Below are 54,648 nucleotides of genomic sequence, written 5' to 3'. Positions count from 1 at the left end.
AGGCGCCGGAGATCGCGCTGCTGGGCCTGCTGGAAGTGATTTTTGGCATCGTGCTGGTCTGGGTGGGCGCCGGCGAGCGCCCGGCCCCGGCCGTGCTGATGGGCGGCACGCTGGTGATCGGCGCGCTGGTTTTCAATGAACTGCTGGGATGGAAGGAACAACCATGACCGAGACAACACATGAAGTGATTGCCGAGCTGCGCGGCCAGGTGGGCTGCATTACGCTCAACCGCCCCCGGGCGCTGAATGCCCTGTCGCTGGGCATGGTGCGCGAGCTGATGGCCGTGCTGCTGGACTGGCAGAAGAACGACCAGGTGCTGGGCGTGGCCATTCGCGGCAGCAACAAGGAAGGTGCCTTCGGCGCCTTCTGCGCCGGTGGCGACATCCGCTTTCTGCACCAGGCCGGCACCGTGGGCAACCCGCAGATCGAGGACTTCTTCACCGAGGAATACGCCCTCAACCACCTGATCCACAACTTCGGCAAGCCCTACATCGCCTTCATGGATGGCATCGTCATGGGCGGCGGCATGGGCATCAGCCAGGGGGCCAGCCTGCGCGTCGTGACCGAGCGTACCAAGATGGCCATGCCCGAGACCATCATTGGCCTGTTCCCCGACGTGGGCGGCGGCTACTTCCTCTCGCGTTGCCCGGGCCGGGTGGGCGAGTGGCTGGCCTTGAGCGGCGAGACCATTGGCGCGGCCGACGCCATCGCCTTCAAGCTGGCCGACGGCTTCTTGCCCGCTGACCAGCAGGCCGGGCTGTGGGACGCCCTGGGCGCGCAAAGCTTTGCCAGCGGCGCGGCCGTGCAGCAGTGGGTTGAGTCAAAAATGATAGCTTCTGGCGCTTGCCAAGTAAGCGCTAGAGGCCAAATTGACCAATACTTCTCATTGCCTGATGTGCCCACCATCGTCGCCGCACTGGAGGGCGCCGGCGACGACTGGGCGCGCGCCACTGCAGCGTTGCTGCGCAAGCGCTCGCCGCTGATGCTGCATGTGGTGCTGGAGCAGATCCGGCGCGCGCGCACCATGGACCTGGCCGACGACCTGCGCATGGAGCGCGATATGGTGCGCCACTGCTTCTACCTGCGCCCGGGCCAGAGTGAAACCCTGGAGGGCATTCGCGCCCTGGCCGTGGACAAGGACCAGAGCCCGCGTTGGAACCCGGCGCGCATCGAGGACGTGGCGCCTGAGCTGGTGCAGCAGTTCTTCAAGAGCCCCTGGCCGGCGCACGCGCACCCGCTGGCGGCGCTGCGCTGAGCTGCTGGTACACGGCCGTGGCCAGCGCCTGCAGCGCCGGGCGCGGCAGCGCGCCGCTGAGCGCGTAGCCAAAGCCGCGATCGACCCAGTAAAAGCTCGATACCGCCCCGTCGCCGTAGAAGTGGAAGGCCTCGGCCTGGGCCTGCTCCAGCGCCCCCAGGTACAGGGTGATGCGCTGGCCGGCGGCGTTCTGGTACATGAACTGGGCGCGCGCGCCACTGCCGCCGGGCAGCAGGCGCCCGCCCACCAGCTCATAGCCCTGATCCTGTAGATGCGGCACCGTCAGCGGGCGCTCCAGGCGCCTGGACAGCCACTGCACCAGATGCTCCTGCTGCGCGGCCGTCACCTCGACGGGGTGGCGCTGCTCGGGCTGGTAGACGGCATGGGCCACGGTGGCCTGCTGGGCAAACAGCCGGGGCGCCGCCATGGCCTGCGTGGCGCCGCCGCCGCTTGCCCCATGCAGGCCCCAGCCCAGGCCGAAGGCCAGTACCCAGCCCGCGGCCACGCCGCCCCAGCGCCGGCGCTGGGCATGCTGGTTCTGCAGGCGCTCGGCCGCCTGGTGCAGCGCCTCGGGCAGGGGGCGCTGCAGCCAGTCGCCGTGCAGGGTCCGCAACAGCGCGCGCTGGCGCGCCCAGGCGTCGGCATCCTCGCCTGTAGCGGCATCCAGGCTGGCGCGCAGAAGCGCGGCCTGTTCGGGCGGCAGGCGGCCATCCACCAGGGCGTGCAGCCTGGATGCGTCCGGATCCTGGGGGCTGGAAGAGGTGTTCATGATCGGCATCGTCGCGATGGGGGTCACTTCATGCGGCGCAACGGGGCTGGCGGGGCTGCGCCGGCGGCCGGTGCCTGGGCAGGCGCGGTCTCCATCAGCTCGCGCATGCGGCTGCGGGCGCGCGACAGGCGCGACATCACAGTGCCCACAGGAATGTCCAGCACGCGCGCCACGTCGGCATAGGCCATGTCCTCCAGCGTCACCAGCAGCAGCACGGCACGTTGCTCGGCGGGCAGGCGCTGCAGGCAGCGATCCAGATCCATGGCCATGTCGGCGGCTGCATCATCCGTGCCCGCCAGTGTCGCCAGGGCCTGGTCGTCCAGCGCCTGCACCTCCAGCAGGCCGCGGCGCTGGTTCAAGTAGAGGTTGTGCATCAGCGTGAACAACCAGGCGCGCAGATCGCTGCCGCTGCGCCAGAGCAGCCATTTGCGGCAGGCGCGCTCCAGCGTGTCCTGCACCAGATCGTCGGCCGCCCAGGCGTTGCCGGTGAGCGCACGCGCGTAGCGGCGCAGTCCGGGCAGTTGCTCCACGACCTGGGCGCGGTTCATGGGCGCTTACGGTGTGGCGGTGCGCCAGAGGTTGTTCACGCCGTCGCCGGTCTTGTCGCCTGGCTTCATGTCCTTGCTCCAGTAGTACAGCGGCTTGCCCTTGTAGGCCACCTGCTTGGTGCCATCGTCGCGCGTGACCAGGCTGTAGCCCTCGCCGCCGGGCGCCGCCGTGGCGGTGAGCGGTGGCCAGTTGGTGGCACAGGCGCCGTTGCAGACCGACTTGCCGCTGTCGGCCATGTCCTTGTCGAAGGTGTAGAGCGTCATGCCGTTGGCGCCGACCAGGGCGCCGCCCTGGGTCATCACCTGGGCATGGGGCATGGAATAGCAGCCGGCCAGGGCCAGCACGGCGAGCAGGGAGTTGAGTTTGGTCATGAGGTTCTCCGTCGTGGTGCCGACCGGGTGAGATTGCGGCCGGACGCAGGGATGAACACCATGGCAGGGGCATTTATTCCACGCCCTGTCGAAAAAACCGGTCAGCGGTGGCGGCTCTTCATGGCGCGTTCGACCTCGCGCTTGCCTTCGCGATCCTTGATGGTGTCGCGCTTGTCGTGCTCGGCCTTGCCCTTGGCCAGGGCGATGTCGCACTTGGCGCGGCCGTCCTTCCAGTGCAGGTTCAGCGGCACCAGGGTGTAGCCCTTTTGCTCCACCTTGCCAATCAGGCGGCGGATCTCTTCCTTGTGCAGCAGCAGCTTCTTGATGCGCGTGGCGTCGGGGTTGACGTGGGTGGAGGCGGTTTTCAGGGGGTTGATCTGGCAGCCGATCAAAAACAGCTCGCCGTCCTTGATGACCACGTAGCCATCGGTCAGCTGCACCTTGCCCTCGCGCAGCGCCTTGACCTCCCAGCCATGCAGAACCATGCCGGCCTCGTGGCGTTCCTCGAAGAAGTAGTTGTATGCCGCCTTCTTGTTGTCGGCGATGCGTGACGATGTATCGGGTTTCTTGGCCATGTTATTCAGGTGCGGCGCAAACCGGGAGTTCCAAGGCCTCCCTACAATCGTTGTCGTCTCGCGCCCCCATTCTAGGCGCCCGCCTCCATGAAAACAGTCAACAAATCCGTCCTCATCTGGTACAGCCCCGAAGAAATGTTCGCCCTGGTGACGGACGTTGCCAGCTACCCGGAGTTCTTGCCCTGGTGCGACCACAGCACTGTCCTGGAGCAAGACGCCCATGGAATGAAGGCCGAGGTCGGCATCTCCCTGGGCGGCCTGCGCAAGTCCTTCGTCACGCGCAATACCCACGAGCAGGGCCGGCGCGTGAAGATGGAGCTGGTCGAAGGCCCGTTCTCCAAGCTTGATGGCGATTGGCATTTCCACCCCGTGGGCGACGGCACGCAGCGTGCCTGCAAGGTGGAGCTGCAATTGCATTACGGCTTTGACAGCCGCACGCTGGCAGCCCTGGTCGGCCCGGTTTTCGACCGCATTGCCGCCACCTTCGTGGACGCCTTCATCAAGCGCGCCGAGGATGTCTATGGCTGAGGGCGGCGCGGCAAGCCTGCGTATCACCGTGGCCGCATCGCTGCGGCCCGGCGAGGTGCAGGAGTGGCAGCTGCAATTGGCGCAGGGCGCCACCGTGGCTGACGCGCTGCGGGCCTGCGGGCTCATGCCGCAGGCCGATCGGCTGGCCTGCGGCATCTGGGGCAGGCCAGCCAAAGCGCACGAGGTGTTGCGTGATGGCGACCGGTTGGAATGCTGCCGTCCGCTGACGGTGGACCCGAAACTGGCAAGGCGCCAGCGCTTCAAGGCCCAGGGCGCGCGTGTTGCGGGCCTGTTTGCCAAGCGCCGGCCTGGCTCCAAGGCGGGTTATTGAGGTGCCGATGGCCGGCACCAGGCGGCGTTACTGGCAGTCCGCGGCGATGATGTCGTCGGCCCGGCGCAGCTCGGCCTCGCGCGTGGCATCGTCCATGTAGCTGCGCTCGCCCTTGGCATTGGTATGGGCCACCAATCGACCAGGGGCCAGCTGAACCTTGTTGAGCCTGGCGCGTGCGCAATTGTCGGCGCGGGCCTTGGCCACGCGCTCTTGTTCGGCCTTTTTCTTGGCGGCCTCGGCGGCCTCGGCCTTGGCCTTGTTTTCTTCCAGCTGCTTGTCCTTGCCTTGGCCGGGGGTGGCCTGGGCCGTGACGGGCGTATCCGCGTTGGCCTCTGCGCCTACGGGCGGGGCCGCAGGGCGAGGCCGGCTGCTGATGTGGGGCTGCTTGAGGATGTTCTTCTCCGGCACCTCGGACGGTGGTGGCCGGTCGCTGAACACCTTGCGCCCGTCCTTGTCCAGCCACTGCCATTGCGCGAACGCGCCCGTGGCCCAGGTGCATGCCAATGCCAGCAGAAGAAGCTTGTGCGGTTTCATGCAAGCGAGTGTAACGGCGAGACCTTTCTGGCGGCCAACAAGGCCACGGCATGTCGTTTTTTCGACAGCGGCAGTCACGGGTACAATCGTTTTTTTGGAGCTTTCACATGCGCCTTCTCGGAAAAGCGCTCACCTTCGACGATGTGTTGTTGGTGCCAGCGTACTCCCAGGTCCTGCCCAAGGACACCTCCCTCGCCACGCGCTTCACGCGCAACATCACCCTGAACCTGCCACTCGTGTCCGCCGCCATGGACACCGTGACCGAGGCGCGCCTGGCGATTGCCATCGCGCAAGAGGGCGGTATCGGCGTCATCCACAAGAACATGACGGCCGAGCAGCAGGCCGCCGAGGTCTCCAAGGTCAAGCGCCACGAGTCTGGCGTGGTGCATGACCCGGTGGTCATCACCCCCGAGCACACGGTGCTTCAGGTGCTGGAGCTGTCGGAAAACCTGGGCATCTCGGGTTTTCCGGTGTGCGACGGCGGCAAGGTGATTGGCATCGTCACCAGCCGCGACGTGCGCTTTGAGACGCGTTACGACGTCAAGGTCAGCCAGATCATGACGCCGCGCGAGAAGCTGATCACGGTCAACGAGCGTGACCACACCAGCCCGGCCCAGGCCAAGGCACTTTTAAACAAGCACAAGCTGGAGCGTCTCTTGGTGGTGAACGACGCCTTTGAATTGAAGGGCCTGATCACCGTCAAGGACATCAACAAGCAGACCACCTTCCCCAACGCCGCGCGCGACAGCGAGGGGCGCCTGCGCGTGGCCGCGGCCGTGGGTGTGGGTGCGGGCACCGAGGAACGCGTCGCCGCCCTGGTCAAGGCCGGGGTCGATGCCATCGTCGTGGACACCGCGCACGGCCACAGCAAGGGCGTGATCGATCGCGTGCGCTGGGTCAAGCAGAACTACCCGCAGGTGGACGTGATCGGCGGCAACATCGCCACCGGCGCGGCTGCGCTGGCGCTGGTCGAAGCCGGTGCCGACGCCGTCAAGGTCGGCATCGGCCCGGGCTCGATCTGCACCACGCGCATCGTCGCCGGTGTGGGCGTGCCGCAGATCATGGCCATCGACAGCGTGGCCCAGGCGCTCAAGGGCACGGGCGTGCCCTTGATTGCCGACGGCGGTATCCGCTTCTCGGGCGACATCGCCAAGGCCATCGCCGCAGGCGCGTCGACCATCATGATGGGCGGCATGTTTGCCGGCACCGAGGAAGCGCCGGGCGAGGTCATCCTCTACCAGGGCCGCAGCTACAAGAGCTACCGCGGCATGGGCTCCATCGGCGCCATGCAGCAGGGCAGCGCGGATCGCTACTTCCAGGAAGCGACCACCGGCAACCCCAACGCCGACAAGCTGGTGCCCGAGGGCATCGAAGGCCGCGTGCCCTACAAGGGCAGCATGGTCAGCATCGTCTTCCAGATGGCTGGTGGCGTGCGCGCCGCCATGGGCTACTGCGGCTGCGCCACGATCGCCGAGATGAACGACAAGGCCGAGTTCGTCGAGATCACCGCCGCCGGCATCCGTGAATCGCATGTGCACGACGTGCAAATCACCAAGGAAGCGCCCAACTACCGCGCCGACTAAGCCACCAATCACTATTATTTTGAGAGCCTCTAACGCTTGACTGGCAAGCGCTAGAGGCTGATTTCTTTATAAATCACCATGGCACACGACAAGATCCTCATCCTCGACTTCGGCTCCCAGGTCACCCAGCTCATCGCGCGCCGCGTGCGCGAGGCGCATGTGTACTGCGAGGTGCACCCCTGCGACGTGAGCAGCGACTGGGTGCGCGAATTTGCCGCCGACGGCAGGCTCAAGGGCGTGATCCTGTCGGGCAGTCACGCCAGCGTCTACGAAGTGGACGACAAGGCGCCGGACGCCGTGTTCGAGCTGGGCATCCCGGTGCTGGGCATCTGCTACGGCATGCAGACCATGGCCAACCAGCTGGGCGGCAAGGTTGAAGGCAGCAACAGCCGCGAGTTTGGCTACGCCGAGGTGCGCGCTCACGGCCACACCGCGCTGCTCAAAGGCATCGAGGACTTCGCCACCGCCGAAGGCCACGGCATGCTCAAGGTGTGGATGAGCCACGGCGACAAGGTCACGGCGCTGCCGCCGGGCTTCAAGCTCATGGCCAGCACGCCCAGCTGCCCCATCGCCGGCATGGCCGACGAGGCGCGGGGCTATTACGCCGTGCAGTTCCACCCCGAGGTCACGCACACCGTGCAGGGCATGGCGCTGCTCTCGCGCTTCGTGCGGGACATCTGCGGCGCGCAGGCCGACTGGGTGATGAAGGATCACATCGAAGAAGCGGTTGCCAAGATCCGCGAGCAGGTGGGCGACGAGGAAGTGATTCTTGGCCTGTCCGGCGGCGTCGATTCCAGCGTGGCCGCAGCGCTCATCCACCGCGCCATCGGCGACCAGCTGACCTGCGTGTTCGTTGACCACGGCCTGCTGCGCCTTCATGAAGGCGACATGGTCATGGACATGTTCCAGGGCAAGTTGCACGCCAAGGTGATCCGTGTGGACGCCAGCGACCTGTTCCTGGGCAAGCTCGCCGGCGTGAGCGAGCCCGAGCAAAAGCGCAAGATCATTGGCGGCCTGTTCGTGGACGTGTTCAAGGCCGAGGCGGCCAAGCTGAAAGCCGCCAATGCCGGCCACAAGGGCGCCACCTTCCTGGCCCAGGGCACCATCTACCCCGACGTGATCGAGTCGGGCGGCGCCAAGAGCAAAAAAGCCGTCACCATCAAGAGCCACCACAACGTCGGCGGCCTGCCCGAGCAGTTGGGCTTGAAGCTGCTGGAGCCGCTGCGCGACCTGTTCAAGGACGAGGTGCGCGAGCTGGGCGTGGCCCTGGGCCTGCCGCGCGAGATGGTCTATCGCCACCCCTTCCCCGGCCCGGGCCTGGGCGTGCGCATCCTGGGCGAGGTCAAGAAAGACTACGCGGATCTCTTGCGCCGCGCTGACGCCATCTTCATCGAAGAGCTGCGCGCGGCCATCGACCCGGCCACGGGCAAGACCTGGTACGACCTCACATCCCAAGCCTTCACCGTCTTCCTGCCCGTGAAAAGCGTGGGCGTGATGGGCGACGGCCGCACCTACGACTACGTGGTGGCGCTGCGCGCCGTGCAAACCAGCGACTTCATGACCGCCGACTGGGCCGAGCTGCCCTACAGCCTGCTGAAAAAGGTGTCCGGCCGCATCATCAACGAGGTGCGCGGAATCAATCGCGTGACCTACGACGTGAGCAGCAAGCCGCCGGCGACGATTGAGTGGGAGTGAACACCATGCCTCAGGACATTCAACGCATTGGCGTGGCGGCCCGTTATAGCGAGGCAGCGGTTTGCAACGGCATCGTCTATCTCGCGGGCATGGTGCCGGAGCGGGGCGATACCGACATTCGCGGCCAGACCGAGGACGTGCTGGCCCAGGTGGAGCAGCGCCTGAAGGAAGCCGGCAGCGACAAGTCGCGCATTCTGAGGGCGCAGATTTACCTGATCGATATCCGCGAGATCGGTCTCATGAACGAGGTATGGGATGCGTGGGTCGTCCCCGGTGCGGCGCCGCCCCGGGCCACGGTGCAGGCGGCGTTGGCCGACCCGGTCTACAGCATCGAGATCGTGGTCACGGCGGCGCAGGCCTGACGCATCCGGTGCACTGGCTCACACGCGTCGGCTGAATGCGGTCAGCGTGAAGGGCGCCCAGAAGAAGGCCTCTCGCGGGTGCGAGGCGTTGGCAAGGTAGGCGTGCAGGGCGTCGCGCAGCGCGACATCGGCTTCGGCGCCGCGTGCGTATGCGCGGTGAAACTCACTGACGATGGTGCGTGCCGCGTTGTCCTGCGCACTCCAAAGCGCCCCGAGCAGCTGATGCACACCTGCTTCGCAGAGGGTGGCCGGCAGACCAAACAGATCATCACCCGGCAGACTGTCCAGGCCACGGCCAGCGATGGCGCGCTGTGCGGAATGGCAGGTCGCCAGCACCACGAGCTCGGCGGGCAGGTGCAGGCCCGTCAGCTCCCAGCCGCTCACCGCAGCATCGCGCAGATGCAGCGCGCAATCGAGCGGGTCGTCGGCCGCAGCGCCAGTCAGCACGCTGCTGCCGTGCGTCGCCAGGTGCAGGCAGCGCAGCGATGGCAGTGCCTGTGCCAGGAACTGCGCCTTGGTGGCGCCTGTCAGCGCACGGCCATTGGGCCCGTGCAGCGCGGCCACCGTCAGTGCCTCTTGCTCGGCCTCGGGCAGTTCCGGCAGGGCCGGATCGTCGAACTGTCTTACGCCGACCAACAGCACCGCCTCTTGGCCGTCGCCGCGCCAGGGCACGAAGAGGCTTGAAAGACTGGGCGTGTAGCGAATGGCGTATGTGGCGCCAAGGGGGCTGCCGTCGTGCAACACCGCGTGGAAGGCAAACAGGTGCAACTGGCGATGCGGGCACAGGATCAACCGGGTCTTGCCATCGAGGAGGTCGCGCGCCGCCTGCGGCAGCAGTACCGGGCCGATCTCGGCGATCAGCGCGTCCATGGCTGGTATCAGCGTGCCGTAGCGTGGCTGCGCCTCGGCCAGTGCGTGGATGCAGGCCAGATAGTCCGCCAGGCGGGCCTGCTGGTTGGCATCGAGCTTGACGACCATGTGGCGCGTGCGATCGGCTGTGAGCGCAAGCACGATGAGCGTCGCCGTTCCCAGCCAGAACCAGGTGATGGCTGCCTCTTGCGGCGTCAACACCGCTTGCAGAGCTGCAACGCTGATTGGCGGCATGACCTGGCCATCACCCGCGCGCCTGATGGCGCGTGCGCTGAACAGCCAGCGCCGCCGCTCGCGCAGGCTGCGTTCCTGATCCGATTCGGGCGTGGCGGCCAGCAGTCCGGCATTGCAGGCGCGCAGCTCGGCATCCAGGTCGCCGTTTTCGCTGGGGGTGCTCGGCGCAAGGCGGCTGCGCAGTGCCGCGCGCGCCTTCAATAGCTCGCTGATCTCCAGCAGCAAATCCAGCCGCTGCGTGCGGTATGCGGCGGCGGCGACGGCCTCATACAGCTCGGTGCGCGTGGCGAGGAAGGCGCTTTGCTGGTAGGGGCTGCTGACCCGCAGGCGTTCGCCCTCCAGATCGCGGATCACCGGCTCGCACAGCGCGATGATGGCCGCGCTGTCCTGCGTGGCCATGAATGCGCGTGCCTGGTAGCTGATGGCGGTGAGGTAGAGCTCGCGCTCGAAGCCCGTGGCAAATGCCGAAAGTGCGGGCTTTGCGCCAGCCAGCAGGCAGTCCAGCGCCTGCTGCGACGCTTCTGCCGCCTCGGCCGGGCGTTGCAGCGCAAGCAGCACATAGGCTTCTTCCAGCCAGGCCCGCACCACATGGATGCGCGCCCCGGCCTGCTGGGCACTGGCGCGCAGCGCGCGCGCCTCGTCGACCTGCGCCGGGTCGGCACGTTCGTTGCAGGCGCTGCGCAGCTCGGCCAAGGAATCATCGAGCATGTCCAGCGTGACCATGCCCTGCGGCAATGGGGCGGCCGGGTGCCGTTCGGGCAAAGGCTGGGTTTGTGGTGGGCACCACAGGGCAAAGCGCTGCGCGGTGGCTTGTTCGGCCGCGTCGGCCTGGTTGAGCAGTTCGCCCGCCCAGGGGGATATGCGGCGCAGCACGAGTTCGGCATGTTCGCTGGCGGCGGGGTCGTCCTGCATGCGCTGGCTGGCCCGGGCCCCGAGGATGGCGGCCCAGTGCTGGGCGATCTCGCACAGCTGGGCGATGAGAGCGCTGCCGGTGCAGGTGGGGCAAGCGCTGTCCACCCATTGCTGCGCAGCCTTGTCGAAATCGCTTTCCGGATCCGGGTAACCCGCCTCGGCCAGCACCAGCGCGGCCTGCTCGGCCAGGCGAGCGGCCTCGAAGCGGTCGCCCGTGGCAAGCGTCTCGCGTACCAGCCGGCACAGCGCCCGGGCGCGCCCAAGTGGGTCGCGGCGCAGGAGCAGGGCGGACAGCTCGCGCCCGGCCGCCGTGTCGAAGTCGCCCGTGCGCCGCGCGGCCAGGTCGCGCAGGCGTTCTCGGCAGTCTTCGGCCGCCTGTGTGTCGGCGGCCTGGGTGTAATGCGCCACGGCGTGCTCGTAGGCCTGACGGCCTGCGCCCTGCTGGCCAAGCTCCAGCGCCGCGCGCCCGGCGGCCCACCAGGCGAGGCCCAGCCACCAGGCCTGTTCGCGCGCGATGTCGCCCTGCGCCTGGGAGCCTGCGGCGTCAAGGACGGCAATGGCTGCCTGCAGCCGCGCCAGCCCTTGCGGCGTGGCGCGGGCGACGTCACAGGCGTGCATGGCCTCGGTCAAGGCGGGTGTGCGGCCGAGCAGCGCCTCGCGCTGCCCGTCCGACGACGCGGGCGGCAGTACCGCATCAGGAAAGCGCTCGGTCACCAGCCGGTCGATGGCCAGCGTGGCATTCAGGTGGCGCGACAGTTCAAGCTCGGCAGCGCTGGCCTGCCCCGTTGCCACGGAGTCGGACAGGGCGGCACGCGGCGCGTTGTCGTTGGGGTGAATACCTGCCTCATGCATCAGCCGGTGCCGCACGAAGGGCAGGGCCTGCAGCTGCCAGCGGGCGGCAACATCGCTGTGGATGGTGTCTTCGATCCGGCGCGCGCAGTCTTCTGCAGGCAGCTCCAGCCAGGCCCACGCGCGTTCACAGGCCGAGAGGATCTCGCCCTGCATCGTGCCCGAGACCATGGCTCCGTGAAATCGGCTCCAGTCCGGCGCCGTTGCTTGCTGGTCTGTCATGCGTATCTCGTTTGGTGGAGGGCAGCTTCAGGCCAGCAGTGGCACGGTGATGCCGGCCGCGCCCGGCGCGGGATAGCGCGTGGCGTAGGCCGCGTTGGCAGCTTGCGAGCCGGCTTCCCAGCGCTCGTTGAAGGCGCTGCGGTAGTTGAACCACAGCGTGGGCTTGCGGCGCGCGCCGTGGATCACGGCCTGGACCGCCTGCGCGTCCGGGTGCTTGAACTTGTCGCCGTTGCTGCTGAACAGGAAATGCTCGGCGTCCACCAGCTGCATGAATTCCGGCGTCAGGTTGTTGCGGCTGCCGTGGTGGGCCAGCTTCACGGCGTCCACGCGCAGCGCATCCTGGCCCGGCGCAAGCAGACGGCGGATGGAGGCGCACACGGTCTTCATGTGCGCGTCGGCCAGGAACAGGCAGGACTTGCCCGCGTATTCGGCCAGGAAGGCAATGCTGCTGCCGTTGGCTGCTGATGCGTCCGCACCCTTGAGCTGGGCGCGCAACTGGGCCGTCAAATCCTCAGGCCCCAGGGTCAGCTCGGCGCCGGGGTGAAATTTGGCTTCATCGACCAATTGCGCCCAGGCGGCGTCCAGATCCCCCGGGTCCAGCTCCCACTGCGCCACATCCTTGCGCCAGCGCTTTCCCATGGCGGTCAGCTTGGCCTTGTCGGGCGACAGCAGCGTGAGCACCATGCCGTCCTTGTCCGGCAGGGCAATGCGTGGCAGTGGCCCCTTGCCCGGCACGACCACGGCATTGCGACCAAAGGCCCGGTTCCACTCGTCAAAGGCACGCCGGTGGATGAGGGCGCTGAGGAACTCACCCTCGCGCCCGCCCAAATCCTTTTGCGCCTCGATCTGCCGGTAGCCGTTGAACCAGATGTCCATGGGCTCCAGCGGCCACTTGGCACGCGGCAGTGCCAGCAGGCGGATGATGCCCTCGATATGGTCAGTGTCCACATGCGTGATCACCAGCAGCTCGATACGCTGGTCACCCGCGGGGAGCTTGCCGATGCGCGCCGCAAAGTCCGGCCAGGCGTGCAGCGGGCCGCCGTCGATCAGGATGCGGCGCGTGCGGCGCTCGTCGCCGTACTCGATCCACAGCGCGTCGCCGTGCCTGGCTGGCAGCATCTCTACCGTGAAGAATGGCTGGGTCATGGTCATCCTCCTGCAACTTCACGCACCAGCCGCCAGTCAGCATCGCCATAGGCGACCACGCACAGCGGCATGAGCAGGTCTTCAAGCAGTGCCCGGCGCTTGAGCGTGCGCATGGCCTCGCCCAGGCGTTGCGGCGGCGCGCCGTCGGGCAGCAGCTCCTGCGCCAACAGCACTCCCACGCGGGCCGCATGCTCGCCAAACACGGTGGCGATGGTGCCTATCACTACGGCGGCGCCGCGATCGCGGAACACCGCCACATGCTCGGCGTATTCGTTGGCGGTGCCGGCGGTGTCGCAGCCTAGCAGGGCGACCAGCGGGCGTGCGTCGTCCTTGGCCGGGTGCACATGCGCCGGCTTGACCTGGATGGTGCCTATGGTGGTGCCGCCTATCTCCAGCGTGACGTTGGCGCCGGTGCCGTCGGTGTGCGGCAGTGCCAGCAGGAAATGCGGCCTGGCCTGGCCGACCATGGTGGCCCAGTCGGACCAGTTGGTTGCCTGCATGGGCGCCAGGCCCAGCTTTTGTGTGAGTGCCGCCGTCACGGTGTTCTGCGCCGCATTGGGTACCTTCTGGCTGCTGGCAAACAAGGCCGTGCCGCCCAGGGGTAGGTCCGTCGTATCCCGCCCCGGCTCCGACTGCAGGAAAAGCTCCCGTCCCGGGGCCGCGAGTTCGGGGCTGACCTGGTGGCGTTCTATGACCTTGCGCAGGCCCCAGAACCCCAGGGGGCAGACCCGCCTGGGGTCGCCACCATTGCATCCTTGCGCACAGTTGCCGTGCTCCAGCGCATCGCGCCACTGCGGGCAGATGGCTGCATCGTCGTCCGGCACCTCATGGTCGTAGATGAACTCGAAGGGCACGATGGCATCGCTGCGCGTGCTGACGATCTGGATATATTCCTGCTCGGCCACATCGGGCCGGTTGCCGGGGCGCTGAATCTGGTTGCTTACCAGGTACAGCTGCAGCCAGGCGCCTTTCTTGGCCAGATCCACGAACAGTGCGCGCCCCTTCTCGCCAGAGAGCCCGTCGGTGTAGTCGGCCACCGACTTGGCCACCTTGGAGAGCGCGGTGTTGATGTCCTGCGTGACCGCCAGGCTCTTGGTGACATCGGAAATCCACGCGTGATTGGCCGAAAGGGCGACCGCACGCGGCTCGCCCGCACTCGTGTGGTTGGTGACAAACGCCAGGTCGAACTGGCGCCGGCCCTCCAGGTCGCCCAGGCGATGGCGCACCGGCACGATGTCAGCGAGCACCGGCATGGCCTTGGCATCCGCGGGTGCGCCGTCGGCGATGACGCCGCCACGCAGCGCGGCGGTCTGCAGCACGCGCCCGCGGTGCAGCACGCTGATCCGGCCGTCGAAGGGGCCGGCGCTGCGGGGTGTGAAGCGAAATTCACATTCGGTGCTGGCACCATCGATTGGCAGGGTGATGGTCTTGCGCAAGGGTTCATCCAGTTGCCTGGCTTCGGTCAGCCAGACGGTGAGCCGCCATTGCTGGTAGCCCGGCGGCAGCGCCTCTGCCGGAAACTCCGCCGGGGTGGACTGCCATTTGCCCTGGGGCGGGCCTATGCGCACGCGCACCAGCGCGGGTGCGCCGGCGACAAAGCCGCCGGCCGCCGCGGCATATCGGCCGCGCCGGCGCACAAAGGACTGCTGCTGCAGGTAGCGCGCGGCGCGGTGCGTCTCGGCCTTGGTCGTGGTGCGTGCATTCGCCAGCGCGTCGCCCAGGGTCGCAAGCTCGGAGGCGCCATGGGATTCGCCAAGGTAGTCCAGCTGACTGGTGTCTAGTTGCACCGTGTCCACGTCCTCATAGCCCTCCGGCATGGCCTTGGAGGCACCGGCAAAACCGCCCGCGCGCGTTGTGACAGGCGCAATGCGTTTTACCCAATGCGCGCTCAAATCCTTAACCTTGATGGCGGTGCCGGCGGGCAGCGCCTGCGCACGCGCCACCAGCGTGTCGGCCAGCGCATGCAGATGCAGGCCGGCAACAGCATCGGTGAGCCAGCCGCTCGCCTCGCCTACGGGTTCGCGCTGGGCGGCGGCATGCAGAGCCTGATCCAGCGGCAGGTCGTGCGAGAACTCATTGATGAAGGCATTCAGCGCCAACCCGCTGGCGCGGGCATCGGCGGGCTGCGTCCACAGCAGGACGCCGCTGGCATTGGTCTTCTGCGCAATGGCGCGGATTTGTTTTAGCACTGCTGCGCCACCCGCGTCGCTGGCGGAGGCGACCAGTACCAGGTTGGCCTTGCAATGAAACGGCTGCGCCGCAAGGGCGGAGAGCAGCGTAGCCAAGGTGCCGCTGTGTACCAGCACATCGCAGTTGGCGTTGTCGCGGTCTATGCCGACGCGCTGGGTCAGTCGATCGCTGGGCCATTGCTCCCGCGCGGCGGCGATTACGGCCTCGCCCTCGGCAGACACGGCGCCCAGGCGCAGCGGCCAGGCCAGCACCAGCTGGGGGTTGGGTGCCTGCCAGGCCATGGAGACGGCGGCAACCTTGGGGCGGGCCTCGGACAGCAGGCGCAGCCAGGGCAGGTATGGCTCGTCTTCCGGCGCGTTGGTCACGCGCAGGCGGGGTGCTGGCGCCTGGCCTGCTGCTGCACCCCAGGCCTGGGCCCAGGCCGCCGGGGCGATGCGGCTCAGGGGCAGGCGGCCATCGGCATCCACGCAGTCGTCAGGATCAGGGAAGCGCCAGTTCACACCTTGGTCCTGTTCGGCGGCAACCGATAGCGCACCGGTCAGCGCGTCGCGCGCAATCGCCAGCCCATCGTCCGGCGTGGCGGCGGCGGCCCGCGCCCGCGCCAAGTCACCCTTGGCGGCAGGCGGTTTGCGGGCGGCGCCAGCGGCAATGCCCAGTGCCAGCCAGGCCGCGGCAAAGTCGGCGTCGGACAGGTTCATGCCCCAGCGGATCCAGAAATCGAACTTCATGGTCGGTCTCCAGTGGTGGATCGGGTGCCCCGCGTGCCGGGGGAGTCATGCGCCTATCAGCTCGGGCGCGTAGCGGCGGATGCGTGCCTCCACCAGCGCGCCGCCATGGCGCGTCAGTACGTCCATCTCCTCGCGGCCCAGCCGCGTCAGGTTGGTCTTGATGGAGGAGGCGAATGCCGCATCGCCGGCCTGCGCCTCGCCCTCGCGGCTGTCTATCGAAAACCATAGCGGCTGCGGGCCTTTCAGCGCCGCGTGCCGGTGTTGCAGCCGGTCAAACTCCAGGCCACGGATCTGCTCCATCATGATGTCCAGCGCCGCCTTCAAGACGATGGCGCCGGACTCGGTGGGGCGCTCGTCCAGGGCAAAGGGCTTGCCGCCGTCGCTGACGATGACGTAGTCGAGCGCATTGCGTGCGCGCACCAGGGGGTTGATGCCCATGTTGTCGTACACGCCGCCGTCGGTGAGCGTGACGTACTCCACGCTGCTGGCGTGCGCATAGCTGCTGGCATCCAGGCGCAGCGGCGGAAACACCGGCGGAAACGCCGACGACGCCGCCACCGCCCGGCACACCGGAAAGCCGGGCGCGGCCACCACGCCCAGTTCATGCTCGCCCATCTCGGCCGGTTTGCCGCCGCCGGTGACAAAGAAGAACAGGTTGCCGGTGGCCAGGTTGGTGGCGTTGACGTACAGGCGCGGCCCGCCGCCCAGTCCATCCAGGGTTGCGCCGTCAAAGAGGTCGCGGTCGTAGCTTGCGGCCAGCTTGTCCAGGCGATCCTCGAATGGGTCGAGCACGCCGCCGATCACCGACGACACGGCGATAGATCGGGTGCGCAGGTAGCGATCGAGGATGTCCAGCCGGGCCGGGTCGGCCCAGTGCTTGACCACGGTGGCGCCGGCAATGCTGCCGCCGGAGACGCAGGTGAACAGGTCGACATGCTCCAGAATGCCCAGCGCCGCCAGCCTGCGCATGACCCCCAAGTGAAACGCCGCGGCGCGAAAACCGCCGCCCGACAATGCCAGGCCAATGCGCCTGGCGGTACCGCCAATCGTCAAAGCCATGCCAGCCTCCTTGGCCGCGCCGGGCAGCCGGTTGGTTGCGCCGCGACGCTTGAATCATCATAGTTCTGTCGCCTGCGTGACGCCAGACGCACGACCGCGCGCGATGGGCTGGGCCATGCCTTTATTGGGTATCGTCGAGTACCAACGATAAGGAGTCTCGAACATGAAATTTTTCTGGCCTACAGGGGTGGTTTGCGTGGTTCTCCTGGCCGGTTGTGCCGGCCAGCAAACCCTGGTGCCCCAGGTACGGCAAGCCGTGGCCGATGGCGGCGCCAAGACCGTGACCGTGGCGCCCGAACCCCTGGCTTGCACACGCACGCAATGCCCGGTGCTGGCCGGCGCCTGGAGCAGTGCCAAGACTGGCCTGGCGGTGCTCACGATCGGCCTGCCGCACCAGTCGGCCGAGGTCACGGGGGCGGACTTCCACTTTGGCAGCAGCCAGGTGGTGCGCGTGCGTTCGCGCTCGCAGGCGCCAGCGCCGACGCAGGGCTTTCCGGCCACGGCTTTTGACGTGCCCATGACCCTGGTGGGCCAGATCGCCTACGCGCCACGCAGCTGGATGCGGGTGTACACGGCCGATGGCCGCAGCGTGGACGAGACCATCAACAGCGGCGAGCAGCGCAGCCGCGTGGTGGACGCCATGCACCATTTCTTCACCACCATCGAGGCCGCCGGCGGCAACACGGGCACGGAGCCGGCCAACCGGGGCGGGTTGTTTGATCGACTTGGGTTTGAGAAGAAATAGGCTACAAGCGCCATTAATAAAGCGCAAACAGCTATTAATTTAATAGTTATTTGCTGGCCTGCCGCGCCGTCCCAGAGGCGGTGATGCGCCCCAGATGCTGCGCCAGCGTGGCGGCCGACAGCTCGCCCGCGCGCACGGCCTGCAGCCGGCCCTGGGCGTCGTAGAACAGCGTGGTCGGCAGGGCCTTGCTGTCCAGATCGCGGCCCAGCTGCGATGCCGTGTCCAGCAGCACATCGGCCGCGGGCAGGCCCTGCTGGCTGGCGTAGCGCAGCGCCGTCTCGGGCGGCTCGCCCTGGTTGATCCAGAGAAAGCGCACCTCGGGGTGCGCACGGCTGGCCTGCAGCAGCACCGGCATCTCGCGCCGGCAGGGTGGGCACCAGCTGGCCCACAGGTTGATCACCACGCTCTGGCCGCGCAGCTCGGGCAGGGCCACGCTGCGTGCGTCCAGCGCCACGCCGCGCCAGTCGGGCAGCTCGGTCGGGCGCTGGGGTGCCATGGCCTGCAGCAGGGCCAGGCCCGCCAGCCAGATGGTGGCAAACACCGCCACGCCGGCCAGTGCCGGCTGGCGCCAGGGGCTGCGCCGCAGCCACAGCAGGCCCACGTAGAGCAGGGCGGCCGCCAGGCCGGCCCAGGGCTGCCAGCCGCCGTCGCGTATGTCCAGCACCGACCAGGGCGCGGCGCCATATTCAGCCCGGTACTGCAGCACAAAGCCCAGGCGCGCGGCCAGCAGGGCTGCCAGCGTCAGGCGCCAGGCATGCGGGCCGGGCGTCAGACCGCTGCGCCTGGCCAACCGTTCGTGTACCCAGTGGCCCAACTGCCAGCCAACCAGCAGGATGATCAGCGCCCAGGGCAGCACCAGGGGGCCGAGCTGCAACACGCTATCCATGGCCCACCTCGGTGGCGGGCGCCAGCGTGGGCAGCTGCAGCCGGGCCAGCAGGCCGGGCTGGGCCGGCGCCAGGTGCAGGCTGCCGCCGGCGCTTTCGGCAATGCGGCGTGCAATGGTCAGGCCCAGGCCGCTGCCCGGGCCGCTGCCGCCCTTGCGCCAAAAGCGTTGCAGCGCCTGCGTGCATTCCTGCTCGGTCAGGCCCGGGCCATGGTCGCGTACGCTGATGTCCACACTGGCGCCCTCGCACAGCCGCAGCGCGATGGTTATCGCCGTGCTGCCCCGGTGGTGGCGCAGGGCGTTGTCCAGCAGGTTGGTGACGGCGCAGGTCAGCAGCGCCGGGGGCAGGGCGATGGCCGCGCCCTGGGTCTCCGGCGTCTCGGCGCTGCTGGCGCTCTCCACGCGCGCCAACTGCAGCAGCTGCATGCCGTCGCCGTCCGGCAGGCCCAGGTCAAGCACGCAGGCGTCGTAGCTGCGCGCCGCCAGATGGGCCTCGGCCTGGGCCACGCTGGCCGCCGTGTCGCTGGCAAAACCATGCAGCTCCAGCCCGGCCCGGATACCGCTGGCCACCAGGGTGTTGTCTTCGACGATCAGGATGTGCATGCGCGATGGCTTGGGCAAAGCCGGTATTCTAGAAACGGCACGTCATACTGTATTGTGCTGCGGCGGGTGGGCAGGAAGTGCCGGCAGCTGGAAGAAGGGGGCGGGCATTGACGGGCGGTATGCACCAGATACCAGCCGTCGGCCTTCAGGCCCTGGGTGATTTCTGCGTCAGGCGCGGCGGTCTCAACTCCGAAGTGCAACACCCCTGGCTGCGCTGATTCAGGCAGATTGAGACCACATGAGCTACCTTGATGGCTCTGGCGCAGCCGGCATTGTGGCCGATTGAAATGAGCGGCTGCGCCTGCAACGACTTGTTGGCCCCCACTCTGGAACCCCGATGAATCACGCTGCCAATCAGTCCCGCATCGCCAGCCGCGCTGCATCGGCCAGAAAGCCGCTGCGCGTTGCACCGTGGCTCTTGGCGTAGGAGTCGATCTTGGCCAGCAGGTTGCGCGGCACGGTGATATTGATTTTCTCGGCCCGCCCATCGAAGCGCGACACATCTACATCCACCGCCGCCCACACGCCATCGGCATAGTCGGGATTGGTGCGGTGTTCGCCAATGGCGCGCGGCACGGGAATATCGCCGCCGTCTTCGGTGACACCCTCCAGATGCAGGTCGATGGCTTCCACCACCGAGGCTAACGCATCATCGAACGTATCGCCTGCCGAAAAGCAACCGGGCAAATCGGGCACGGTGACGCCGTAGCGGACGCCATCGTCGGAATGAAGAACAACCGGAAAGCGCATGGCGTATTACCTCCAACCCGCCTGTTTCTCGATGCTCCTAAGCGTACCGGCGGGAATGTCGCTGTCGGGGTGCTTGACCGTCACCAAGCCGGGCTTGGACGGATGCTTGAACTGGTGATGCGAGCCCTTCACGCGCGCCAGAAACCAGCCTTCTGCTTCCAATCGCTTGATGACTTGCTTGTTGTTTATGGTGGTTACTATACCCACCATTATAAAGCTGTCAACACCATAACCACCAGCTATCTACGCTTGACCCCATCGAGCAACCGGTAATTACGGCTAACGCCGGAAATCAGCGGCCATGGTGACGGGATTTTTCATCTTGGAGGCATATGGGTTTTTGCGAGATTTCAACTTGGCGAGGTCGTATTCAGTCTTCATGTCTAGCCACCTTGTAAAACGTGCTTTCCAGGGCTAAGCGGAATTTCTGCTAGTGCAGCTGCGAACTCCGAAATGGGTTTTATGACGGTGTGAACCATGTCATTAGCTTGAGAGATCTAACTTGCATCTGCGGTCTAAATTGCCGCGCAAAAAAGGCTGCAAGGGGCTTGCAGCCTGACTTGGCAGTCGGAATACTGCACAAAAATACAGCACTCAATTCAGCCATGAAACCCGCTACTCCTTCCCCGGTGTTACGCACTACACGGTTGCTGGATCAAGTCCGTGAGCGAATTCGTTACAAACACGATAGCCTGGGTACCGAGGAAGCCTATGTGCAATGGGTGCGCAAGGTTGTGAAGTGGCATGGTTTGCGGCATCCGCGTGACATGGGGTGGGAGGATGTCGAGGGTTTTCTGGCCATGCTGGCCAATGAGCGGCGGGTGGCGGCGTCCACGCACAACCAGGCGCTGAGTGCATTGCTGGGTGACTCAACACAATTCAAGGCCGGACCGCAGCCCCGGCACCATTTGTTTTTCGCCGTGCTGCCCGATGCCGCGGTGGTGCAGGCGGCCAACGCCCTGGGCCAGTCGCTGATTGCGCGCCACGGCCTCCAGGCCCAGGTGCGCGCCGAGCGTTTGCATGTAACGCTGATGTCGCTGGGCTGGGCGCATGCGCTGTCAGCCGAGCAACTGGCATGGGCGCGCGGCACGGCGGCGCGTGTCTCGGTGGCGCCGTTCACGTTGCGCCTGGATCGCGCCTTGAGCTTTGACCGTCCGGCGCGCGCCAAGCGCCCCTGCGTGCTGTGCGGGCCGGGTGACGCGCATGCCGGGTTTCATGCGCTGCATGTAGCCTTGCACGCGGCGCTGTGGCCCGCCAGGCCGGTACCAGCCGTCATGCCGCACATGACGTTGTGCTACAGCCACCAGGCCGTACCCGCGCAAGCCGTGGCGCCACTGGAATGGACGGTGCGCAGCTTTGCGTTGCTGCACAACCTGCGCGGCTCAAGCGGCCCCTATGAGGTGCTGGGCGAGTGGCCGCTGGATGCCGCAGGCACTGGGCAATAATCGCCCCTGAACAGACTACGGGAAGGTAGCCAACCATGACAGCCATTCGCCTGGCCGCGACCGCCGCGGCAGCCCTGGTGGCCGGCCTGTTTGCCCAGGGCAGCTGGGCCGCCTGCTACATCGTCTATGGGGCAGACAAGCAGATCATCTACCGCTCGCAGCTGCCGCCGGTGGACATGTCGCGCCCGCTGCACGAGACCGTGCCGCGCATTGCGCCCGGGGGCACGCTGGTGTTTTCGCTGGACTCCAACGGCTGCGAGCTGGAGATCCACAACCTGCCCCGCGCGGCCAGCAAGCCAGCACGGCGCGACGCTGGTGAGCGCCGCTGAAAATCACGGCCCCACGCCCGTAGGGAAGGGGCGAGCCTGAGACAATTGCGGGCATGAGTGAGCCCACAGACAACTTTCCCGCACCCCAAGAACCCTCCCGCGACCTGCCGCCCGGCTGGCTCGAAGTCACCTCCATGGACATGGACGCCCAGGGCGTGGCGCGCCGTCCGGACGGCAAGGTGGTGTTCATCGACGGCGCCCTGCCCACCGAGCTGGTCAGCGCCAACACCCACCGCAAGAAGAACAACTGGGAGCAGGCCAGCCTGACCGCCATCCACCGCGAGTCGAGCCAGCGCGTGCGCCCCGGCTGCCCGCATTTCGGCCTGCACGCGGGCGCCTGCGGCGGCTGCAAGATGCAGCACCTCGATGCCAGTGCCCAGGTGGCCATGAAGCAGCGCGTGCTGGAGGACAACCTCTGGCACCTGGCCAAGGTCAAGGCCGAGACGATATTGCGCCCCATCCAGGGCCCGACCTGGGGCTACCGCTACCGCGCGCGCCTGTCGGTGCGCTACGTGGCCAAGAAGGGCGTGGTGCTGGTCGGCTTTCACGAGCGCAAGAGCCGCTATATCGCCGACATGCAGACCTGCAAGATTTTGCCGCCGCATGTGGATGCCATGCTGATGCCGCTGCGCGCCCTGATCGGCAGCATGGCGGCGCGCGACACCTGCCCGCAGATCGAGCTGGCCTGCGGCGACAGTGTCACGGCCCTGGTGCTGCGCCACCTGGAGCCCCTGTGCGACGCCGACAAGGATCAGCTGCGCGCCTTCGCCGCCCAGCACGGCGTGCAATGGTGGCTGCAGCCCAAGGGGCCGGACACCGTGCACCTGCTGGACGAGGGGGGCGAGCAACTGGCCTATGGCCTGCCGGACTTCGGCATCAACATGCCGTTCAGGCCCACGGACTTCACTCAGGTCAATCCGCACATCAACCGCGTGCTGGTGACGCGCGCGCTGCGCCTGCTGGACGCGCAAAAGCATGAGCGCGTGATCGACTGGTTCTGCGGCCTGGGCAATTTCACGCTGCCCATTGCCACGCAGGCGCGCGAGGTGCTGGGCGTGGAGGGCAGTGAGGCACTGGTCGCACGATCGCGTGAAAATTACAAGCTGAATCAGGCGCAAAGGCCGCAGGGGCAAGCTCTGGCAACTACTGATTTTGTAGCGCGCAATCTGTTCGAGATGACGCCGGAGACGCTGATCGCCGACGGCGTGGCCGACAAATGGCTGGTCGATCCGCCGCGCGAGGGTGCCTTTGCCCTGTCCAAGGCCCTGGCCGACATCCACCAGGCGCGCCTGGGCGCCGAGGACGCGCCCGCGCTGCCCGCCGGCCACGAGGGCTGGCAGCCGCCCGGGCGCATCGTCTACGTGAGCTGCAAGCCGGCCACCCTGGCGCGCGACGCCGGCCTGCTGGTGCACCAGGCGGGCTACCGCTGCACGGCGGCGGGGGTGGTCAACATGTTCCCGCACACGGCCCATGTGGAGAGCATGGCGGTGTTCGAGCGGGCCGTTTGACGCGTTTGACGGTGGGCGTTTGTTTGCCTGAGGGTGGCATGCTCAGCACATGCCGCTGCTCAGGCATTTTTTCCTGACTATGTACATGTCGCAGATGCCCCTCACCCCTCCCTCTCCCCAAAGGGGCGAGGGCGACCGGTTGCGCCGGCTTTACTCCCTCTCCGTCTGGGAGAGGGTGGGGGTGAGGGTTCGCGGCCCAGTCTGAGGTATGTGCCTAGTCAGGCATTATTTGGCCTTGGCGCTTTACAGGTAAGCGCGGATAGCTATTTTTACAATAGCATCAACCACGCTTGCGCGAGCTGCGCGGTGGGTCTTCTTCATCACCCTCGGGGCTGCGGGCAGGGGCGGCGGCCGGCTTTTGCTCCAGCTGCGTGAGCACTGAGGGTGCGCCCTCGAGCTTGTTCTCGCGCATGTACTGGTCCATCTCCTTCCAGCCCGCAAACACCTGGGCCTTGGCCGCCTTGGGGTTCAGGGTGAAGCAGTCCTCCAGCCCGCGCAGCGCATGGCGGCAGGCGCCGCCAACGGCCTTGGCCTCGGCCTCGCGCTGAACCACGCGCGGATCCTGGGGCAGGCTGGGGATCTCGCAGCCCGCCAGTGGCAGCAGCGCCAGGGCGAGCAGGGCGATGCGGGCAAGACGGTGGGTGGGGTTAAGGGGTGGCATGTATGCCTGATATCGGCAGCCTGGGCCATAAGTTGAGGGCGCGAAGAAAAAAGCCCCGGTGCGCAGCCGGGGTCTTTCTTGGCTGGAAGAGCGCTGTCGGTCAGTCGCGCTCGCCGCCCATGATGCCCAGCAGGGCCAGCAGGCTCTGGAACACGTTGAACAAGTCCAGGTACAGGGCCAGCGTGGCGCTGATGTAGTTGGTCTCGCCGCCGTCCAGGATCTGCTTCAGGTCATACAGCATGTAGGCACTGAAGATGCCGATGGCGGCCACCGAGATGGCCATCATGCCTGCCGACGAGCCGACGAACACGTTGACGATGGCGCCCACCATCAGCACCAGCGCGCCCACGAACAGCCACTTGCCCATGCCCGAGAGGTCGCGCTTGATCACCGTGGCCAGGCTGGCCATGACGAAGAACACGCCGGCCGTGCCGGCAAAGGCGGTCATGATCAGGTCGGTGCCGTTCTTGAAGCCCAGCACCATGCCGATCATGCGCGAGAGCATCAGGCCCATGAAGAAGGTGAAGCCCAGCAGCACGGCCACGCCGGCGGCCGAGTTCTTGGTCTTCTCGATGGCGAACATGAAGCCGAAGGCGCCGCCAACGAAGACGATCAGCCCCAGCCCGCCGCGCAGCGACTCGGTGATGCCCGTGGCCACGCCCAGCCATGCGCCGAGCACGGTGGGCAGCAGGCTCAGCGCCAGCAGCCAGTAGGTGTTGCGCAGCACGCGGTTGCGCTCTTCTTGCGATATGCCATAGCCGCCGGTGCGGATCTGGGTGACTTGTGTGTTCATAGCTTGGTGTTCTCCTGCAATGGCCTGCGACGGTGGCGGCACGGCACATTCTAGTGGCGCGCCGCGGCATGCGGGTGTCATCCCACCAGATACCCGGCACGGCGCCTTTTCTGCGCCGGGCAGTCTGGTACTAAAAGGTCGGATTCATTTGCCTTGCATTGGTTCATTGTGCTGGGCTTGCGGCGCTATGCTCCCCACACGCTGCGCGCCTGCCGTGGGCTGGCGCGTGTCCCTCATTGATCTCTACAGGATTTTTCTCATGAAAACCAAGCCCGAGCTTGAACTCGCCGACCTGAAGCTCATCGCCGCTGCCGCAGAGGCCGAGGCGCTGAAGAACCACTGGGCCGTGACCATTGCCATCGTGGACGATGGCGGCCACCTGCTGTGGCTGCAGCGCCTGGATGGTGCGCCCGCCATTTCCGCCCACATCGCGCCGGCCAAGGCGCACACGGCCGCCCTGGGCCGCCGCGAGAGCAAGGGCTACGAGGATGTGATCAATGGTGGCCGTACCTCGTTTCTGAGCGCGCCCACGGTGCAGGGCATGCTCGAGGGCGGCGTGCCCATCATGAAGGACGGTCAGTGCCTGGGCGCCGTGGGCGTGAGCGGCGTCAAGTCCAGCGAGGACGCGCAGATTGCACGCGCCGGCATCGCGGCCATCGGTCTGTAAACAACTTCGCCCCATGAAAAAGCCGGCTGGATGCCGGCTTTTTTGTCTGTCTCAGCGTGTGAAAAAAGGCTTGGCTATGCGGGCATGCCCCTTGGCTCGCCAAAAACGACCCTTGAACCGAAGTCCCCGAGTCGCCCCACGATGAAAACTATTTGGTCAGTATCAGCTTGCCCAGCTTGGTGGCCTGCAGACGGTAGCTGGCGCCGTTGTGCACTATGGTCACCGCCTTGCGGCCGCGCAGCAGGTTGTTGCTGTCCAGTGCTGTGACAGCTGCCGGCAGATGTTCCGAGGCTTCGGATCGACCCACGTCACCATGGGCAAAGAGGCGTGAGCGCGGTGCTGTGGTGTGTGCGGTCAGGCTGAGCTGCATGGACTGTCTCGTTGTGTTGCGATTATTGAATGATAATGATTCGTAATTACATGTCAAGCATTGTTTGTACCGAATTTCGTATCTTCTTGCTTCAAACGGATGCCTGCTGCCGCGCTTATTGCGCCGGGTCGGTCACGAAGCCGATCTTGCGCACGCCGGCGCGCTGCGCGGCCGACATGGCCTGGGCCACGCGTTCATAGCGCACGTCCTTGTCGCCGCGGATGTGCAGGTCCGGCTGTGGGTCTTTCTGCGCCTCGGCCTGCAGGCGTGGCTCCAGCTCCTCGTCGCTGATGGTGGTTTCGTTCCAGTGGTACTTGCCGTCCGCCGTCACCGACAGGCGTATGGTCTCGGGCTTGATCACCTCGCGCTCGTTGCTGGCGCGTGGCAGATCGACCGGCACGGCGTGTTTCATGACGGGCACGGTGATGATGAAGATGATGAGCAGCACCAGCATGACGTCCACCAGCGGCGTCATGTTGATCTCGTTCATCACCTCATCGGCGTCGTCCTGGGTACCGAAGGCCATGCGCGTCAGCCTTTCTTGATGGGCAGCACGCGGGCCGGGGCATCGCCCTGCACCGTGACGCGCGCGCCGGTCACGAAATAGGCGTGCAGGTCGTGCGCAAAACTGTTCAGGCTGCCCAGAATGGTCTTGTTGCCGCGCACCAGGGCGTTGTAGCCCAGCACCGCCGGGATGGCCACGGCCAGGCCCAGGGCGGTCATGATCAGCGCCTCGCCAATCGGGCCGGCTACCTTGTCAATGGTGGACTGGCCCGAGGCGCCAATGGCCACCAGCGCGTGGTAGATGCCCCAGACGGTGCCGAACAGGCCGATGAAGGGCGCCGTGGAGCCCACCGACGCCAGGATGGCCAGGCCCGATTGCAGACGGGCGGTGAACTCGTCGATGCAGTTGCGCAGGCAGCGCGTCACCCAGTCGCTCACGTCCAGGCTGTCGTGCAGATGCGCCTGGGTGTTGCGGTGGTGTGCCGTGGCCTCGCGCCCCTCCAGTGCCAGGTGGCGAAACGGGTTGCTCGGGTCGGCGCCCAGCTTGGTCAGGCCGGCGGCAAAGTCCTCGCTGTGCCAGAAGTCGCGCGCCAGGCGGGCGTGCTTCTGGTATTTGATGATGTCCAGCGCCTTAATGAGGATGACGATCCACGAGGCCAGCGACATGCCCAGCAGCAGCAGGGCGACGGCGCGGGTGACCAAATCCCCCTGTATCCAGACGTTGGCGATGCCAAATTGCGATTCCATGAAAACTCCCGGGGGCTATTGTTGGAGAACGAAGTTGATGGGTTGCAGGTACCACATGGCCTCGGGCACGCCGTTGCGCGTGCCGGGCACGAAGCGCCAGCGCGTGACCGTGTCCACGGCCTGGCGGTCCAGGCGCTCGAAGCCGCTGGACTGCTTGATCTCGACCTTTTGCGGAATGCCGTCGGCACCGATCAGCACGCGCAGCACGATCTTGCCCTGTTCGCCCAGGCGCTTGCTCACGGCGGGGTAGACCGGCTTGGGGTTGTTCAGGTGGCTGGCGTCGCTGCTGGGCTGAACGATGGCCGGAGCGGGCGGGGCCGCGGGCGCCGGGGCGGCGGCCACGGGCGCCTCGACGGGCTTTGCCGCAGGTTGTGGCTCGACCACGCCCACGGGGGCGGCGGGTGCCGGCGTGGGGTCGGCAATGGCCACCGGCATGGGCTCGGGCGCGGGTGTCGGCTTGGCCACGCGCGGCTTGGGCGGCGTCGGTGACGGCTTCGGGGGCGCGGGCTTGGGCGGGGGCGGCGCAGGTGGTGTCGGTGGCGCGGGCGGGGCTGGCGGCTGGGGCGTGAGGAATTCGCTCAAGACCTCGGCCGGGATGATGATCTCCGCCGCCTTGCGCATCAGGCCGGACTGCAAGGCCCATAGCGCCGCCACATGCAGGGTCACGACGGACAGCGCAATCACGGCGTTGCGGCTCAGTCCGGTGGACGGGGCATAGCGATCTGAAAGCGACATAAATGGATAGCTGCAGGCGCTTGCCCAGCAAGGGCTACAGGCCTAAAAGACGTGAAATTCTGCGCCGGCTTGTGCAGGGCGCACCGGGCCGAGCATATAACGACAGCCCGCTGGCAAACGGACTCAGGCGCAGCCGCATGCCGCGCCTTGCTGGCCGCAGCAGCCCGCGCCAGTGGCGCCCGGCAGGCCTTCCTTGTACAAGGCCGCCACCGGTTGCGAGGAGCAGCACTGCGCCACGACGTCGCGTGCGCAGTCTTCGCAGCGCCCGCATTGCGTGGCCACGCCGAGCTCGAACTGGATCTCATCGAAGCTCATGCCCGCGCGCGCATGGCGTGCAATCTCACGGTCAGATACGCGGCGGCAAACACAGACGATCATGGTGCGGGCTGTTCTGGCAGGCTATGAAAGCGATGGGCGGATTATAAATACGAATCCATCGCATTCTCGATCTGTATCCCTGCTGTGATGTCGGACAACACGCTGGCCGTGCGGGGACGAAAAAAAACCGACCCATTGCGAGGTCGGTTTTTATGCAGCTCGGTCGCCTTGGCACCGCTGCGGCCTGGTGCCCGGGCCTTACTTGACGTGCTTGCCGATCAGGCCGGCCATCTCGAACATCGAGACCTGGGGCTTGCCGAACACTTCCTTGAGCTTGGCGTCGGCGTTGATCATGCGCTTGTTGGCCGCGTCCTGCAGGTTGTGGGCCTTGATGTAAACCCACAGCTTGCTGATGATTTCCGTGCGCGGCAGGGGCGTGGCGCCGACCACGGCAGCCAGGGCGGGGCTGGGGGTCAGGGGCTTCATGAAAGCGGCGTTGGGGGTGCGCTTCTTTGCCGGGGCTGCGGGGGCGGTCTTAGCAGTTGCCATGTCGTACGGTCCTCTTGGAAATGAATAAGTATTGCCAGCGAAAGTCTGCTGCTTTACTGGTTCGCGCGATGCTACTGGGAAAAAAACGCCGCTCCAAGGGAAATCGTTTCTTTTTTGCCTCGATTTGTTGCGTGTCACCGCCGGCGGCCACGCCCGATAATGCGCGCGCGGCCCGCCGCAGCCCCTTCATCATCAGAGAGACCTTGCCCCATGACGACCTCAGCAGCCTTCAGTACCTGTGACATGTGCGACGCCCACAAGGGCGACGACAGCGGCAGCTTCTGGGTGCTGCCGCCCGTATTCCAATGTTTTGGTGGCGTGGCGGCCTTCAGCGGGCCGGTCAGCACCGTGAAATGCTTCGAGGACAACACCCTGGTGAAGGCCGCGGTGGACAGCCCGGGCCGGGGCCGCGTGCTGGTGGTGGACGGCGGCGGCTCCCTGCGCCGCGCCCTGGTGGGCGGCAACCTGGCGGCCAGCGCGGCGCGCAACGGCTGGGCCGGCATCGTGGTCAACGGCTGCGTGCGCGACGTGGCCGAGCTCAATGCCGAGCAGGTGGGCATACGCGCGCTGGCGCTGATGCCCCTGCCCACCGAAAAGCGCGGCGAGGGCCTGGCCGAGGTGGCGGTGCAGATCCAGGGTGTGTGGGTGCGCCCGGGCGACTGGCTGTATGCCGACGCCGACGGCATCGTGGTCAGCTCGCAGGCGTTGTGAAACCCGTTGGCAGTCCGCCGGCCAGAGCAGGGTTCAGGCCTCTTTCTTCGGGTAGCTCACGCCCATGCCGGCCCTGGCGTCCTGCTGGATGCCATAACTGGCAAACGGGTAGCGCAGGCCGTTCCTGGCCAGCGCCTGCATGCCGGCGAGCGATCTGGCGATATCGGCAGGCTTGAGCGCCATCAGCATCTCGTCGTCCAGCACGCCGCCATAGCGGCGCTCGGCAAAGCAGGGGATGGACAGGCTGGGTTTGCCGGTCTTCAGGGCGCGGCCCCAGGAGTCGGCACAGGAGGATTCGCCGACGACGCTCCAGTCAAAGCGCTCATAGCCCGACCACTGCAGGCCGTTGATGAAGTAGATCATGGCGCCTGGCGTAGCGTAGAACAGCGCGATGTCGGGTTCGTCGGCGCCCGCGCCAAAGTCCGGCCAGCGCTGCAGCGGCGCCACCACCAGCGCCTGGTAGCGGCCCACGGGCACCACGTCCATCGCGGCCTGGTGGCGCGCGGAGTCCTCCACGGTGGCAAACCAGACGCCGGTCATGGCCTGGCCCGAATACCAGTCGGCATCCTGTCCGCCCAGGCCGACGACGGCGCGGCATTGCTCACCCACCAGGTCAGCGGCCTGCACGCCCATGGTCCAGCCCAGGCGCGCGGCCTGGCCGACGATCTGGTCCATGGTGTGGATGGCCTGCGGGCGCCGCAGCTTGGGGATCTGCCGCAGCGTCTCGGCGGACTCCAGCAGTTTCATGCCGATGGGCGGAGTGCGCAGCTTGAGCATGCGCTCCAGATCGGCGGCCAGCGTGACGAGTTCATGTGCGTTGCTCATGGGGTCTCCTGGTGTTGTGATGGGGCAAGGAACAGTCAGTCATCCGGCCGGGCCGCGCCGCGCCCCACGCGCAGCGCCAGCCGCGAGGGCAGGGTGGCCAGCACCACGCTGGCCAGGGCCAGGCCAAAGGCCAGCAGCTGCAGCGGCGTGAAGCGCTCGCCCAGCACCAGCACGCCGACCAGCGCGGCGCTGACCGGCAGCAGCACCGTGAACACGCCGCCCTGCGCTGCGGGCACGGCGCGCAGGCCGGTCATCCACAGCCACACCGTCCACATGCAGGCGGCCAGGGCGTAGAACAGCAGCAGCAGCCAGATGCTCCAGGGCACGGCCGCAAAGTCAAAACCCCACGCAAGGTACAGGCCGAACGGCATGGACAGCAAGAACCCCCACAGGTTGATCAGCGAGGTGATGCGCTTCGGCCCCATGGCGCCCGTGAGCTTCTTGCCAATCACCGAATAGGCCCCCTCGCACACCGAGGCGCACAGCAGCAGGGCGTAGCCCAGCCACTGCAGATATATGGCGTTGTCGTGCTCCAGCGCCGATCCAGATTGCGCAGGGTGCTCTGGTTTGGATAGTGAAAACAGCGCAATGCCAATGACCGCACAGGCCACGGCCACCCAGGTGCGCCGCGCCACGCGCTCGCGCAGGAACAGCCAGCTCATCACCGCCACGCAGGCGGGGATGCAGGCCATGATCACCCCGGCCGAGGTGGCGCTGGTCAGGCTGACCCCGTAGATCATGCACACGGTGAACAAAAAATTGCCCAGCAGCGATTGCAGAAACAGCAGGCCGCGTGTCTGCGGCGTCAGGGGCGGCTCGTCGGCAGGTTTTTTCAGCCAGGTCAGCATCGCCAGGGCGCCAATGCCAAAGCGCATCCAGGCCAGCAGCAGTACCGGGAACGCGGCCGCCAGGGGTTTGGACAATGCCACATAACTGCCCACCAGCGACATGCTGAGAGCGAGACACAGATAGGCGATGGGGCGGCTGGGGGCGTTCACTTCGGGTCACTGATGCACAAAGACGCGCATCATGCACAAGCCAGGGCGTGCCGCGATGGAGTGGGGCTGCAAGGATTGCGACGGCTTGCCAGCCTTATTTTGCAATGCGGAAGTTTGATTTTGCATTGTGAAGTTTCGCGCTTGCTGCAGCGCAGAATTTTTTCTCAATATGAGAAATAAAATTTTACATTGAGATATTTGTGATCTATATGGTTGATTTATAAAGAAAAAATTTATCTCTTATATAAGACATAAGAGCAAATTTTGGTCTTATAGAAGACATAGAATTGCGTCCAAGGGCCGCGCATAGCAGCCCGCCGATTCCTCAAGCTTTTTTTGGAGAGCAACCATGTCGAACTCGCTGAACTCGCAACTGAGCCGTGAACAACAAATCGCCGCCCTGGAGAAGGACTGGGCCACCAACCCGCGCTGGAAGGGTGTCAAGCGCGGCTACAGCGCCGCTGACGTGGTGCGCCTGCGTGGCAGCCTGCAGCCCGAGTACACGCTGGCCAAGCGCGGCGCCGAGAAGCTGTGGGAGAAGGTCAACGGCGGCGCCAAGAAGGGCTATGTGAACGCCTTCGGCGCCATCACCGCCGGCCAGGCCATGCAGCAGGCCAAGGCAGGTCTGGAGGCCGTCTACCTGTCGGGCTGGCAGGTCGCAGCCGACGGCAACACGTCGGAAACCATGTACCCCGACCAGTCCCTGTACGCCTATGACTCGGTGCCGACCATGGTGCGCCGCATCAACAACACCTTCAAGCGCGCCGACGAGATCCAGTGGGGCCGCGGCATCAACCCCGGCGACAAGGAATTCATCGACTACTTCCTGCCCATCGTGGCCGACGCCGAAGCCGGTTTCGGTGGCGTGCTCAACGCCTTCGAGCTGATGAAGAACATGATTGCCGCAGGCGCTGCCGGCGTGCACTTCGAAGACCAGCTGGCCGCCGTGAAGAAGTGCGGCCACATGGGCGGCAAGGTGCTGGTGCCCACGCAAGAAGCCTGCGAAAAGCTGATCGCCGCGCGCTTTGCCGCTGACGTGATGGGCGTACCCACCATCGTGCTGGCACGCACCGACGCCGAGGCCGCCAACCTGATCACCAGCGACCATGACGCCAACGACAAGCCCTTCCTGACCGGCGAGCGCACGCAAGAAGGCTTCTACCGCGTGCGTAACGGCCTGGAGCAGTCCATCAGCCGCGGCGTGGCCTACGCCCCCTACGCCGACCTGGTGTGGTGCGAGACCGGCGTGCCGGACATCGGCTTCGCCCGCGAGTTCGCCCAGGCCGTGCACGCCGCCTGCCCCGGCAAGCTGCTGTCGTACAACTGCTCGCCGTCGTTCAACTGGAAGAAGAACCTCAACGACAAGCAGATCGCTTCCTTCCAGGAAGACCTGGCGGCGCTGGGCTACAAGTACCAGTTCATCACCCTGGCCGGCATCCACAGCAACTGGTACAACACCTTCAAGTTCGCCCACGCCTACGCCCGTGGCGAAGGCATGCGTCACTACGTGGAAATGATCCAGGAACCCGAATTCGCCGCACGCGACCTGGGCTACACCTTCGTGTCGCACCAGCAGGAAGTGGGCGCGGGTTACTTCGACGACGTGACCACCGTGATCCAGGGTGGCTCGTCCAGCGTCAAGGCGCTGACCGGCTCCACCGAAGAAGAGCAGTTCCACTGATCTGTCGGCCGACGGCCGGACTGAAACAACAAAGCGCCCGCGAGGGCGCTTTGTTGTTTATGGATAAAAAATGGCTTTAGCGCTTATGTATCAAGCGCATAAAGCTATTGTTTTGATAGTAATTAGCGCAACACCACCACCGGCACCGAGCACAGCCGCAGCAGCGCCGTGGTGGTGCTGCCCACGATCAGCTGGCGGATGCGCGAATGCCCGTAGGCGCCCAGCACCAGCAGCATGTTGCCCAGCGATTGCAGCAGGGCCGGCAGGGCCTCTTCGGGCAGGCCGGGCACGACCCGGGTGTCGATGGCAAAGCCTGCCTGCTGCAGCTGCGCCTGGGCGCCGTGCAGCTGCTCCAGCATCTCCGGCGTGGGCTCGCCGGCCATGGCCAGCAGGCCGGGCATGCCGCGCAGCAGCGGACTGCGCGCCACGGCCTCCACGGCGCGGCGGGCGGTGGTGCTGCCGTCGAAGGCGACGACGAAGCCCTCGGGCGGCGTGAACTCGGGCGTGGTCATCACCATCACCGGCTGGCGCACGTTGCGGATCACGCTTTCCACGCGGTGATCCAGGCGCAGCTTGCGCGCCGCCGTGGCGCGGTGCTGGCGCCCGAGCACGAACAGGCGCGCGCCATCCTCGTGCTCCAGCAGCACATCCGTCAGCTCGCCATGGCGCAGCAGCACCTGCAGCGACGGTATGCGCGTCTGATCCACGCGCGCCTGGGCCTCGTCCAGCATGCGCCGCGCGGCCTCCTGCGCGACATGGGTGCGCTCTTCGTCCAGGGTGTTCAGGCGCTCGAGCAGCATGTCCTGCGCGCCCATGCCGATGACGCCGCTGTAGTCGCCCACCGGCGGCATGGGCTCGGGCCGCTCCAGCGCGTGCAGCAGGGCCATCGGGGCCTGCAGGCGCTCCGCCGCCCAGAAGGCGCCATCCACCACGGCACGGGTGGTGGCCAGCCCGTCGATGCAGGCGAAAACGGTGTCTTGGTGGTTCATGGGGCTCCTTCCTGGCGACCTGACCATGGGTTGAGTGTGGCACCGTGGCGCAGGCTGTGCCAATCCACTCTCCAATGTGGGGTTGGTTTTAGGTGAAATATGCCATCAACGCAATACAGGCGTGCGCTATAAGCTATAGTTTTTGTAGTTCATGCTGCATCTTGTGGCCGTTGCAGCAGCATCAGCTGGTACAGCGCCTGCGCCGCCACCGACAGGCTGCGGTCGCGCCGGCGCACCAGGTAGATCTGCCGCCTCAGGCCGGGCAGGGCCAGCGGCCGCGTGAGCAGATCGGGCTGCTGGAAGTGAAACAGCGTCAGGCTGGGCACGACGCTGATGCCCAGTCCGGCGCGTACCATGCCCATCACGGTGGCCAGCTGCTCCACCTCCATCAAGGTGTTCATGGCCTGGGGGTGGAAGGCCGCCTCCAGGTACTGACGCACGCTGCTGTGGCGTGCCAGGTGAATGAAGGGCCATTCGGCCAGCACGCGCAGCTGCGCCGGGCCGGCGGGCAGGGTGCGGGTGGCAAGCGGGTGATCCGCGCGGCAGACCAGGTGAAAACCGTCCTGGCAGAAGGGTTCGGCCTGCAGTTCGGGCGTGTCGGCGCGAATGGCCGCCAGGGCAAAGTCGGCCCGGCCGCTGGCCACGCGCTCCATGCAGGGCTCGGACAGCACATCCGCAATGTCCAGCTCCACGCCCGGGTGGCGCGCGTGGAAATCGGCCAGCACCCCCGGCAGCCAGCCCGCGGCCAGCGAGGGCAGCAGCGCGATGGCCACGCGCCCGCGCCGCAGCTGGGCCGCATCGCGCATGCTGGCCAGGGCCGCGTCCACCTCGGCGCGTATGCGCAGTGCGCTGGCGTGGAAATTCTCGCCCTCGGCCGTCAGAGCTACATGGCGCGTGCTGCGGTCAAACAGGCGCAGGCCCAGGGCGTCCTCCAGCGCACGGATGAGCGCGCTGAAGGCCGGCTGCGACAAATGGCACTGCGCCGCCGCGCGCGTGAAGTTGCGCTGCGCGGCCAGGGCCAGGAAGGCGTCGATCTGGCGGCTGGAGATATTCATTTGAATTACCGATGAATTGATATTGATAATCTATTTCACAGAATAACCCGGGCCGCCTACAGTGCACGCCAGAGACAACGCGAAGGACAGGCCATGGCGAATCACTCCCCCCTGCTGGTAGGCTGCGCGGCCGGTTTTTCCGGCGACCGCACCGACGCCGCCGCGCCCGTGGTGCAGGCCCTGGTGGACAGCGGCCGGCCCGCGGTGCTGATCTTCGAGACCCTGGCCGAGCGCACGCTGGCGCTGGCCCAGCTCGCCCGCCGCGGCAACCCCGAAGCCGGCTACGAACCGCTGCTGGACGACCTGCTGCGCCCCGTGCTGGCGCAATGTCTGCGCCATGGCGTGCGCATCGTGAGCAACTTTGGCGCGGCCAACCCGCATGGCGCGGCGCTGCGCATTCAGCAGCTGGCGCGGGAGCTGGGCGCGCGCCGCCCGCGCGTGGCCGTGGTGCATGGCGACGAGCTGAGCGGCCCCGAGCACCGCGCCCTGCTGGCGCAGGCCCTGGGCGCCGACATGCCCACCCAGCCCATCGTCAGCGCCAACGCCTACATAGGCGCGCAGCCCATTGCCGACGCGCTGCGCGCGGGCGCCGACATCGTGGTCTGCGGCCGCGTGGCCGACCCGTCCCTGGTGGTCGGCCCGGCGCTGGCGCACTACGGCTGGCAGCTGGACGACTGGGACCGCCTGGCGCGCGCCACCATGGCCGGCCATCTGCTCGAATGCGGCGCCCAGGTCACGGGCGGCTACTTTGCCGACCCCGGCTACAAGGACGTGGCAGGCCTGGCGCGCCTGGGCTACCCCATTGCCGAGATCGACGCCGACGGCCACTGCAGCATCACCAAGCCGGCCGGCACGGGCGGGCGCGTGGACGAGCGCACCGTCAAGGAGCAGCTGCTGTATGAGCTGCACGACCCGGCCGCCTACCTGACGCCCGACGTGGTGGCCGACATCACCGGCGCCCATGTGGCGCAGGCCGGCACCGACCGCGTGCGCCTGGACGGCGTGCGCGGCCATGCGCGCACGCCCACGCTCAAGGTCAACGTGTGCTTCGAGTCCGGCTGGTTCGCCGAGGGCGAAATCTCCTACGCCGGGGCCCGCGCCGAGGCCCGCGCCCGCCTGGCCGGCGAGGTGCTGCGCGAGCGCCTGGCGGGCGTAGCGCCGCTGCGCATCGACCTGATAGGCGTGGCCAGCGTGTTCGGCGACGACGCCGGGCGCTGGCTGGCTGCCCAGGCGCCCGGCGATGCGCGCGACGTGCGCCTGCGCGTGGCGCTGCAACACACCGAGCACGCCAGCGCCCAGCGCCTGGTGCGCGAGGTGACGGCGCTGTACTGCTGCGGTCCGGCCGGCGGCGGCGGCGTGCGCACCGCCATGCGGCCGCGCCTGGGCACGGTGTCCTGCCTGGTGCCGCGCGCGGCCGTCACCACCGGTTTCACGCTGCTGGATTGAAAGGTGCAATAACCATGACCGATACCGTTCTCACCGTTCCCCTGCACCGCCTGGCCCACGGCCGTACGGGCGACAAGGGCAATCGCTCCAACATCAGCGTCATCGCCTGGCACCCCGCGCTCTGGGATGTGCTGGTCGATCTAGTCACCGAAGAGGCCGTGGCGCGCCAGTTTGCAGAGCGACGGCCCAGCCAGGTCACGCGCCATGTGTTGCCCAAGCTGCAGGCCATGAACTTCGTGCTCGACGGCGTGCTCGACGGCGGCGTCAACGACGCGCTGAACCTCGACAGCCATGGCAAGGCCCTGTCCTTCTTGCTGCTCGATCTGCCGGTGCAGGTGCCAGCGGCGCTGGCGCAGCACCTGGCTGGCCCCCGGTAAGCCATTTTTCGATTTTCAACACAGCAAACCCAGGAGACAAACATGAACCCATCCATGCACCGCCGCCGCGCACTGGCTATCGTTGCCGCCACGCTGGCATGCGCCGCAGCAGGCACCGCCAGTGCCCAGGCGCCGGCCTATCCGGCCAAGGCCATCACCTTCATCGTGCCGTTTGCCGCCGGCAGTGCCACCGACCAGCTGGCGCGCGCCCTGGGCCAGTCGGTCACCACCGACACCAAGCAGCCCGTGGTGGTGGACAACAAGGCCGGCGCCAGCGGCATGATCGCCGCCCAGGCCGCGGCCAAGGCCGCGCCCGACGGCTACACCGTGCTCATCACCACCAACACCACGCACGCCGCCAACGAGCATCTGTACAAAAAGCTGTCCTACGACCCGGTGAAGGACTTCGCGCCCGTCACCGGCCTGGGCAAGGGTGGGCAGGTGCTGGTGGTGAATGCTGGCGCGCCCTACAAAAGCGTGGCCGAGCTGCTGGCCTTTGCCAAGAAGAACCCCGGCAAGCTCAGCTTTGGCAGCGGCAGCTCATCGAGCCGCATGGCCGGCGAGATGCTCAAGCAGCTGGCCGATGTGGACATCCTGCATGTGCCCTACAAGAGCAACCCGCTGGCGATTACCGACCTGCTGGGCGGGCAGATCGACATGATGATTACCGACACCTCTACCGGCGTGCCGCAGATCAAGGCCGGCAAGCTGCGCGCCCTGGGCTACTCCACGCAAAAGCGCGGCGCCCAGCTGCCCGACGTACCCACCATCGCCGAGGCTGGCGTGAAGGGCTACGACATGGGCTACTGGTTCGCCGCCTACGTGCCCGCCGGCACGCCCGCGCCGGTGGTGGCGCGCCTGAACGAGCTGCTGGCCCACGCCACGAAAAGCGAGGCCGCTAGGTCGTTCTTCACCAACGCCGGCTCCGAAGCCTGGACCACCACGCCCGAGGAGCTCGCCAAATTCCAGGCCGCCGAGACCCAGAAATGGGGCAAGGTCATCAAGGCCGCGGGCATAGAGCCCGAATGAGTGGGCGATGAATTTTGAATATTTTTGGCTTCAAGCGCTTTATGGATAAGCGCGAGTAGCTCTACTTTTGGGAGCTATGTGAGTCCCCGGCGGGGGCAAACAAGCCCCAGGTGGCCATGAACAGGGCGGCAATCACGGGGCCGATGACGAAGCCGGTCAGGCCAAACAGCGCCATGCCGCCCAGCGTGGAGATCAGTACCACGTAGTCCGGCATCTTGGTGTCCTTGCCCACCAGCAGCGGGCGCAGCAGGTTGTCCACCAGGCCGATGACGCCGATGCCGTAGGCCGTGAGGATGGCGGCCTGGCCGGTGGCGCCGGTGGCCAGGAAGTAGATGGCGACCGGGCCCCAGATCAGGCTGGCGCCCACGGCCGGCAGCAGCGACAGAAAGGCCATCAGCACGCCCCACATCACCGGCCCCTGTATGTCCAGCAGCCAGAAGATCAGTCCGCCCAGCGCGCCCTGCGACGCGGCGACGACGATGTTGCCCTTGACGGTGGCGCGGATCACGGTGGTGAACTTCTGCGCCAGCTGATCCTTGTGCTCGGCGTCCAGCGGAATCGCCTCGCGGATGCGCGCCGCCAGTGCCCGCCCGTCGCGCAGCAAGAAGAACAGCAGGTACAGCATGACGCCAAAGCTGACGACGAACTGCAGCGTGTTCTGCCCCAGGTCCAGCGCCTTGGTGGCCAGGAACTGGCTGGCCTGGGCGCCAAAGGCCGTCAGGCGCGCCTGCAGCTCGGCCATGGAGGTGAGGTGGAAGCGGTCCAGCAGCTCCAGCACCCAGGCGGGCAGGGCGGCCAGCATCTGCTGCAGGTAGGCGCCGTAATTCAGCTGCCCGGAGCGCACCCGCTCATAGGCCACGCTGGCCTCCTGCACCAGCGACAGTCCTATGAGCGCCATGGGCAGGATGACGATCACCAGGCAGATGCACAGCGTGACGAAGGCCGCCAGGTTGCGCCGCCGTGGCATGCGCCGCTGCAAGCGGCGGTGCAACGGGCTGAACAGAATGGCCAGCACCACTCCCCAGAAAATGGCGCCATTGAGCGGCCAGAGGATGGTGCCAAAGGCCAGCGTGACGATGGTGAGCAACAGCAGCAGGGTGCGGTTCTGGAGCAATGGCGGGTGCATGTGGGGCGGCGGGGGTCGCAAACACGCTCCAAAGTGAGCGGGCTCACAATGTAATTCCATTTCTAAATCACCCGTGTCGTTGTTGCTTCGCCTTGCCGTGCTGCAGCACTGTCTGCGGCTTCGCGCCCAGACACGAATGATTTGGAAATGGAATAAGCCAAGCCGGCCCGGCGATTGCAAGGCAGCTGCAAGGCGTTCAATGGCACAATAGCGCCCGCATTCAGGCCCTTCCAAGCCACAGTCGCATCCGCCAACCGGTTCAGCCGTGACGCGGAAGGTTTCTCAACCAGCTAAAGCCTCCTGCAGGGAGTCGAAGGTCAGCGCCAACATGAGTGAGACAACGTCCGTTTACCAAGCCTACCAAGGCAACACCTATCTCTTCGGCGGCAACGCGCCCTATGTCGAGGAGATGTACGAAAACTACCTGGCCAATCCGGGTAGCGTGCCAGATTCCTGGCGCGAATACTTTGACGCACTGCAACATGTGCCCGCTGCCGACGGCAGCGACGCGCGCGATGTACCGCACCTGCCCGTCATCAACGCCTTTGCCGAGCGTGCCAAGCAAGGTGGCACCCAGGTCGTGGTGGCCACCGGCGCCGACACCGAAATGGGCCGCAAGCGCGTAGCCGTGCAGCAGCTCATTGCCGCCTACCGCAACGTGGGCCAGCGCTGGGCCGATCTCGACCCCCTGAAGCGTACCGAGCGTCCGAACATCCCCGAGCTGGAGCCCTCGTTCTACGGTTTCACGGATGCTGACCAGGAAACCGTTTTCAACGTTGGCAACACCTTCTTCGGCAAGGAAAGCCTGTCGCTGCGCGAGCTGATCAACGCGCTGCGCGAAACCTATTGCGGCACGATTGGCTCGGAGTACATGTACGCTTCCGACCAGAACCAGAAACGCTGGTGGCAGCAAAAGCTGGAGTCGATCCGCAGCAAGCCGGCCTTCAATGCCGAGAAGAAGAAGCGCATCCTGGACCGCCTCACCGCTGCCGAAGGCCTGGAGCGTTTCCTGCACACCAAATACGTCGGCCAGAAACGGTTTTCGCTCGAGGGCGGGGAGTCCTTCATCGCCGCCATGGACGAGCTGATCAACGCTGCCGGTGCCAAGGGCGTGCAGGAAGTGGTGATCGGCATGGCCCACCGCGGCCGCCTGAACGTGCTGGTCAACACCTTGGGCAAGATGCCCGCCGATCTGTTCGCCGAGTTCGAGCACACCGCGCCCGAGGACCTGCCCGCCGGTGACGTGAAGTACCACCAGGGCTTCAGCTCTGACGTCTCCACCGCTGGCGGCCCGGTGCATCTGTCGCTGGCCTTCAACCCTTCGCATCTGGAGATCGTCAACCCGGTGGTCGAGGGCTCGGTGCGCTCGCGCATGGATCGCCGCGATGACCCCAAGGGCAAGCAGGTGCTGCCGGTGCTGGTGCACGGCGATGCCGCCTTCGCCGGCCAGGGCGTGAACCAGGAAACCCTGGCCCTGTCCGAGACACGTGGCTACACCACGGGCGGCACGGTGCACATCATCATCAACAACCAGATCGGTTTCACCACCAGCGACCCACGCGACCTGCGCTCCACGCTGTACTGCACCGACATCGTGAAGATGATCGAGTCGCCCGTGCTGCACGTGAATGGCGACGACCCTGAGGCCGTGTGCCTGGCCGTGCAGCTGGCCCTGGAATTCCGCATGGAGTTCTCCAAGGACGTGGTGATTGACATCATCTGCTACCGCAAGCTGGGCCACAACGAGCAGGACACGCCCATGCTCACGCAGCCGCTGATGTACAAGAAGATTGCCCAGCACCCCGGCACGCGCAAGCTCTACGCCGACAAGCTGGCCGCGCAGGGCTTCGGTGAGAGCCTGGGCGACGACATGGTGAAGGCCTATCGCGCCGCTATGGACGCGGGCAAGCACACGGTCGATCCGGTGCTGACCAATTTCAAGAGCAAGTACGCCGTCGACTGGAGCCCCTTCCTGGGCAAGGCCTGGACCGACGCGGGCGACACCGCCATTCCGCTGACCGAGTGGAAGCGTCTGGCCGAGCGCATCACCACCATCCCCGACAGCGTCACGCCGCACATGCTGGTGAAGAAGGTCTACGACGATCGCGCCGCCATGGGCCGGGGCGAGATGAATGTGGACTGGGGCATGGGCGAGCACATGGCCTTCGCCTCGCTGGTCGCCTCGGGCTACCCCGTGCGCCTGTCGGGCGAGGACTGCGGCCGCGGCACCTTCACGCACCGCCACGCCGTGATCCACGACCAGAAGCGCGAGAAGTGGGACGAGGGCACCTATATCCCACTGCAAAATGTGGCCGAGAACCAGGCGCCTTTCGTCGTCATCGACTCCATCCTGTCGGAAGAGGCGGTGCTGGCGTTCGAGTATGGCTACGCTTCCAACGACCCCAACACGCTGGTGATCTGGGAGGCGCAGTTCGGCGACTTCGCCAACGGTGCGCAGGTGGTGATCGACCAGTTCATCGCCTCCGGCGAGGTGAAATGGGGTCGCATCAACGGCCTGACGCTGATGCTGCCGCATGGCTACGAGGGCCAGGGCCCCGAGCATTCCTCGGCACGCCTGGAGCGCTTCATGCAGCTGGCAGCCGACGCCAACATGCAGATCGTGCAGCCGACCACGGCCAGCCAGATCTTCCATGTGCTGCGCCGCCAGATGGTGCGCAACCTGCGCAAGCCCCTGGTCATCATGACGCCTAAGAGCCTGCTGCGTAACAAGGACGCGACCTCGCCGCTGTCGGAGTTCACCAAGGGCGGTTTCCAGACCGTGCTGGTTGAGCAGGATGCGAACATTGCCAAGAAGGCCGACAAGGTCAAGCGCGTCATTGCCTGCTCTGGCAAGGTGTACTACGACCTGGTGAAGAAGCGCACAGAGGCTGAGCGCAGTGATGTGGCCATCATCCGCGTCGAGCAGCTCTACCCCTTCCCGCACAAGGCCTTTGCCGCCGAGCTCAAGAAGTACCCCAACGCCACTGACATCGTGTGGTGCCAGGACGAGCCGCAGAACCAGGGCGCCTGGTTCTTCATCCAGCACAACATCCACGAGAACATGCAAGACGGCCAGAAGCTCGGCTACGCCGGCCGCGCCGCTTCGGCCTCGCCGGCCGTGGGTTACGCGCACCTGCACCAGGATCAGCAAAAGAGCCTGATCGAGGCGGCCTTCGCCAAGCTCAAGGGGTTCGTTCTGACCAAGTAAGGCTCACAGGTTGAGCGTTGTGCGATGGGCGTTGTGCGCAACGCCGGCACAACGCCCATCCACCGTACAACGCACAACACATAACGGAATTCAAAATGGCAATCGTAGAAGTGAAGGTTCCCCAGCTGTCCGAATCCGTGGCCGAGGCCACGCTGCTGCAGTGGAAGAAAAAGCCCGGCGAGGCCGTCGCCCAGGATGAGATCCTGATCGAGATCGAGACCGACAAGGTGGTGCTCGAAGTGCCCGCCCCGGCCGCCGGCGTGATGGCCGAGCATGTGGTCGGCGATGGTGGCACGGTGGTCTCCGAGCAGGTCATCGCCAAGATCGATACCGAAGGCAAGGCCGGCGCAGCCGCTGCGGCCCCTGCTGCCGCTCCTGCCGCAGCCGCAGCACCCGCGGCCGCCGCAGCGCCGGCTGCCGCTGGCGGCAACAAGGGCGACGTGGCCATGCCCGCCGCCGCCAAGATCCTGGCCGAGGCCAATCTGTCTGCCGCCCAGGTGGCAGGCTCCGGCAAGGATGGCCGCGTGACCAAGGGCGACGCCCTGGCCGCCGTCGCCGGTGGCGTCAAGTCCACCGCCGCCGTCATCCCCACCGGCGTGCCCACCAAGGCACTGCCGCAGGTGGCAGCGCCTGCTGGCGGCCTGAACCTGGGCGATCGCCCCGAGCAGCGCGTGCCCATGAGCCGCCTGCGCGCCCGCGTGGCCGAGCGCCTGCTGCAGTCGCAGTCCACCAACGCCATCCTGACCACCTTCAACGAAGTGAACATGGCCCCGGTGATGGAGATGCGCAAGAAGTTCCAGGACGCCTTCACCAAGGAACACGGCGTGAAGATCGGCTTCATGTCCTTCTTCGTCAAGGCCGCCGTGCACGCCCTGAAGAAATTCCCGGTGCTGAACGCTTCCGTTGACGGCAACGACATCGTCTATCACGGCTACTTCGACATCGGCATCGCCGTGGGCAGCCCGCGCGGCCTGGTGGTGCCGATTCTGCGCAATGCTGACCAGATGAGCTTTGCCGACATTGAGAAGAAGATTGCCGAATTCGGCAAGAAGGCCGCCGAGGGCAAGCTGGGCATCGAGGAGATGACCGGCGGCACCTTCTCGATTTCCAACGGCGGCACCTTCGGCTCGATGATGTCCACGCCCATCATCAACCCGCCGCAGTCGGCCATCCTGGGCGTGCATGCCACCAAGGATCGCGCCGTGGTCGAAAACGGCCAGGTCGTGGTGCGCCCGATGAACTACCTGGCCATGTCGTATGACCACCGCATCATCGACGGCCGCGAGGCCGTGCTGGGCCTGGTGGCGATGAAGGACGCGCTGGAAGACCCCTCGCGTCTCTTGTTCGACCTGTAATTCAAGGCCTCCTGAAACCCACCCTCGGCCCAGCCCAGCGGTGGGTTTTTTCAACTCTTTTTCAAGAATTCACACCATGAGCAAACAATTTGACGTTGTCGTCATCGGCGCCGGTCCCGGCGGCTATATCGCCGCCATCCGCGCCGCCCAGCTGGGCATGAACGTCGCCTGTATCGACGCCTGGACCAACGACAAGGGCGGTCCCGCGCCCGGTGGCACCTGCACCAACGTGGGCTGCATCCCGTCCAAGGCGCTGCTGCAGTCGAGCGAGCATTTCGAGCACGCCAACAAGCATTTTGCCGAGCACGGTATCAGCACCGGCAAGGTGACGATGGACGTGGCCACCATGATCGGCCGCAAGGACACCGTGGTGAAGCAGAACAACGACGGCATCCTCTACCTGTTCAAGAAGAACAAGGTCAGCTTCTTCCACGGCCGCGGCTCGTTCGTCAAGGCCGTTGAAGGCGGCTACGAGATCAAGGTGGCCGGCAAGACCGAAGATCTGCTGACCGCCAAGCAGATCATCGTCGCCACCGGCTCCAACGCCCGTGCGCTGCCCGGCGTGGAGTTCGACGAGGTCAACGTGCTGTCCAACGACGGCGCGCTGGCTATTGGCGCCGTGCCCAAGAAGCTCGGCGTGGTGGGTTCGGGCGTCATCGGCCTGGAGATGGGCAGCGTCTGGCGCCGCCTGGGCGCCGACGTGACGGTGCTCGAAGGCCTGCCGACCTTCCTGGGCGCGGTCGACGAGCAGGTCGCCAAGGAGGCCAAGAAGGCCTTTGACAAGCAGGGCCTGAAGATCGAGCTGGGTGTGAAGATTGGCGAGGTGAAGAACGGCAAGAAGGGTGTGTCCGTCGCCTACACCAATGCCAAGGGCGAAGCGCAAAAGCTCGACGTGGACAAGCTCATCGTCTCCATTGGCCGCGCACCCAACACGATCGGCCTGAATGCCGAGGTCGTGGGCCTGCAGCTGGACGAGCGCGGCGCGATCGTGGTCGATGGCGATTGCCGGACGAATCTGCCCGGCGTCTGGGCCGTGGGCGACGTGGTGCGTGGCCCCATGCTGGCGCACAAGGCCGAGGAAGAAGGCGTGGCCGTGGCCGAACGCATGGCGGGCCAGCACGGCCATGTCAACTTCAACACCATCCCCTGGGTCATCTACACCAGCCCTGAGATCGCCTGGGTCGGCCGCACCGAGCAGCAACTCAAAGCCGACGGCGTCAAGTACAAGGCCGGCAGCTTTCCCTTCCTGGCCAACGGCCGCGCGCGCGCCCTGGGCGACACCACCGGTTTCGTCAAGTTCCTGGCCGATGCGGCGACCGACGAAATCCTCGGCGTGCACATCGTCGGCCCCATGGCGTCCGAGCTGATCGCCGAGGCCGTGGTGGCGATGGAGTTCAAGGCCAGCGCCGAGGACATCGCCCGCATTTGCCACGCCCACCCCTCTTTGAGCGAGGCCACCAAGGAAGCCGCCCTGGCGGTGGACAAGCGCACCCTGAATTTCTAAGTAAAATTTAGGTGAAAATAGCTGCTAGCGCTTAACCATCAAGCGCTAGCAGCTATTATTTTTGCAGTATACGGAGAATGCGGTGACAGTCAGGCAGGCGTACGAGGCGGAGCTGGCCGCCAAGGGATTTGCAAGCGACCCGGCGCAGCTGCGCGCCATCGATGCGCTGGAGCGCTGCGCCGACGAATGGAGCCGCTACAAGGCCAAGCGCTCCAACAGTTTGAAGAAGCTCATCAACCACCCCGACATTCCCAAGGGCGTCTACATGTACGGCGGCGTCGGGCGGGGCAAGAGCTTTCTCATGGATTGCTTCTTCAACGCGGTGCCCCTGAAACGCAAGGTCCGCCTGCACTTTCACGAGTTCATGCGCGAGGTGCACCGCGAGCTCGCCAGCCTGCAGGGCACGCAAAACCCGCTGGACGCCCTGGGCGCCAACATCGCCAAGCGCTACAAGCTGATTTGCTTCGATGAATTTCACGTAGCGGACGTGACCGACGCCATGATCCTGCATCGCCTGCTGGTGGCGTTGTTCGAAAACGGCGTGGGCTTTGTCACCACCTCCAACTTCAAGCCGGACGAGCTCTACCCCGACGGCCTGCACCGCGACCGCATCCTGCCGGCGATTGCGCTCTTGAACGAGCGCATGGAGGTGGTGAATGTCGACAACGGTACCGACTACCGCCGCCGCACGCTGGAGAACGCTAGGCTCTACCACTGCCCGCTGGGGCCGCAGGCCGACGCCGAGATGGCGCAAACCTTCGACCAGCTGGCGGAGGTGCATGACGAAGATCCGGTGCTGCGCATAGAGGCGCGCGAGATCCACGCCCTGCGCAAGGCCGGCGGCGTGGTGTGGTTCGACTTTCGCGAACTGTGCATGGGCCCGCGCTCGCAGAACGACTATCTGGAGCTGGCCAGCCAGTTCCACACCGTGCTGCTGTCGAACGTGCCGCATATGCCGGTCAACATGGCCTCGCCGGCAAGGCGCTTCACCTGGCTGGTGGACGTGTTGTACGACAGACGCGTCAAGCTCATCATTTCGGCGGCGGTGCCGCCCGAGGACTTGTATACCGACGGCCCGCTGGCGCACGAGTTTCCGCGCACGGTCTCGCGCCTCAACGAGATGCAGTCCAAGGAATACCTGCAGCTTGAGCGGCGTGTCGTCGATACCGGATTGACCTGATGCCCATCCATGCCCGTCATTCCCTGAGGGTGCTTCTGTGCCTGGCCGCGCTGCTGGCATTGCCCGGCCTCACTCTGGCGCAGGATGCGGCTTCCGGCACTGCCGCCGGGCCACAGCAGCAGCGCGAATTGCGGCGCGCGCAGATACAGGCCGAGCGCCAGGCCCTGCAGGCCGGGCGCAGCAGCGATGAGGCGGCCTGCTACCAGCAGTTTGCCGTGCATGACTGCCTGAACCAGGTCCGCGCCAGGGTGCGCGAGGCCGAGAATCGGCTGCGCCGCCAGGAGCTGCAAATCAACGACGAAGAGCGCCGGGAAAAGGCCGCCGAGCGGCGCCGCTCCATCGAGGAGCGGCAGCAGGAGCAGCGGCAGAACCTGCAGTCGGGAGAAAAACCGCCGCCGATGCGCGCCACGGAGCGCGGCAATGCGCAAACGCGCGCGCAGCAGGCCCAGCAGCGCGCCGCCGAGCAGCAGCACCGCGCCGCGCAGCAGGCGCAAGAGCAGCAGGAGCGCCAGCAGGCCGAGGCGCAGCGCGCATCGGAATCACGCGCACGCTACGACGCGAAGCAGCAAAAGGCGCGTGAGCGGCGCGAGCAGCATGAGCGCGACAAGGCCCAGGCACAGGCATCGGGGCGCAAGCCACCGGCCCCGCTGCCTGCCCCCTGATCAGGCCGAGAGCGTCAGCGGCGCCACCAGGGGGGGAAGCTTCTTCTCGTCTGCCAGGGCCTCGATCCTCACCACCACCAGCGACAGGTTGTCGCCACCGCCACGCGCGCGGGAGCGGGCCTTGTCGATCAGGAACTCGGTGGCCTCGCGCGGTGTCAGCGACTCCAGCACCGAGGCCAGTTCGGCCGGCGAAAAGTAATGCCACACGCCATCGCTGCATGCCAGCAGCACATCGCCCGGCTGCAGCTGGGAGATCAGATGCATGGTCACGGGCGGGTCGCTTTCCGAGCCCAGGCAGCCTATGAGGATGTTGGAGTGCGGGTGGTTGCTGGCCTCGGCCTCGGTCAGCTCGCCGCGATCGACCAGGGCTTGCACATAGGAGTGATCCGCCGTGCGGTAGAGCAGCCGCCCGCCCTGGAAGTGGTAAATGCGTGAATCCCCGGCATGCGCCCAATGGCAGTCTCCGCGCGGGTTGATCAAAAAGGCGGCCACCGTGCTGTGCGGCTCCTGCTCGGCCGATATGGCCGTGAGGCGAATGACGATATGCGACTCGTGCACGATGTGCTCAAGCAGGCTGCTGGCGTCGTCGGTGTCGGGGCAATAGCGCTCGAACAGCTGGCGCGCGGTCATCATCACCTGATCCGAGGCCTTGCGCCCGCCGCTGCGTCCACCCATGCCATCGGCCACCACCGCCAGCACACAGCCGTTGTAGCGCGGATGCGAGAGCAGGGCGACCTGATCCTGCTGGTAGTCGCGGTCACCCTTGTGGATGCCGGTCGAAGCAATGAGGCGGAACGCTTTGGTCATGGGCTGCGGTTGGGCGCTGGGGCGCCCGCGGGGGGCGGTGGCGGCTGGGAGCCCATTATTATCAACGCCATGCCGTCCGGGTTCCGTTTCTCGCATGTCCTTGAGTGATCTCGTCGCCGGCGCGTTCGCGGCCGATGGGCCGCTGGCGCGCGCGCAGCCGCATTTTCGGCCGCGCGCCGAGCAGACGGCCATGGCGCAGGCGGTGGCAGAGGCCATCGAAGACCACGCCCCGCTGGTGGTGGAGGCCGGCACCGGCGTCGGCAAGACCTTTGCCTACCTGGTGCCTGCCCTGCTCAGCGGTGAGCGGGTGGTGGTCTCCACGGCCACCAAGGCGCTGCAGGATCAGCTGTATGGCCGTGACCTGCCGCTGTTGCTGCGCGCCCTGGCACTGCCGCTGTGTACGGCCTTGCTCAAGGGGCGGGCCAGCTACCTGTGCCACCAACGCCTGCAGCAGGCACGATACAACCCGGTGCTGGCCCCGGCCCAGGCGCAAGAATTGGCGCGCATCGAGCTGTGGGCCCAGGGCACGCAGAGCGGCGACCTCGCGGAGTTGCCCGGGCTGGATGAGCGCTCGCCGCTCCTGGGGCTGGTTACGTCAACGCGCGACAACTGTCTGGGCCAGGACTGCCCACGCTTTGCCGACTGCCATGTGTACCAGGCGCGACGCACGGCCCTGGCGGCCGATGTGCTGGTGATCAACCACCACCTGTTCTTTGCCGACCAGGCCGTGCGCGAATCGGGCGTGGCGCAACTGTTGCCCAACTCGGGTGTGGTGGTTTTTGACGAGGCCCATCAACTGGCCGAGACCGCCAGCCAGTTCCTGGGCGCACAGTTGGGCACCGGCCAGCTGCACGATCTGGCGCAGGACCTGCTCGTCAGCGGCCTGCGCCATGCGCGGGGATTGGCCGACTGGCAGGGGCTCGGCGCCTTGCTGCGCCAGGCGACGCGAGAGTTGCACCTGCTTGTGGCCGATAGTGCTGCGGGTGTCGTGCCCGGGCGGGTGGCCTGGGTGGGTGCGGCGCCCGATGGCGTGGATGCCACGGCGTGGGATGGCGCAATGGCGCGTGCAGTGGGCGTCCTGCGCGGCATCCTGGCGGGGCTGGATGGCGTGACGGCGCTGGCTCCCGACCTGGCACATCTGCATGAACGCACGGTGGACTTGCTGGCGCGGCTGGCACGGTTTTCCGCTCCGGGTAGTGCCGATGGCGTGCGCTGGCTCGATTGGACCGGCCAGCTGCGGCTGAGCGAGGTGCCGCTGGCTCTGGCCCCGGCCCTGCGCACGCTATGGCAAGGCCCGCCGGCCGAGGCTGGAGCCTGGGACGAGCCCGTGGCGCCATTGGCGGGGTGCAAGCGCACCTGGGTGTTCACCTCGGCCACGCTGGGTGATGACGCACAACTGAGCTGGTTCACCGAGGCCTGCGGCATGGATGGCGCACGCACGCTGCGTCTGGACAGCCCGTTCGACTATGCGCGCCAGGCCGCGCTCTATGTGCCGCCCCAGCTGCCCGCCGCCACGGATCCCGCGCACAGCGAGCAGCTGGCCCATTGGGTGGCGGATGCGGCGACGCGCCTGGGCGGGCGCACGCTGGTGCTGACCACCAGCCTGCGTGCGCTGCAGGTCATGGCCGGCGTGCTGCAGCAGCGCCTGGCGGTCGGTGGTGGCATCGAGGTGCTGGTGCAGGGCCAGGCGCCCAAGCGGCAGATCATGGAATGCTTTCGTGCGCCGGCGGATGCTGTGGGCCATGTGCTGGTTGGCTCGGCCAGCTTCTGGGAGGGGTTTGACGTGCCGGGCCAGGCGCTGCAGCTTCTGGTGATCGACAAGTTGCCGTTCCCGTCCCCCGGTGATCCGCTGGTGCAGGCGCGGGGGCGGCGCCTCAAACAGCAGGGGCGCAGCCCATTTCGTGACGATGCCTTGCCTGCGGCGGCGCTTGCCCTCAAGCAGGGCGCCGGCCGCCTGATACGCAGCGAAAGCGATACCGGTGTGCTGGTTGTGGCCGACCAGCGGCTGCTGCGCATGGGTTATGGCAAGCGCCTGCTGCGGGCCCTGCCCGCCATGCGCAGGCTGCGGTCGCAAGAAGAGTTTGATGCGGCGCTGGCGGCGTTTACCAGAACTTCCACCACGGGTTGTCCGTGCCCTTGAAGCCTGCCTTGGGCAGGCTGCTGTTCGGGTACGAGGCTTCCAGCACACGGCGCGCGTCGTCGCGCAACTGCGTCATGCCCAGGGCGTCGTAGGAACGCACCAGGATGTACAGCGCCTCCTCGGTCGCGGGCACGTCCTTGTAGTCCGCAATCGCGCTTTGCGCCCGGCCCACGGCCGCCACATAGGCGCCGCGCTCGTAGTAGTAGCGGGCGACATGCACCTCGTACTGCGCCAGCGAGTTGATGATGTAGGTCATGCGCAGGCGCGCATCCGGCGTGTAGCGCGACTCGGGAAAGCGCGTCGCCAGCTCGCGGAAGGATTCGAACGAATCCTTGGCAGCCTTCTGGTCGCGCTCGGACAGGTCCTGGCGTGACAGCCAGGAGAACAGACCCAGGTTTTCATTGAAGTTGACCAGACCCTTCAGGTACAGCGCGTAGTCGAAGGCGGGGCTTGCCGGGTGCAGCTTCATGAAGCGATCCAGCGTGGCCACGGCCTGGGCCTTTTCGCCACCCTTGTACTGGGCGTAGGCTTTTTCCAGCTGCGCCTGCTGGGCCAGTGGCGTTCCGGCGGCGCGGCCTTCGAGCTTTTCCAGCAGCGGCACGGCCTTGTCATAGGCGCCGCCGTTGAGTTCATCGCGCGCCTCGGCGTAGATTTTGTCCGTGCTCCAGCCGGCGGTTTTGTCTTCGTTGGGGCTGGCGCAGGCGGCCAAAAGGCCGGCGGCCAGCAGGGCAGACAACAAAGATAGAGGAAAACGCGGCATGACGGCAGCTCTCGGGATGAATGAATGGCATGGGTGGCAACCCTGTCGGGAGACAAGACCGCGCGGTACCCGCAACCCGGCATTGTAAGTAAGCCGCCCGACCTGCCGGAGCACGAGGCCAAGCCCGCATTCCTACAATGCCGGCATGTTTGTTCACCTGCGCCTGCATACCGAATTTTCCGTCGTGGACGGAACCACCCGCATCGACGAGGTCGTCAAGGCCGCTGCCAAGGATGGGCAGCCCGCCCTGGCGATTACCGACCTGAACAACCTCTTTGGCGCCATCAAGTTCTACAAGGAAGGGCGTGGCAAGGGGGTCAAGCCCATTCTGGGCGCCGAGGTCTACTTGGAAGGCGAGGCCGGCGCGCCGCCCGCGCGCCTGCTGCTGCTGGTGCAGAACCGCCAGGGCTACCTGAACCTGTCCGAGCTGCTGGCACGCGCCTGGACGCGGGGTGTCGTGAAGAACCTGCCGCTGTGTACCTGGGACTGGCTGCAGGAGCTCCATGCCGGCCTGATCGCGCTGGCCGGCGCCCAGGCCGGCCCCGTGGGCCAGGCGCTGATGCGTGGCGACGAAGCCGGCGCGGCGGCGCTGGCCCTGCGCCTGGCGGGTGTTTTTCCACATCGTTTTTACATCGAGTTGCAGCGCGCCGGCCGTGCCGATGACGAGGCCCATGTCACCGCCGCCGTGCAGCTGGCGGCGCGGCTGCAGCTGCCGGTGGTGGCCACGCACCCAGTGCAGTTTGGCCAGGCCGATGGTTACGAGGCGCATGAGGCGCGCGTGTGCATCGCCGAGGGCGAGATCCTGGCCAGCCAGCGGCGCGTGCGCCGTTTCACGCGCGAGCAGTACTTCAAGAGCAGCGCCGAGATGCAGGCGCTGTTTGCCGACCTGCCCTCGGCCATTGCCAACACGCTGGAGATCGCCAAGCGCTGCAACCTGACGCTGGTGCTGGGCAAGCCGCAGCTGCCCGACTTTCCCACTCCCAATGGCATGCCGATCGATGAGTATTTCCGCTACGCCTCGTTCGAGGGCCTCAAGGAGCGCCTGCTGCACCTTTTCCCCCAGGAGGCCGAGCGCGAAAAGCAGCGTCCGCGCTACGAGGAACGGCTGGAGTTCGAGCTGGGCACCATTCTGAAGATGGGCTTTCCGGGCTACTTCCTCATCGTGGGCGACTTCATCCAGTGGGCCAAGGCCAACGGTTGCCCGGTGGGCCCCGGCCGTGGCTCGGGCGCGGGCTCGCTGGTGGCCTATGCGCTGAAGATCACGGATCTGGACCCGCTGCAGTACAACCTGCTGTTCGAGCGGTTTTTGAACCCCGAGCGGGTGTCCATGCCCGACTTCGACATCGACTTCTGCCAGTCCAACCGCGACCGGGTGATCGACTATGTGAAGGACAAGTACGGCAAGAATGCCGTGAGCCAGATCGCCACCTTCGGCACCATGGCCGCCAAGGCGGCCATCCGCGACGTGGGCCGCGTCATGGACATGAGCTACACCTTCTGCGACGGCATTTCAAAATTGGTGCCCGGCAAGCCCGGTCAGACCTACACCCTGGCCTACCCGCCCGAGCCCAAGAAGGAAGGCGACAAGAACAACTACGCGCTGGAGCTCGAACCCCAGCTGTATGAGCGCGTGCGCAACGAGGAGGATGTGCGCACCATCATCGAGATGGCGCAGCAGCTCGAGGGCATGACGCGCAACATCGGCATGCACGCCGGCGGCGTGCTGATTGCACCGGGCAAGCTGACCGATTTTTGCCCGCTCTACCAGCAGCCAGGCAGCGAGTCGGCCGTGAGCCAGTACGACAAGGACGATGTCGAGGCCATAGGCCTGGTCAAGTTCGACTTTCTGGGCCTGGCGACGCTCACCATCCTGGAGATTGCACGCGAATTCATACAGCAGCGCCACAAAGGCCAGGAGAACTTTGCCTTCGAGGACATCCCGCTGGATGACGGGCCCACCTACCGGCTGTTCTCCGACGGCAAGACCGAGGCGGTGTTCCAGTTTGAAAGCCGCGGCATGCAGGGCATGCTGAAAGAGGCCCGCCCCAGCCGCCTGGAAGACCTGATTGCCCTCAACGCCCTGTACCGCCCGGGCCCCATGGACCTGATTCCCAGCTTCGTGAACCGCAAGCACGGCAAGGAGGTGGTGGAGTACCCGCACCCGCTGGTCGAGCCCGTGCTGGCCGAGACCTACGGCATCATGGTCTACCAGGAGCAGGTGATGCAGACCGCCCAGGTCCTGGGCGGCTACAGCCTGGGCGGCGCCGACATGTTGCGCCGCGCCATGGGCAAGAAAAAGCCCGAGGAAATGGCCGAGCACCGCATCATCTTCCGCAAGGGCGCGGCAGAGAAGGGCATCAGCCAGGACAAGGCCGACGAGGTCTTCGACCTGATGGAGAAGTTTGCCGGCTACGGCTTCAACAAGTCGCATGCCGCCGCCTATTCGCTGCTGGCCTACCACACGGGCTGGCTCAAGGTGCACTTCACGGCCGAGTTCTTCTGCGCCAACATGACGGTGGAAATGGACGACACCGACAAGCTCAAGGTGCTGTACGAGGATGCGGTCAAGCATTTCGGCATCAGCTTCGAGCCGCCGGACATCAACCGCGGCAGGTACCGCTTCGAGCCCGTGACCGACAAGGTCATCCGCTACGGCCTGGGCGCCGTCAAGGGCACGGGCCAGCAGGCCATAGAGGCCATCATTGCCGCGCGTGAGGGCCGTGGCGAGGGGCCGCGCGGCGGCGACCACGGGCCGTTCAAGAGCCTGTTCGACTTCTGCGTGCGCGTGGACAGGGCGCGCATCAACAAGCGCACGGTGGAGGCGCTGATCAAGGCCGGCGCCTTCGACGCGCTGCAGCTCAACCGCGCGGCGCTCGTGGCGTCCATAGACCGCGCATTTGACTTTGCCGCGGCGCAACTGGCCAACGCCAACCAGGGCGGGCTGTTCGACATGATGGGCGAGGATGCCGTGGGCTCCAGCACCCAGGAGCCCGATCTGGCCGACGCCACGCCCTGGGGCATCAAGGAGCGCCTGATGCAGGAAAAGACGGCGGTCGGCTTCTACCTCTCGGGCCATCTGTTCGACGAGGTGCAGCAGGAGGTGCGGCGCTTTGTGCGCACGCCGATTGCCGAGCTGGGCGACAGCCGCGAGACCCAGGTGCTGGCCGGCATCATCAGCGACTCGCGCCAGATCAATGGCCAGCGCGGCAAGCTGGCGCTGTTCAAGATTGATGACAAATCGGCGGTGATCGAGGCCTCGGCGGACGAGGCAGTGATCGCCGCCAGCGGCGCCATGCTCAAGGACGACGAGTTTGTGGTCTTGAGCGGGCGGCTGCAGCTCGATCACTTCAGCGGCGGGCTGCGCCTGAAGGTGCAGCAGGTCTGGGACCTGGGCGCGGCGCGCGCACGCTTTGGCCGCTACCTGCTGGTGGGCGCCAATGGCGGCACCAGGCCCGACGTGGCGGCCCTGGTGCGTGAATTTCCCCCGCGACGCGAGGAAACCGACCAAGGCGAGATGCTGGTGCACGGCCTGCGCGTGCGCATGGGCGTGCATTGCCAGGGGGTGGGTGGCGCCGCGGACGCCGAGTTGCAACTGGGCGAGGCCAGCCGCTTCTTTCCCAGCGACGCGGCTCTGGCCGCCTGGGGCGCGCAGGCCGGTAGCAGCAATATCAGCGTGGTGTACGAGAGCGCTTGAAAAGGCCGGCTTTGGTACCAGTTACTGGGACTGCTGCGCGAACACATGGCGCACTAGAATGAAACACATGGCAACCAAACCCCCTAAGTCCGCGCCCGCGCCACGTCTGCCCGCCAGGGACCACGGCGGCTCGGTCGTGCTCGAGCGGCGTACCCAGAAGACCAAGCCGCCACAGATGTACCAGGTGGTCATGCTCAACGACGACTACACGCCGATGGAGTTCGTGGTCGTCGTGCTGCAGGAGTTTTTCAACAAGGATCGCGAGGCCGCCACGCAGATCATGCTCAAGATCCACCTGGACGGCAAAGGCATCTGCGGCGTGTATACGCGCGACGTGGCCGCCACCAAGGTGGAGCAGGTGCTGGACGCGGCGCACAAGGCTGGCCACCCGCTGCAATGCCTGAGCGAGCCGATTGAATAGCCTGTTGAATAAATGGCCTTTGCCCCCGATCTAAAGTCACCCTTACCACGCAAGCACATAGGAGTTCTCACATGATTGCCCAAGAACTGGAAGTCAGCTTGCACATGGCCTTCGTCGAGGCCCGCCAGCAGCGCCACGAGTTCATTACCGTGGAGCACCTGCTGCTGGCGCTGCTGGACAACCCCAGCGCCGCCGAGGTGCTGCGCGCCTGCGCGGCCAACATCGATGACCTGCGTGCATCGCTGACGAATTTCATCAAGGACAACACCCCCCAGGTGGCCGGCACCGACGAGGTGGACACCCAGCCCAC

54 protein-coding genes (2 of these 54 running past the window's edge) are annotated in these 54,648 nt (G+C 66.4%); 26 read left to right on the top strand and 28 right to left on the bottom strand.

Annotated features, from left to right (window positions below; translation table 11 throughout):
* Together P4826_RS06420 and P4826_RS06415 are read left to right on the top strand one after the other, a co-directional pair.
* Positions 1-167, top strand: the 3' portion of a protein-coding gene (locus P4826_RS06420; protein ID WP_317703725.1) for a DMT family transporter. The gene continues 673 nt to the left of window position 1, outside the view; 167 of the gene's 840 nt are visible here — the last part of the coding sequence; the start codon falls outside the window, past its left edge; its stop codon occupies positions 165-167.
* Entirely contained in the window at positions 164-1,255 is a 1,092-nt protein-coding gene (locus tag P4826_RS06415) for an enoyl-CoA hydratase/isomerase family protein (protein ID WP_317703065.1), read from the top strand. Before P4826_RS06420 ends, P4826_RS06415 begins: the two co-directional genes overlap by 4 nt.
* Here the strand turns inward: P4826_RS06415 and P4826_RS06410 are convergent.
* The 4 genes from P4826_RS06410 to smpB all read right to left on the bottom strand — a co-directional run bounded on the left by P4826_RS06410 (position 1,206) and on the right by smpB (position 3,519).
* Positions 1,206-2,033 carry an anti-sigma factor family protein gene (locus P4826_RS06410; protein ID WP_425605235.1) on the bottom strand — a complete coding sequence of 276 codons (828 nt, stop codon included), beginning with the start codon at positions 2,031-2,033 and terminating at the stop codon, positions 1,206-1,208. The genes P4826_RS06415 and P4826_RS06410 overlap by 50 nt on opposite strands.
* 14 nt (positions 2,034-2,047) lie before the next feature.
* Positions 2,048-2,572 carry an RNA polymerase sigma factor gene (locus P4826_RS06405; protein ID WP_317703063.1) on the bottom strand — a complete coding sequence of 175 codons (525 nt, stop codon included), beginning with the start codon at positions 2,570-2,572 and terminating at the stop codon, positions 2,048-2,050.
* A 6-nt stretch (positions 2,573-2,578) separates the two neighbouring features.
* Complete coding sequence (locus P4826_RS06400; protein ID WP_317703062.1) at positions 2,579-2,944, bottom strand: COG4315 family predicted lipoprotein; 366 nt, start codon at positions 2,942-2,944, stop codon at positions 2,579-2,581.
* A gap of 101 nt (positions 2,945-3,045) precedes the next feature.
* On the bottom strand, positions 3,046-3,519 hold the full coding sequence (gene smpB, locus P4826_RS06395) for an SsrA-binding protein SmpB (RefSeq protein WP_317703061.1): 474 nt from the start codon (positions 3,517-3,519) through the stop codon (positions 3,046-3,048).
* Positions 3,520-3,606: 87 nt separating this feature from the next.
* Between smpB and P4826_RS06390 the strand changes: the two genes are divergently transcribed.
* Entirely contained in the window at positions 3,607-4,047 is a 441-nt protein-coding gene (locus P4826_RS06390) for a type II toxin-antitoxin system RatA family toxin (protein ID WP_317703060.1), read from the top strand.
* Positions 4,040-4,378, top strand: a complete 339-nt coding sequence (locus tag P4826_RS06385) for an RnfH family protein (RefSeq protein ID WP_317703059.1) — start codon at positions 4,040-4,042, stop codon at positions 4,376-4,378. The genes P4826_RS06390 and P4826_RS06385 overlap by 8 nt, the downstream gene beginning before the upstream one ends.
* A gap of 27 nt (positions 4,379-4,405) precedes the next feature.
* Here P4826_RS06385 and P4826_RS06380 read toward each other — a convergent pair whose 3' ends face one another.
* Entirely contained in the window at positions 4,406-4,912 is a 507-nt protein-coding gene (locus P4826_RS06380) for a DUF4124 domain-containing protein (protein ID WP_317703058.1), read from the bottom strand.
* 107 nt (positions 4,913-5,019) lie between these two features.
* On the opposite strand from P4826_RS06380, the gene guaB reads away from it, so the two are divergent.
* From guaB to P4826_RS06365, 3 genes are all read left to right on the top strand, one after another.
* Positions 5,020-6,495, top strand: a complete 1,476-nt coding sequence (guaB, locus tag P4826_RS06375; RefSeq protein ID WP_317703057.1) for an IMP dehydrogenase — start codon at positions 5,020-5,022, stop codon at positions 6,493-6,495.
* Between the two features lie 78 nt (positions 6,496-6,573).
* On the top strand, positions 6,574-8,190 hold the full coding sequence (guaA, locus tag P4826_RS06370) for a glutamine-hydrolyzing GMP synthase (protein WP_317703056.1): 1,617 nt from the start codon (positions 6,574-6,576) through the stop codon (positions 8,188-8,190).
* A gap of 5 nt (positions 8,191-8,195) precedes the next feature.
* On the top strand, positions 8,196-8,552 hold the full coding sequence (locus P4826_RS06365) for a RidA family protein (protein ID WP_317703055.1): 357 nt from the start codon (positions 8,196-8,198) through the stop codon (positions 8,550-8,552).
* Between the two features lie 18 nt (positions 8,553-8,570).
* Here the strand turns inward: P4826_RS06365 and P4826_RS06360 are convergent, their stop codons facing one another.
* From P4826_RS06360 to P4826_RS06345, 4 genes are read right to left on the bottom strand one after another with little or no spacing between them, the layout of a single operon-like run.
* Positions 8,571-11,639 carry a CHAT domain-containing protein gene (locus P4826_RS06360; RefSeq protein ID WP_317703054.1) on the bottom strand — a complete coding sequence of 1,023 codons (3,069 nt, stop codon included), beginning with the start codon at positions 11,637-11,639 and terminating at the stop codon, positions 8,571-8,573.
* Positions 11,640-11,666: 27 nt separating this feature from the next.
* Entirely contained in the window at positions 11,667-12,785 is a 1,119-nt protein-coding gene (locus P4826_RS06355; protein ID WP_317703053.1) for a ComEC/Rec2 family competence protein, read from the bottom strand.
* Positions 12,786-12,787: 2 nt separating this feature from the next.
* Positions 12,788-15,703 carry a hypothetical protein gene (locus P4826_RS06350; protein ID WP_317703052.1) on the bottom strand — a complete coding sequence of 972 codons (2,916 nt, stop codon included), beginning with the start codon at positions 15,701-15,703 and terminating at the stop codon, positions 12,788-12,790.
* 45 nt (positions 15,704-15,748) lie between these two features.
* Positions 15,749-16,762, bottom strand: coding sequence for a patatin-like phospholipase family protein (locus tag P4826_RS06345; RefSeq protein ID WP_317703051.1), 1,014 nt, complete (start codon positions 16,760-16,762; stop codon positions 15,749-15,751).
* Positions 16,763-16,925: 163 nt separating this feature from the next.
* On the opposite strand from P4826_RS06345, the gene P4826_RS06340 reads away from it, so the two are divergent.
* Entirely contained in the window at positions 16,926-17,507 is a 582-nt protein-coding gene (locus P4826_RS06340) for a hypothetical protein (protein WP_317703050.1), read from the top strand.
* 46 nt (positions 17,508-17,553) lie between these two features.
* Here P4826_RS06340 and P4826_RS06335 read toward each other — a convergent pair whose 3' ends face one another.
* From P4826_RS06335 to P4826_RS06320, 4 genes are all read right to left on the bottom strand, one after another.
* The gene (locus P4826_RS06335; RefSeq protein WP_317703049.1) at positions 17,554-18,393 is read right to left on the bottom strand and encodes a TlpA family protein disulfide reductase; all 840 of its coding nucleotides are present in this window, start codon (positions 18,391-18,393) and stop codon (positions 17,554-17,556) included.
* On the bottom strand, positions 18,386-19,012 hold the full coding sequence (locus P4826_RS06330; protein ID WP_317703048.1) for an ATP-binding protein: 627 nt from the start codon (positions 19,010-19,012) through the stop codon (positions 18,386-18,388). Before P4826_RS06330 ends, P4826_RS06335 begins: the two co-directional genes overlap by 8 nt.
* A gap of 336 nt (positions 19,013-19,348) precedes the next feature.
* Complete coding sequence (locus P4826_RS06325) at positions 19,349-19,744, bottom strand: type II toxin-antitoxin system HicB family antitoxin (RefSeq protein WP_317703047.1); 396 nt, start codon at positions 19,742-19,744, stop codon at positions 19,349-19,351.
* 6 nt (positions 19,745-19,750) lie between these two features.
* Complete coding sequence (locus tag P4826_RS06320; protein WP_425605234.1) at positions 19,751-19,954, bottom strand: type II toxin-antitoxin system HicA family toxin; 204 nt, start codon at positions 19,952-19,954, stop codon at positions 19,751-19,753.
* Between the two features lie 395 nt (positions 19,955-20,349).
* Between P4826_RS06320 and P4826_RS19710 the strand changes: the two genes are divergently transcribed.
* Genes P4826_RS19710 through rlmD form a run of 3 tightly spaced genes read left to right on the top strand, consistent with a single transcriptional unit; the run spans position 20,350 to position 23,026 of the window.
* Positions 20,350-21,189, top strand: a complete 840-nt coding sequence (locus tag P4826_RS19710; protein ID WP_425605233.1) for a 2'-5' RNA ligase family protein — start codon at positions 20,350-20,352, stop codon at positions 21,187-21,189.
* 35 nt (positions 21,190-21,224) lie between these two features.
* On the top strand, positions 21,225-21,518 hold the full coding sequence (locus P4826_RS06305) for a hypothetical protein (protein WP_317703046.1): 294 nt from the start codon (positions 21,225-21,227) through the stop codon (positions 21,516-21,518).
* A gap of 53 nt (positions 21,519-21,571) precedes the next feature.
* Positions 21,572-23,026, top strand: a complete 1,455-nt coding sequence (gene rlmD, locus P4826_RS06300; RefSeq protein WP_317703045.1) for a 23S rRNA (uracil(1939)-C(5))-methyltransferase RlmD — start codon at positions 21,572-21,574, stop codon at positions 23,024-23,026.
* Positions 23,027-23,306: 280 nt separating this feature from the next.
* Here the strand turns inward: rlmD and P4826_RS06295 are convergent, their stop codons facing one another.
* Positions 23,307-23,687 (bottom strand): hypothetical protein, encoded by a 381-nt coding sequence (locus P4826_RS06295; protein WP_317703044.1) that lies wholly within the window; start codon positions 23,685-23,687, stop codon positions 23,307-23,309.
* Between the two features lie 100 nt (positions 23,688-23,787).
* Entirely contained in the window at positions 23,788-24,480 is a 693-nt protein-coding gene (locus tag P4826_RS06290) for a Bax inhibitor-1/YccA family protein (protein WP_317703043.1), read from the bottom strand.
* 259 nt (positions 24,481-24,739) lie between these two features.
* Between P4826_RS06290 and P4826_RS06285 the strand changes: the two genes are divergently transcribed.
* Positions 24,740-25,147 (top strand): GlcG/HbpS family heme-binding protein, encoded by a 408-nt coding sequence (locus P4826_RS06285; RefSeq protein WP_317703042.1) that lies wholly within the window; start codon positions 24,740-24,742, stop codon positions 25,145-25,147.
* 148 nt (positions 25,148-25,295) lie between these two features.
* Here the strand turns inward: P4826_RS06285 and hemP are convergent, their stop codons facing one another.
* The 6 genes from hemP to P4826_RS06255 form a co-directional block, all read right to left on the bottom strand.
* On the bottom strand, positions 25,296-25,517 hold the full coding sequence (hemP, locus tag P4826_RS06280) for a hemin uptake protein HemP (RefSeq protein WP_317703041.1): 222 nt from the start codon (positions 25,515-25,517) through the stop codon (positions 25,296-25,298).
* A 115-nt stretch (positions 25,518-25,632) separates the two neighbouring features.
* Positions 25,633-26,043 carry an ExbD/TolR family protein gene (locus tag P4826_RS06275; protein WP_317703040.1) on the bottom strand — a complete coding sequence of 137 codons (411 nt, stop codon included), beginning with the start codon at positions 26,041-26,043 and terminating at the stop codon, positions 25,633-25,635.
* Positions 26,044-26,048: 5 nt separating this feature from the next.
* A complete protein-coding gene (locus P4826_RS06270) occupies positions 26,049-26,768 on the bottom strand; it encodes a MotA/TolQ/ExbB proton channel family protein (RefSeq protein WP_317703039.1) in 720 nt (239 codons plus the stop codon).
* Positions 26,769-26,783: 15 nt separating this feature from the next.
* Positions 26,784-27,503 carry an energy transducer TonB gene (locus tag P4826_RS06265; protein ID WP_317703038.1) on the bottom strand — a complete coding sequence of 240 codons (720 nt, stop codon included), beginning with the start codon at positions 27,501-27,503 and terminating at the stop codon, positions 26,784-26,786.
* Positions 27,504-27,626: 123 nt separating this feature from the next.
* The gene (locus P4826_RS06260) at positions 27,627-27,881 is read right to left on the bottom strand and encodes a (2Fe-2S)-binding protein (RefSeq protein WP_317703037.1); all 255 of its coding nucleotides are present in this window, start codon (positions 27,879-27,881) and stop codon (positions 27,627-27,629) included.
* Positions 27,882-28,079: 198 nt separating this feature from the next.
* The gene (locus tag P4826_RS06255; RefSeq protein ID WP_317703036.1) at positions 28,080-28,370 is read right to left on the bottom strand and encodes an SWIB/MDM2 domain-containing protein; all 291 of its coding nucleotides are present in this window, start codon (positions 28,368-28,370) and stop codon (positions 28,080-28,082) included.
* 210 nt (positions 28,371-28,580) lie between these two features.
* Here P4826_RS06255 and rraA point away from each other — a divergent pair, with 210 nt between their 5' ends.
* Positions 28,581-29,081 (top strand): ribonuclease E activity regulator RraA, encoded by a 501-nt coding sequence (gene rraA, locus P4826_RS06250; RefSeq protein ID WP_317703035.1) that lies wholly within the window; start codon positions 28,581-28,583, stop codon positions 29,079-29,081.
* Between the two features lie 33 nt (positions 29,082-29,114).
* Here rraA and P4826_RS06245 read toward each other — a convergent pair whose 3' ends face one another.
* Positions 29,115-29,906, bottom strand: coding sequence for a DUF169 domain-containing protein (locus tag P4826_RS06245; protein ID WP_317703034.1), 792 nt, complete (start codon positions 29,904-29,906; stop codon positions 29,115-29,117).
* A gap of 35 nt (positions 29,907-29,941) precedes the next feature.
* Positions 29,942-30,856, bottom strand: a complete 915-nt coding sequence (locus P4826_RS06240) for a DMT family transporter (protein WP_317703722.1) — start codon at positions 30,854-30,856, stop codon at positions 29,942-29,944.
* Between the two features lie 397 nt (positions 30,857-31,253).
* On the opposite strand from P4826_RS06240, the gene aceA reads away from it, so the two are divergent.
* A complete protein-coding gene (aceA, locus tag P4826_RS06235; protein ID WP_317703033.1) occupies positions 31,254-32,585 on the top strand; it encodes an isocitrate lyase in 1,332 nt (443 codons plus the stop codon).
* 122 nt (positions 32,586-32,707) lie between these two features.
* Here the strand turns inward: aceA and P4826_RS06230 are convergent, their stop codons facing one another.
* On the bottom strand, positions 32,708-33,574 hold the full coding sequence (locus tag P4826_RS06230; RefSeq protein ID WP_317703032.1) for a universal stress protein: 867 nt from the start codon (positions 33,572-33,574) through the stop codon (positions 32,708-32,710).
* A gap of 149 nt (positions 33,575-33,723) precedes the next feature.
* Entirely contained in the window at positions 33,724-34,629 is a 906-nt protein-coding gene (locus tag P4826_RS06225; RefSeq protein WP_317703031.1) for a LysR family transcriptional regulator, read from the bottom strand.
* 93 nt (positions 34,630-34,722) lie between these two features.
* Between P4826_RS06225 and P4826_RS06220 the strand changes: the two genes are divergently transcribed.
* The 3 genes from P4826_RS06220 to P4826_RS06210 are packed head-to-tail and all read left to right on the top strand — an operon-like array spanning position 34,723 to position 37,481.
* Positions 34,723-36,075, top strand: a complete 1,353-nt coding sequence (locus tag P4826_RS06220) for an acyclic terpene utilization AtuA family protein (protein ID WP_317703030.1) — start codon at positions 34,723-34,725, stop codon at positions 36,073-36,075.
* 14 nt (positions 36,076-36,089) lie between these two features.
* Positions 36,090-36,452 carry an AtuA-related protein gene (locus tag P4826_RS06215; RefSeq protein WP_317703029.1) on the top strand — a complete coding sequence of 121 codons (363 nt, stop codon included), beginning with the start codon at positions 36,090-36,092 and terminating at the stop codon, positions 36,450-36,452.
* 42 nt (positions 36,453-36,494) lie between these two features.
* The gene (locus P4826_RS06210; RefSeq protein ID WP_317703028.1) at positions 36,495-37,481 is read left to right on the top strand and encodes a Bug family tripartite tricarboxylate transporter substrate binding protein; all 987 of its coding nucleotides are present in this window, start codon (positions 36,495-36,497) and stop codon (positions 37,479-37,481) included.
* A 61-nt stretch (positions 37,482-37,542) separates the two neighbouring features.
* On the opposite strand, the gene P4826_RS06205 is transcribed toward P4826_RS06210, so the two are convergent.
* The gene (locus P4826_RS06205; protein ID WP_317703027.1) at positions 37,543-38,607 is read right to left on the bottom strand and encodes an AI-2E family transporter; all 1,065 of its coding nucleotides are present in this window, start codon (positions 38,605-38,607) and stop codon (positions 37,543-37,545) included.
* Between the two features lie 328 nt (positions 38,608-38,935).
* Here P4826_RS06205 and P4826_RS06200 point away from each other — a divergent pair, with 328 nt between their 5' ends.
* The 5 genes from P4826_RS06200 to P4826_RS06180 all read left to right on the top strand — a co-directional run bounded on the left by P4826_RS06200 (position 38,936) and on the right by P4826_RS06180 (position 46,516).
* Entirely contained in the window at positions 38,936-41,815 is a 2,880-nt protein-coding gene (locus P4826_RS06200; RefSeq protein WP_317703026.1) for a 2-oxoglutarate dehydrogenase E1 component, read from the top strand.
* Between the two features lie 95 nt (positions 41,816-41,910).
* Positions 41,911-43,170, top strand: coding sequence for a 2-oxoglutarate dehydrogenase complex dihydrolipoyllysine-residue succinyltransferase (gene odhB / locus P4826_RS06195; protein WP_317703025.1), 1,260 nt, complete (start codon positions 41,911-41,913; stop codon positions 43,168-43,170).
* A gap of 76 nt (positions 43,171-43,246) precedes the next feature.
* On the top strand, positions 43,247-44,674 hold the full coding sequence (gene lpdA, locus P4826_RS06190; protein ID WP_317703024.1) for a dihydrolipoyl dehydrogenase: 1,428 nt from the start codon (positions 43,247-43,249) through the stop codon (positions 44,672-44,674).
* An 82-nt stretch (positions 44,675-44,756) separates the two neighbouring features.
* Positions 44,757-45,854, top strand: coding sequence for a cell division protein ZapE (zapE, locus tag P4826_RS06185; protein WP_317703023.1), 1,098 nt, complete (start codon positions 44,757-44,759; stop codon positions 45,852-45,854).
* Entirely contained in the window at positions 45,854-46,516 is a 663-nt protein-coding gene (locus tag P4826_RS06180) for a hypothetical protein (RefSeq protein ID WP_317703022.1), read from the top strand. The genes zapE and P4826_RS06180 overlap by 1 nt, the downstream gene beginning before the upstream one ends.
* On the opposite strand, the gene P4826_RS06175 is transcribed toward P4826_RS06180, so the two are convergent.
* The gene (locus P4826_RS06175) at positions 46,517-47,323 is read right to left on the bottom strand and encodes a PP2C family protein-serine/threonine phosphatase (RefSeq protein WP_317703021.1); all 807 of its coding nucleotides are present in this window, start codon (positions 47,321-47,323) and stop codon (positions 46,517-46,519) included.
* Positions 47,324-47,417: 94 nt separating this feature from the next.
* Between P4826_RS06175 and yoaA the strand changes: the two genes are divergently transcribed.
* Positions 47,418-49,463: a DNA repair helicase YoaA gene (gene yoaA / locus P4826_RS06170; protein WP_317703020.1), complete on the top strand. Its 2,046-nt coding sequence runs from the start codon at positions 47,418-47,420 to the stop codon at positions 49,461-49,463.
* Here yoaA and P4826_RS06165 read toward each other — a convergent pair.
* On the bottom strand, positions 49,426-50,223 hold the full coding sequence (locus tag P4826_RS06165) for an outer membrane protein assembly factor BamD (RefSeq protein ID WP_317703019.1): 798 nt from the start codon (positions 50,221-50,223) through the stop codon (positions 49,426-49,428). The genes yoaA and P4826_RS06165 overlap by 38 nt on opposite strands.
* Before the next feature lie 145 nt (positions 50,224-50,368).
* Here P4826_RS06165 and dnaE point away from each other — a divergent pair, with 145 nt between their 5' ends.
* The 3 genes from dnaE to clpA form a co-directional block, all read left to right on the top strand.
* Positions 50,369-53,917 (top strand): DNA polymerase III subunit alpha, encoded by a 3,549-nt coding sequence (gene dnaE / locus P4826_RS06160; protein ID WP_317703018.1) that lies wholly within the window; start codon positions 50,369-50,371, stop codon positions 53,915-53,917.
* Between the two features lie 58 nt (positions 53,918-53,975).
* Positions 53,976-54,338: an ATP-dependent Clp protease adapter ClpS gene (gene clpS / locus P4826_RS06155; protein WP_317703017.1), complete on the top strand. Its 363-nt coding sequence runs from the start codon at positions 53,976-53,978 to the stop codon at positions 54,336-54,338.
* A 71-nt stretch (positions 54,339-54,409) separates the two neighbouring features.
* Positions 54,410-54,648, top strand: the beginning of a protein-coding gene (gene clpA / locus P4826_RS06150; protein WP_317703016.1) for an ATP-dependent Clp protease ATP-binding subunit ClpA. It continues 2,110 nt past the right edge of the window; the window shows 239 of its 2,349 coding nt (coding positions 1-239); the start codon lies at positions 54,410-54,412; the stop codon falls past the right edge of the window.

Source organism: Diaphorobacter limosus, from assembly GCF_033100095.1.
In the GTDB taxonomy this organism is placed as follows: Bacteria; Pseudomonadota; Gammaproteobacteria; order Burkholderiales; family Burkholderiaceae_C; genus Alicycliphilus; species Alicycliphilus limosus.
The sequence above is the reverse complement of the archived record's forward strand: the minus strand, read 5'-3'. Positions and strand labels throughout refer to the sequence as shown.

What these genes read in the sequence shown, in the direction of transcription:
- P4826_RS06220 (WP_317703030.1), top strand. Translation starts at nt 34,723, where the DNA reads ATGGCGAATCACTCCCCCCTGCTGGTAGGCTGCGCGGCCGGTTTTTCC.
- P4826_RS06365 (WP_317703055.1), top strand. Translation starts at nt 8,196, where the DNA reads ATGCCTCAGGACATTCAACGCATTGGCGTGGCGGCCCGTTATAGCGAG.
- yoaA (WP_317703020.1), top strand. Translation starts at nt 47,418, where the DNA reads ATGTCCTTGAGTGATCTCGTCGCCGGCGCGTTCGCGGCCGATGGGCCG.
- P4826_RS06340 (WP_317703050.1), top strand. Translation starts at nt 16,926, where the DNA reads ATGAAATTTTTCTGGCCTACAGGGGTGGTTTGCGTGGTTCTCCTGGCC.
- P4826_RS06360 (WP_317703054.1), bottom strand. Translation starts at nt 11,639, where the DNA reads ATGACAGACCAGCAAGCAACGGCGCCGGACTGGAGCCGATTTCACGGA.
- guaA (WP_317703056.1), top strand. Translation starts at nt 6,574, where the DNA reads ATGGCACACGACAAGATCCTCATCCTCGACTTCGGCTCCCAGGTCACC.
- aceA (WP_317703033.1), top strand. Translation starts at nt 31,254, where the DNA reads ATGTCGAACTCGCTGAACTCGCAACTGAGCCGTGAACAACAAATCGCC.
- P4826_RS06225 (WP_317703031.1), bottom strand. Translation starts at nt 34,629, where the DNA reads ATGAATATCTCCAGCCGCCAGATCGACGCCTTCCTGGCCCTGGCCGCG.
- odhB (WP_317703025.1), top strand. Translation starts at nt 41,911, where the DNA reads ATGGCAATCGTAGAAGTGAAGGTTCCCCAGCTGTCCGAATCCGTGGCC.
- P4826_RS06215 (WP_317703029.1), top strand. Translation starts at nt 36,090, where the DNA reads ATGACCGATACCGTTCTCACCGTTCCCCTGCACCGCCTGGCCCACGGC.
- P4826_RS06405 (WP_317703063.1), bottom strand. Translation starts at nt 2,572, where the DNA reads ATGAACCGCGCCCAGGTCGTGGAGCAACTGCCCGGACTGCGCCGCTAC.
- P4826_RS06275 (WP_317703040.1), bottom strand. Translation starts at nt 26,043, where the DNA reads ATGGCCTTCGGTACCCAGGACGACGCCGATGAGGTGATGAACGAGATC.
- P4826_RS06245 (WP_317703034.1), bottom strand. Translation starts at nt 29,906, where the DNA reads ATGAGCAACGCACATGAACTCGTCACGCTGGCCGCCGATCTGGAGCGC.
- P4826_RS06415 (WP_317703065.1), top strand. Translation starts at nt 164, where the DNA reads ATGACCGAGACAACACATGAAGTGATTGCCGAGCTGCGCGGCCAGGTG.
- P4826_RS06400 (WP_317703062.1), bottom strand. Translation starts at nt 2,944, where the DNA reads ATGACCAAACTCAACTCCCTGCTCGCCGTGCTGGCCCTGGCCGGCTGC.
- P4826_RS06265 (WP_317703038.1), bottom strand. Translation starts at nt 27,503, where the DNA reads ATGTCGCTTTCAGATCGCTATGCCCCGTCCACCGGACTGAGCCGCAAC.
- P4826_RS06200 (WP_317703026.1), top strand. Translation starts at nt 38,936, where the DNA reads ATGAGTGAGACAACGTCCGTTTACCAAGCCTACCAAGGCAACACCTAT.
- P4826_RS06270 (WP_317703039.1), bottom strand. Translation starts at nt 26,768, where the DNA reads ATGGAATCGCAATTTGGCATCGCCAACGTCTGGATACAGGGGGATTTG.
- P4826_RS06165 (WP_317703019.1), bottom strand. Translation starts at nt 50,223, where the DNA reads ATGCCGCGTTTTCCTCTATCTTTGTTGTCTGCCCTGCTGGCCGCCGGC.
- guaB (WP_317703057.1), top strand. Translation starts at nt 5,020, where the DNA reads ATGCGCCTTCTCGGAAAAGCGCTCACCTTCGACGATGTGTTGTTGGTG.
- P4826_RS06240 (WP_317703722.1), bottom strand. Translation starts at nt 30,856, where the DNA reads ATGTCGCTGGTGGGCAGTTATGTGGCATTGTCCAAACCCCTGGCGGCC.
- P4826_RS06290 (WP_317703043.1), bottom strand. Translation starts at nt 24,480, where the DNA reads ATGAACACACAAGTCACCCAGATCCGCACCGGCGGCTATGGCATATCG.
- P4826_RS06380 (WP_317703058.1), bottom strand. Translation starts at nt 4,912, where the DNA reads ATGAAACCGCACAAGCTTCTTCTGCTGGCATTGGCATGCACCTGGGCC.
- P4826_RS19710 (WP_425605233.1), top strand. Translation starts at nt 20,350, where the DNA reads ATGAAACCCGCTACTCCTTCCCCGGTGTTACGCACTACACGGTTGCTG.
- rlmD (WP_317703045.1), top strand. Translation starts at nt 21,572, where the DNA reads ATGAGTGAGCCCACAGACAACTTTCCCGCACCCCAAGAACCCTCCCGC.
- P4826_RS06355 (WP_317703053.1), bottom strand. Translation starts at nt 12,785, where the DNA reads ATGACCCAGCCATTCTTCACGGTAGAGATGCTGCCAGCCAGGCACGGC.
- P4826_RS06350 (WP_317703052.1), bottom strand. Translation starts at nt 15,703, where the DNA reads ATGAAGTTCGATTTCTGGATCCGCTGGGGCATGAACCTGTCCGACGCC.
- smpB (WP_317703061.1), bottom strand. Translation starts at nt 3,519, where the DNA reads ATGGCCAAGAAACCCGATACATCGTCACGCATCGCCGACAACAAGAAG.
- clpS (WP_317703017.1), top strand. Translation starts at nt 53,976, where the DNA reads ATGAAACACATGGCAACCAAACCCCCTAAGTCCGCGCCCGCGCCACGT.
- lpdA (WP_317703024.1), top strand. Translation starts at nt 43,247, where the DNA reads ATGAGCAAACAATTTGACGTTGTCGTCATCGGCGCCGGTCCCGGCGGC.
- P4826_RS06180 (WP_317703022.1), top strand. Translation starts at nt 45,854, where the DNA reads ATGCCCATCCATGCCCGTCATTCCCTGAGGGTGCTTCTGTGCCTGGCC.
- P4826_RS06230 (WP_317703032.1), bottom strand. Translation starts at nt 33,574, where the DNA reads ATGAACCACCAAGACACCGTTTTCGCCTGCATCGACGGGCTGGCCACC.
- P4826_RS06285 (WP_317703042.1), top strand. Translation starts at nt 24,740, where the DNA reads ATGAAAACCAAGCCCGAGCTTGAACTCGCCGACCTGAAGCTCATCGCC.
- P4826_RS06260 (WP_317703037.1), bottom strand. Translation starts at nt 27,881, where the DNA reads ATGATCGTCTGTGTTTGCCGCCGCGTATCTGACCGTGAGATTGCACGC.
- dnaE (WP_317703018.1), top strand. Translation starts at nt 50,369, where the DNA reads ATGTTTGTTCACCTGCGCCTGCATACCGAATTTTCCGTCGTGGACGGA.
- P4826_RS06305 (WP_317703046.1), top strand. Translation starts at nt 21,225, where the DNA reads ATGACAGCCATTCGCCTGGCCGCGACCGCCGCGGCAGCCCTGGTGGCC.
- P4826_RS06295 (WP_317703044.1), bottom strand. Translation starts at nt 23,687, where the DNA reads ATGCCACCCCTTAACCCCACCCACCGTCTTGCCCGCATCGCCCTGCTC.
- P4826_RS06205 (WP_317703027.1), bottom strand. Translation starts at nt 38,607, where the DNA reads ATGCACCCGCCATTGCTCCAGAACCGCACCCTGCTGCTGTTGCTCACC.
- P4826_RS06335 (WP_317703049.1), bottom strand. Translation starts at nt 18,393, where the DNA reads ATGGATAGCGTGTTGCAGCTCGGCCCCCTGGTGCTGCCCTGGGCGCTG.
- P4826_RS06345 (WP_317703051.1), bottom strand. Translation starts at nt 16,762, where the DNA reads ATGGCTTTGACGATTGGCGGTACCGCCAGGCGCATTGGCCTGGCATTG.
- P4826_RS06320 (WP_425605234.1), bottom strand. Translation starts at nt 19,954, where the DNA reads ATGGTGGGTATAGTAACCACCATAAACAACAAGCAAGTCATCAAGCGA.
- P4826_RS06385 (WP_317703059.1), top strand. Translation starts at nt 4,040, where the DNA reads ATGGCTGAGGGCGGCGCGGCAAGCCTGCGTATCACCGTGGCCGCATCG.
- P4826_RS06325 (WP_317703047.1), bottom strand. Translation starts at nt 19,744, where the DNA reads ATGCGCTTTCCGGTTGTTCTTCATTCCGACGATGGCGTCCGCTACGGC.
- P4826_RS06175 (WP_317703021.1), bottom strand. Translation starts at nt 47,323, where the DNA reads ATGACCAAAGCGTTCCGCCTCATTGCTTCGACCGGCATCCACAAGGGT.
- P4826_RS06410 (WP_425605235.1), bottom strand. Translation starts at nt 2,033, where the DNA reads ATGCCGATCATGAACACCTCTTCCAGCCCCCAGGATCCGGACGCATCC.
- hemP (WP_317703041.1), bottom strand. Translation starts at nt 25,517, where the DNA reads ATGCAGCTCAGCCTGACCGCACACACCACAGCACCGCGCTCACGCCTC.
- P4826_RS06390 (WP_317703060.1), top strand. Translation starts at nt 3,607, where the DNA reads ATGAAAACAGTCAACAAATCCGTCCTCATCTGGTACAGCCCCGAAGAA.
- P4826_RS06210 (WP_317703028.1), top strand. Translation starts at nt 36,495, where the DNA reads ATGAACCCATCCATGCACCGCCGCCGCGCACTGGCTATCGTTGCCGCC.
- rraA (WP_317703035.1), top strand. Translation starts at nt 28,581, where the DNA reads ATGACGACCTCAGCAGCCTTCAGTACCTGTGACATGTGCGACGCCCAC.
- P4826_RS06255 (WP_317703036.1), bottom strand. Translation starts at nt 28,370, where the DNA reads ATGGCAACTGCTAAGACCGCCCCCGCAGCCCCGGCAAAGAAGCGCACC.